54 protein-coding genes and 1 tRNA gene (2 of these 55 running past the window's edge) are annotated in these 55068 nt (G+C 69.1%); 24 read left to right on the forward strand and 31 right to left on the reverse strand.

Annotation, left to right across the window (positions count from 1 at the left end; genetic code table 11):
• The 8 genes from EJ105_RS04085 to ahcY form a co-directional block, all read right to left on the reverse strand.
• Positions 1–453, reverse strand: partial view of an FMN-binding glutamate synthase family protein gene (locus EJ105_RS04085; protein WP_250165388.1) — the 5' end (the start) only. Its footprint begins 1257 nt before the window's first position; the window shows 453 of its 1710 coding nt (coding positions 1–453); the start codon lies at positions 451–453; the stop codon falls past the left edge of the window.
• 139 nt (positions 454–592) lie between these two features.
• On the reverse strand, positions 593–1516 hold the full coding sequence (locus tag EJ105_RS04090) for a sugar phosphate isomerase/epimerase family protein (protein WP_250165389.1): 924 nt from the start codon (positions 1514–1516) through the stop codon (positions 593–595).
• Between the two features lie 165 nt (positions 1517–1681).
• Entirely contained in the window at positions 1682–2431 is a 750-nt protein-coding gene (locus EJ105_RS04095; RefSeq protein ID WP_250165390.1) for a glutamine amidotransferase, read from the reverse strand.
• Between the two features lie 11 nt (positions 2432–2442).
• A complete protein-coding gene (locus EJ105_RS04100) occupies positions 2443–2919 on the reverse strand; it encodes a tellurite resistance TerB family protein (RefSeq protein WP_029556177.1) in 477 nt (158 codons plus the stop codon).
• A 102-nt stretch (positions 2920–3021) separates the two neighbouring features.
• Entirely contained in the window at positions 3022–3426 is a 405-nt protein-coding gene (locus tag EJ105_RS04105) for a DUF1398 domain-containing protein (RefSeq protein WP_250165391.1), read from the reverse strand.
• A 127-nt stretch (positions 3427–3553) separates the two neighbouring features.
• Positions 3554–4597, reverse strand: a complete 1044-nt coding sequence (locus tag EJ105_RS04110) for a lysylphosphatidylglycerol synthase domain-containing protein (protein WP_250165392.1) — start codon at positions 4595–4597, stop codon at positions 3554–3556.
• Positions 4598–4781: 184 nt separating this feature from the next.
• Positions 4782–6668 carry a potassium transporter Kup gene (locus EJ105_RS04115; protein ID WP_029556180.1) on the reverse strand — a complete coding sequence of 629 codons (1887 nt, stop codon included), beginning with the start codon at positions 6666–6668 and terminating at the stop codon, positions 4782–4784.
• A gap of 483 nt (positions 6669–7151) precedes the next feature.
• Positions 7152–8549 carry an adenosylhomocysteinase gene (gene ahcY / locus EJ105_RS04120; protein ID WP_250165393.1) on the reverse strand — a complete coding sequence of 466 codons (1398 nt, stop codon included), beginning with the start codon at positions 8547–8549 and terminating at the stop codon, positions 7152–7154.
• 566 nt (positions 8550–9115) lie between these two features.
• On the opposite strand from ahcY, the gene EJ105_RS04125 reads away from it, so the two are divergent.
• Positions 9116–9703 (forward strand): CarD family transcriptional regulator, encoded by a 588-nt coding sequence (locus EJ105_RS04125; RefSeq protein WP_024276699.1) that lies wholly within the window; start codon positions 9116–9118, stop codon positions 9701–9703.
• 577 nt (positions 9704–10280) lie between these two features.
• Here EJ105_RS04125 and EJ105_RS04130 read toward each other — a convergent pair.
• Together EJ105_RS04130 and EJ105_RS04135 are read right to left on the reverse strand one after the other, a co-directional pair.
• Positions 10281–11168, reverse strand: coding sequence for a glutaminyl-peptide cyclotransferase (locus EJ105_RS04130; RefSeq protein WP_250165394.1), 888 nt, complete (start codon positions 11166–11168; stop codon positions 10281–10283).
• Between the two features lie 72 nt (positions 11169–11240).
• Positions 11241–12848 (reverse strand): gamma-glutamyltransferase family protein, encoded by a 1608-nt coding sequence (locus EJ105_RS04135; protein WP_250165395.1) that lies wholly within the window; start codon positions 12846–12848, stop codon positions 11241–11243.
• Positions 12849–13032: 184 nt separating this feature from the next.
• Here EJ105_RS04135 and EJ105_RS04140 point away from each other — a divergent pair, with 184 nt between their 5' ends.
• Positions 13033–13269, forward strand: coding sequence for a hypothetical protein (locus EJ105_RS04140; RefSeq protein WP_250165396.1), 237 nt, complete (start codon positions 13033–13035; stop codon positions 13267–13269).
• A 6-nt stretch (positions 13270–13275) separates the two neighbouring features.
• Here the strand turns inward: EJ105_RS04140 and EJ105_RS04145 are convergent, their stop codons facing one another.
• Positions 13276–13953 (reverse strand): nitroreductase family protein, encoded by a 678-nt coding sequence (locus tag EJ105_RS04145; RefSeq protein ID WP_250165397.1) that lies wholly within the window; start codon positions 13951–13953, stop codon positions 13276–13278.
• A gap of 479 nt (positions 13954–14432) precedes the next feature.
• On the opposite strand from EJ105_RS04145, the gene EJ105_RS27745 reads away from it, so the two are divergent.
• The 3 genes from EJ105_RS27745 to EJ105_RS04165 all read left to right on the forward strand — a co-directional run bounded on the left by EJ105_RS27745 (position 14433) and on the right by EJ105_RS04165 (position 17255).
• Positions 14433–15125: a cold-shock protein gene (locus tag EJ105_RS27745; protein ID WP_029556186.1), complete on the forward strand. Its 693-nt coding sequence runs from the start codon at positions 14433–14435 to the stop codon at positions 15123–15125.
• Between the two features lie 134 nt (positions 15126–15259).
• Positions 15260–15472 (forward strand): hypothetical protein, encoded by a 213-nt coding sequence (locus EJ105_RS04160; RefSeq protein ID WP_024276694.1) that lies wholly within the window; start codon positions 15260–15262, stop codon positions 15470–15472.
• Between the two features lie 235 nt (positions 15473–15707).
• Positions 15708–17255: an AMP-binding protein gene (locus EJ105_RS04165; protein ID WP_394041580.1), complete on the forward strand. Its 1548-nt coding sequence runs from the start codon at positions 15708–15710 to the stop codon at positions 17253–17255.
• A 3-nt stretch (positions 17256–17258) separates the two neighbouring features.
• On the opposite strand, the gene EJ105_RS04170 is transcribed toward EJ105_RS04165, so the two are convergent.
• Together EJ105_RS04170 and EJ105_RS04175 are read right to left on the reverse strand one after the other, a co-directional pair.
• A complete protein-coding gene (locus EJ105_RS04170) occupies positions 17259–18026 on the reverse strand; it encodes an aldolase/citrate lyase family protein (RefSeq protein WP_250165399.1) in 768 nt (255 codons plus the stop codon).
• A gap of 37 nt (positions 18027–18063) precedes the next feature.
• Entirely contained in the window at positions 18064–19176 is a 1113-nt protein-coding gene (locus EJ105_RS04175; RefSeq protein ID WP_250165400.1) for an NAD(P)/FAD-dependent oxidoreductase, read from the reverse strand.
• 172 nt (positions 19177–19348) lie between these two features.
• Here EJ105_RS04175 and EJ105_RS04180 point away from each other — a divergent pair, with 172 nt between their 5' ends.
• Genes EJ105_RS04180 through EJ105_RS04200 form a run of 5 tightly spaced genes read left to right on the forward strand, consistent with a single transcriptional unit; the run spans position 19349 to position 22912 of the window.
• The gene (locus EJ105_RS04180; RefSeq protein ID WP_250165401.1) at positions 19349–20536 is read left to right on the forward strand and encodes a pyridoxal phosphate-dependent aminotransferase; all 1188 of its coding nucleotides are present in this window, start codon (positions 19349–19351) and stop codon (positions 20534–20536) included.
• Positions 20537–20539: 3 nt separating this feature from the next.
• Positions 20540–21238 carry a lysozyme inhibitor LprI family protein gene (locus EJ105_RS04185; RefSeq protein WP_250165402.1) on the forward strand — a complete coding sequence of 233 codons (699 nt, stop codon included), beginning with the start codon at positions 20540–20542 and terminating at the stop codon, positions 21236–21238.
• Between the two features lie 57 nt (positions 21239–21295).
• On the forward strand, positions 21296–22240 hold the full coding sequence (locus EJ105_RS04190) for a sugar kinase (protein WP_250165403.1): 945 nt from the start codon (positions 21296–21298) through the stop codon (positions 22238–22240).
• 58 nt (positions 22241–22298) lie between these two features.
• On the forward strand, positions 22299–22595 hold the full coding sequence (locus EJ105_RS04195) for a type II toxin-antitoxin system RelE/ParE family toxin (RefSeq protein WP_250165404.1): 297 nt from the start codon (positions 22299–22301) through the stop codon (positions 22593–22595).
• A gap of 8 nt (positions 22596–22603) precedes the next feature.
• Positions 22604–22912 carry a HigA family addiction module antitoxin gene (locus EJ105_RS04200; RefSeq protein WP_250165405.1) on the forward strand — a complete coding sequence of 103 codons (309 nt, stop codon included), beginning with the start codon at positions 22604–22606 and terminating at the stop codon, positions 22910–22912.
• 36 nt (positions 22913–22948) lie between these two features.
• Here the strand turns inward: EJ105_RS04200 and EJ105_RS04205 are convergent, their stop codons facing one another.
• From EJ105_RS04205 to EJ105_RS04230, 6 genes are all read right to left on the reverse strand, one after another.
• Complete coding sequence (locus EJ105_RS04205) at positions 22949–24448, reverse strand: phosphomannomutase/phosphoglucomutase (RefSeq protein WP_250165406.1); 1500 nt, start codon at positions 24446–24448, stop codon at positions 22949–22951.
• Between the two features lie 129 nt (positions 24449–24577).
• Positions 24578–26104 carry a succinyl-CoA:acetate CoA-transferase ScpC gene (gene scpC, locus EJ105_RS04210; protein WP_250165407.1) on the reverse strand — a complete coding sequence of 509 codons (1527 nt, stop codon included), beginning with the start codon at positions 26102–26104 and terminating at the stop codon, positions 24578–24580.
• Positions 26105–26188: 84 nt separating this feature from the next.
• Positions 26189–26941, reverse strand: coding sequence for a DUF429 domain-containing protein (locus tag EJ105_RS04215; RefSeq protein WP_250165408.1), 753 nt, complete (start codon positions 26939–26941; stop codon positions 26189–26191).
• A 4-nt stretch (positions 26942–26945) separates the two neighbouring features.
• Entirely contained in the window at positions 26946–28190 is a 1245-nt protein-coding gene (locus EJ105_RS04220; protein WP_250165409.1) for an extensin-like domain-containing protein, read from the reverse strand.
• Between the two features lie 257 nt (positions 28191–28447).
• A complete protein-coding gene (locus tag EJ105_RS04225; protein WP_156026267.1) occupies positions 28448–28669 on the reverse strand; it encodes a hypothetical protein in 222 nt (73 codons plus the stop codon).
• Between the two features lie 154 nt (positions 28670–28823).
• Positions 28824–29177, reverse strand: a complete 354-nt coding sequence (locus EJ105_RS04230; protein ID WP_024276682.1) for a hypothetical protein — start codon at positions 29175–29177, stop codon at positions 28824–28826.
• 247 nt (positions 29178–29424) lie between these two features.
• Here EJ105_RS04230 and EJ105_RS04235 point away from each other — a divergent pair, with 247 nt between their 5' ends.
• Entirely contained in the window at positions 29425–29601 is a 177-nt protein-coding gene (locus EJ105_RS04235) for a DUF1328 domain-containing protein (protein ID WP_024276681.1), read from the forward strand.
• Between the two features lie 197 nt (positions 29602–29798).
• Here the strand turns inward: EJ105_RS04235 and EJ105_RS04240 are convergent, their stop codons facing one another.
• Together EJ105_RS04240 and EJ105_RS04245 are read right to left on the reverse strand one after the other, a co-directional pair.
• Positions 29799–30068: a YMGG-like glycine zipper-containing protein gene (locus EJ105_RS04240; RefSeq protein WP_024276680.1), complete on the reverse strand. Its 270-nt coding sequence runs from the start codon at positions 30066–30068 to the stop codon at positions 29799–29801.
• Between the two features lie 117 nt (positions 30069–30185).
• Entirely contained in the window at positions 30186–30578 is a 393-nt protein-coding gene (locus EJ105_RS04245) for a hypothetical protein (protein WP_029556199.1), read from the reverse strand.
• A gap of 230 nt (positions 30579–30808) precedes the next feature.
• Here EJ105_RS04245 and otsB point away from each other — a divergent pair, with 230 nt between their 5' ends.
• The 3 genes from otsB to EJ105_RS04260 all read left to right on the forward strand — a co-directional run bounded on the left by otsB (position 30809) and on the right by EJ105_RS04260 (position 33187).
• Entirely contained in the window at positions 30809–31540 is a 732-nt protein-coding gene (gene otsB, locus EJ105_RS04250; RefSeq protein ID WP_250165410.1) for a trehalose-phosphatase, read from the forward strand.
• Positions 31541–31545: 5 nt separating this feature from the next.
• Positions 31546–33021, forward strand: coding sequence for an alpha,alpha-trehalose-phosphate synthase (UDP-forming) (otsA, locus tag EJ105_RS04255; RefSeq protein ID WP_029556201.1), 1476 nt, complete (start codon positions 31546–31548; stop codon positions 33019–33021).
• Between the two features lie 79 nt (positions 33022–33100).
• Positions 33101–33187 (forward strand) — tRNA-Leu (locus EJ105_RS04260).
• Between the two features lie 14 nt (positions 33188–33201).
• Here EJ105_RS04260 and EJ105_RS04265 read toward each other — a convergent pair.
• Complete coding sequence (locus EJ105_RS04265; protein ID WP_250165411.1) at positions 33202–33726, reverse strand: GlcG/HbpS family heme-binding protein; 525 nt, start codon at positions 33724–33726, stop codon at positions 33202–33204.
• 187 nt (positions 33727–33913) lie between these two features.
• On the opposite strand from EJ105_RS04265, the gene EJ105_RS04270 reads away from it, so the two are divergent.
• Together EJ105_RS04270 and edd are read left to right on the forward strand one after the other, a co-directional pair.
• Entirely contained in the window at positions 33914–34348 is a 435-nt protein-coding gene (locus tag EJ105_RS04270; RefSeq protein ID WP_029556203.1) for a pyridoxamine 5'-phosphate oxidase family protein, read from the forward strand.
• Between the two features lie 64 nt (positions 34349–34412).
• Positions 34413–36248 (forward strand): phosphogluconate dehydratase, encoded by a 1836-nt coding sequence (edd, locus tag EJ105_RS04275; protein ID WP_250165412.1) that lies wholly within the window; start codon positions 34413–34415, stop codon positions 36246–36248.
• A 15-nt stretch (positions 36249–36263) separates the two neighbouring features.
• On the opposite strand, the gene EJ105_RS04280 is transcribed toward edd, so the two are convergent.
• The 7 genes from EJ105_RS04280 to EJ105_RS04310 all read right to left on the reverse strand — a co-directional run bounded on the left by EJ105_RS04280 (position 36264) and on the right by EJ105_RS04310 (position 42897).
• Positions 36264–37589: a bifunctional folylpolyglutamate synthase/dihydrofolate synthase gene (locus EJ105_RS04280; protein WP_029556205.1), complete on the reverse strand. Its 1326-nt coding sequence runs from the start codon at positions 37587–37589 to the stop codon at positions 36264–36266.
• A 51-nt stretch (positions 37590–37640) separates the two neighbouring features.
• Positions 37641–38534, reverse strand: a complete 894-nt coding sequence (gene accD, locus EJ105_RS04285; protein ID WP_024276672.1) for an acetyl-CoA carboxylase, carboxyltransferase subunit beta — start codon at positions 38532–38534, stop codon at positions 37641–37643.
• Between the two features lie 153 nt (positions 38535–38687).
• Positions 38688–39515 carry a tryptophan synthase subunit alpha gene (gene trpA / locus EJ105_RS04290; RefSeq protein ID WP_029556206.1) on the reverse strand — a complete coding sequence of 276 codons (828 nt, stop codon included), beginning with the start codon at positions 39513–39515 and terminating at the stop codon, positions 38688–38690.
• A gap of 29 nt (positions 39516–39544) precedes the next feature.
• On the reverse strand, positions 39545–39886 hold the full coding sequence (locus EJ105_RS04295) for a hypothetical protein (protein WP_250165413.1): 342 nt from the start codon (positions 39884–39886) through the stop codon (positions 39545–39547).
• Positions 39887–39888: 2 nt separating this feature from the next.
• Entirely contained in the window at positions 39889–41106 is a 1218-nt protein-coding gene (trpB, locus tag EJ105_RS04300) for a tryptophan synthase subunit beta (protein WP_250165414.1), read from the reverse strand.
• Positions 41103–41807, reverse strand: a complete 705-nt coding sequence (locus EJ105_RS04305) for a phosphoribosylanthranilate isomerase (protein WP_250165415.1) — start codon at positions 41805–41807, stop codon at positions 41103–41105. Before EJ105_RS04305 ends, trpB begins: the two co-directional genes overlap by 4 nt.
• A 103-nt stretch (positions 41808–41910) precedes the next feature.
• Positions 41911–42897 (reverse strand): complex I NDUFA9 subunit family protein, encoded by a 987-nt coding sequence (locus EJ105_RS04310; RefSeq protein WP_250165416.1) that lies wholly within the window; start codon positions 42895–42897, stop codon positions 41911–41913.
• 305 nt (positions 42898–43202) lie between these two features.
• Between EJ105_RS04310 and rpsT the strand changes: the two genes are divergently transcribed.
• The 5 genes from rpsT to EJ105_RS04335 all read left to right on the forward strand — a co-directional run bounded on the left by rpsT (position 43203) and on the right by EJ105_RS04335 (position 49294).
• On the forward strand, positions 43203–43469 hold the full coding sequence (gene rpsT, locus EJ105_RS04315) for a 30S ribosomal protein S20 (protein ID WP_024276666.1): 267 nt from the start codon (positions 43203–43205) through the stop codon (positions 43467–43469).
• Positions 43470–44579: 1110 nt separating this feature from the next.
• A complete protein-coding gene (gene dnaA, locus EJ105_RS04320) occupies positions 44580–46031 on the forward strand; it encodes a chromosomal replication initiator protein DnaA (protein WP_051679397.1) in 1452 nt (483 codons plus the stop codon).
• A 331-nt stretch (positions 46032–46362) separates the two neighbouring features.
• Positions 46363–47481, forward strand: coding sequence for a DNA polymerase III subunit beta (gene dnaN, locus EJ105_RS04325; RefSeq protein ID WP_250165417.1), 1119 nt, complete (start codon positions 46363–46365; stop codon positions 47479–47481).
• A gap of 77 nt (positions 47482–47558) precedes the next feature.
• Complete coding sequence (gene recF / locus EJ105_RS04330) at positions 47559–48707, forward strand: DNA replication/repair protein RecF (RefSeq protein WP_250165418.1); 1149 nt, start codon at positions 47559–47561, stop codon at positions 48705–48707.
• A 47-nt stretch (positions 48708–48754) separates the two neighbouring features.
• Positions 48755–49294 (forward strand): GNAT family N-acetyltransferase, encoded by a 540-nt coding sequence (locus EJ105_RS04335; protein WP_024276662.1) that lies wholly within the window; start codon positions 48755–48757, stop codon positions 49292–49294.
• Positions 49295–49314: 20 nt separating this feature from the next.
• On the opposite strand, the gene argB is transcribed toward EJ105_RS04335, so the two are convergent.
• Positions 49315–50220, reverse strand: coding sequence for an acetylglutamate kinase (gene argB / locus EJ105_RS04340; protein WP_029876530.1), 906 nt, complete (start codon positions 50218–50220; stop codon positions 49315–49317).
• Positions 50221–50497: 277 nt separating this feature from the next.
• On the opposite strand from argB, the gene EJ105_RS04345 reads away from it, so the two are divergent.
• Together EJ105_RS04345 and EJ105_RS04350 are read left to right on the forward strand one after the other, a co-directional pair.
• Entirely contained in the window at positions 50498–52144 is a 1647-nt protein-coding gene (locus tag EJ105_RS04345) for a hypothetical protein (RefSeq protein ID WP_250165419.1), read from the forward strand.
• 120 nt (positions 52145–52264) lie between these two features.
• Positions 52265–53398, forward strand: a complete 1134-nt coding sequence (locus tag EJ105_RS04350) for an alpha-D-ribose 1-methylphosphonate 5-triphosphate diphosphatase (protein WP_250165420.1) — start codon at positions 52265–52267, stop codon at positions 53396–53398.
• Positions 53399–53423: 25 nt separating this feature from the next.
• Here EJ105_RS04350 and EJ105_RS04355 read toward each other — a convergent pair whose 3' ends face one another.
• Positions 53424–54533, reverse strand: coding sequence for a DUF2125 domain-containing protein (locus EJ105_RS04355; RefSeq protein ID WP_197022946.1), 1110 nt, complete (start codon positions 54531–54533; stop codon positions 53424–53426).
• Positions 54534–54641: 108 nt separating this feature from the next.
• Between EJ105_RS04355 and EJ105_RS04360 the strand changes: the two genes are divergently transcribed.
• Positions 54642–55068, forward strand: partial view of a gamma-glutamylcyclotransferase gene (locus tag EJ105_RS04360; protein WP_250165421.1) — the 5' portion only. It continues 242 nt past the right edge of the window; the window shows 427 of its 669 coding nt (coding positions 1–427); it begins with the start codon at positions 54642–54644; its stop codon lies off the right edge, out of view.

Consider the following 55068-nt stretch of genomic DNA (forward strand, 5'->3'; position numbering starts at 1 on the left):
ATACTCGGCCGCATAGGTGTCGAGCTCGGTGCCGAAGGGCTGGCGGTCTTCCTCGTTCTTGGCGCGGGCGTAGATGATCGACCGGTCCTCGCGGTTGTAGGGCCGCTCGGACTGGTCGTCCTCCATCAGATACTGCCGGAGATAAGGGCGCATCGCCTCGAAGATCCAGCGCACCGAGCCGATCACCGGGTAGTTGCGCAGCAGCGAGTGCTCGGACTGGGTGACGTCGAAAATCCCAACCAGAACAAGGGGAAAGAGCACGCAGAAGACGATCAGCCACGCCTGGTGGGAAGTGAAGGACAGCAGGAGGCTGACGAGCGCGATCACCGTCACGGCGATGAACACGCTCCAACGCCGCAGCAACCCGCGGGCGCTGGAGGACATGAACAGGCCATCCGCACCGCCTTCGGGCTGGGGGGCGGACTTGTATTCGGGCTTGGTGGCGACGGGCATGGGCAGTCTCCTTCGCCGCCAAGCTAGTCGATTTGGCGCCGGAGGGGAGCACCGGCGCGATAAAAAAGACGCGTCGAATCAAAGGCATGAATGTGCGGTGCGGCATTGGCGATCCACCGCCCGCCGCACTGCACGCGTCTCAGGCCAGGGCGTCGGCGTGGCTGGCGAAGCTGTCGGCGAGGGCGCGCAGGCGCACGATCTGGTCAGGCAACTCGCGCCAGTAGCGGCGGTTCAGCTCCAGATTGACGATGGTGCCGGCCGGGAAGGCGCAGCGGCGGGCGACGAGGTCCCAGTCGATGCCGCCCCAGCCCAGCGGCAGGTGCAGATCGCCTTCGCCGAGGCCGGCCCGCTCGGCATCGTCGATGGCCCAGCTTTCCTGAGGCCTGCCAAAGCTTTCGTGGACATGGACGTGGTGGGCATAGGGGGCCAGAGCGGCGATCTCGGCGGCGAAGTCCACCCGGGCGTCGGTGGACCGCAGGAGGGCGTGGCTCACGTCCAGGGTGGCGCGGACGTGGGGGTGGTCGATGGCGTCCAGCTCTCCGGCGAGGCGCGAGGGCAGCGCCGTCTCGCGCATGGCCTCGTAGCGGAAGATGTTTTCCACGCAAAGGGTTACGCCTGCCACGCCGGCCTTGTCGCCGGCCTTGAGCAAGGCGTTGCGCTGCCGCTCATAGGCCATCGCCACATCATCGTCCCCCCGGACGCAGCCGGAGTGGAGGACGAGGTGGGGGGCGGAAAGTGCGCCGGCTATGGCGATCATGGCGTCCAGGAAGGCCTCGTGACGGGGGAGGCGCTCCTTCGGGGACATGAGATTGATGGCGAGCGGCCCGTGCACGGTGTAGCCGAAGGGGCGGTCGCGGGTGGCGGCGACGAGGCGATCGAGGCGGTCCTGCAGTACCCGGCCGTCCACCACCAGCGTCCAGGCGAAGACGGGAAGCTCAACGAAATCAACGCCCAGACGCTCAGCCTCATCGAGGGCGGCGGGCAGGTCGTCGAAGTCCGGCGACGTGGTTCGGATGGAATATCCGATGCCCCGGATGGCGGGAAAAGGCGTGCGCGCGTCCATGGGCGATGCTCCCTCGGGGATTTTTCGCCTCAGGCTAGCGAAGAGAAATGAGACGCCTGTGACAGCCGGCCGGCTGATCGAACTGTACAGAAGAATCGGCGGGGTTCAGCATCGATTCAGGTGGGGTATCGGTGCCATCAGGCACTGTCAGTCCCGAACACCCCCTCAGATACCACCATTCTCGTCGAGCGCGATCGCGCGCCCGTCCTCTTCCCCGGTGGCGAAGATGGTGGCGAGGAAGGCATCGAGCCAGCTCACCACCGCGCCGTCGTGGAGCGCCCATCCGGCGAGATGGGCCTCCCCTGGCTGGGCGCCCTTCCGGCTGAAGCGGTGGGCGCCGCGCTCGATCCAGGTCACCATCATCTCCCGCGTCACCTCGGGATGGAACTGGACGCCCCAGGCGGCCCCCGCCCGGAAGGCCTGGTTGGGGAAGACGGTGCCGGTGGCGAGCAGCTCGGCACCGGCGGGCACGTCGAAGCCCTCGGTGTGCCAGTGATAGACATGGCCCGGCCACGGCATCAGCGCGGCGCCGGCCTCCGTGGCGCGGAGCGGGTAATAGCCCATCTCGCAGATGCCCTCGGCGTGGGGGGCCACCTGCCCGCCCAGCGCCCGGGCGAGGATCTGCGCGCCGAGGCAGATGCCGAGGGTGGGGAGGTCCGCGGCCAGCGCCCGCTCCATCAGCCGGGTCTCGGCGCGGATGAAGTCGCTGTCGTCATTGGCGCTCATGGGGCCGCCGAAGACGAGGAGGCCGGCGTGGTGCGCGAAGGTGTCCGGCAGGGGATCGCCCAGCGCCGGACGGCGCACGTCCAGCGCGAACCCCCGCGCCTTCAGGCGCTCGCCCACGCGGCCGGGCGTGGAGCGCTCCTGATGGAGCACCACCAAGAGGGTGCGCGGGTCGTCTTCCGGTGCGGCCACGGCGCGCCCCCTCAGGCCGGCGTGTCGCCGCCTTCGGTCTCCTCGCGCACCTCGCGGCGGATGCGGATGCGGTCGCGGGAGCCGACGTTCAGAAGCTCGGCGGCGCGCCAGACGAGATTGTCCTCGAACTCGGAGAGGCCGCCGTCCGCATATGCCACCTCGAACATCATCTCGACGATGCGCAGGCGCCCTTCCTCATCCAGCGCCCGGTTGAGCACGCTGGTGAAGGCGTAGAGGTCCACCGCCTCGGCGTCCTTGGCGATGGCCAGCTCCACCAGCTGCTCGGTCTCGACCTCGTCGAGGGCGAAGCGACCGGCGAGGATGGTCTTGAGCACCGCCCGCTCTTCCGGCGTCACCGCCCCGTCGATGGACATGACGTGCACCAGCAGCGCCGCGGCGGCGAGGCGATAGTCGGTCTCGTCGAAGGCGGCGGCCTCGCGGTGGCCTCCGGTGATGTCGGAGATGAAGTCGGAGAGGGTGCGGAACATGCCTCTGGGTCCTGGGGCTCGGGGCTCGGGCTCCTTTCGCCTGTGCCATGACGGCTGCGGCGGTGCAAGGGAGGAAGACGGACCCGATCCGGAGGACGCCCCTCAAGAGCCCGGAAACAGCTCCACGTGTGTCTCCGCGGTCCGGCCGAAATAGAGGGCGCGGCGGCCGGGGAAGGAGACGATGTAGCCGGCGCAGCCGGCCGCCGCCGCCGTCTCGCAGAAGCCGCGATAGGTGTAGCCCGGCACCTGCTGCTGCGCCTCGCGGATCGCGGCCTTAAGGCGATCGGTGTCGAAGGCGGGCGCGATGGCCGTCGCGACACGGTGGGCGGGCAGCTCCAGGCTGTCGCCGTCGGGCAGATAATAGGTGGCGGTGGCGCGGCGCAGATCCACCGCATAGCTCTCGAATCCGGCGGCGATGAGCGTGCCCACGATCTCCGGAAAGATCATGGTGTCGCCCTCCGCGGCGGCAAGACAGGCGCGGGCAATGGCCTTCTGCTCGTCGGTCATGGCTTCGCCCCAGGGCTCATTCGGCGGGAACAGCCGTCATGCTGCCGTGCCCGGCGACCTGCCGCAACAGGCGCTCCGGCGTTTCCCGCTCCGCCGACGTCGCGCCGGAGCCGTGTTCCGCTGAAGCCTATTCCGCCGGCGTTTTTGACGCCGCCGCGCGGGCCTTGGCCTCGGCCTTCTCGGCCGCCGCCTGCTCCTTGCCGGCAATGCGCAGGCTCAGCTCACGGGCGCCGAGCAGGGTCAAGGCGAAGGCGAAGGGCACGATGTAGTAGAACAGCCGGAACACCAGCAGCGCGCCGAGAAGCTCCGCCTTGTCGAACTGCGGCAGGGCGACGAGGAGCGCCGCATCGAACACCCCGAGCCCGCCCGGCGCGTGGCTGGCGAAGCCCAGCAGGGTGGCGGTGACGAAGATGACCGACAGGCTGATGGGGTCGATATAGGGCGAGGCCGGCATCAGCATGTACATGGCGGCGGCGCACAGGCTGAGGTCGAGGATGCCGATGCCCACCTGCAGCAGCGTGGTGCGGCCGCGCGGCAGCGTGACGAACCAGGTGGAGCGGCCGATGGTGCGCGGCGCCAGCGACACCCAGGTGATGTAGGCCACCAGCGCGCTCAGGGCCGCGACGCCGATGAGCCGGTTGATGAAGGGCGGCAGCTGGTCCACGGCGGTGGCCGCCTCGGGGTGCAGCGTGATGCCGAGGCCGAGCACGGCGATGTTGCCGAGCCAGAAGGTGAGGCCGGCCACGAAGCAGATCTTCGCAACGTCGATGGCGCCGAGCCCCCAGGCCGAATAGATGCGGTAGCGCACCGAGCCGCCGGTGAAGACGGTGAAGCCCACATTGTGCCCCACCGAATAGGAGCAGAAGCCGCACAGCGCCGCGATGCGATAGGGCACGTGGTCCTTGCCGATGGTGCGCAGGGCGAACCAGTCATAGAAGGTGAGCGTCAGATAGGCACCGGCCACCAGGAAGAAGGCGATGGCGACGTCGCGCGGGTTCTTCTCGCGCAGGGCGTCGAGCACATCCGACCACTTGAGGTTGTGCAGCATCCGGTAGAGCACGGTCGCCGCGAAGGCGATCACGATCAGGCTCAGGATGAAGCCGAGGCCATGCAGACCCACCCGCTCCTTGAAGAACGTCGATACTCTCACCGCCAGAGTGCGCGTACCCATATCGTCACCGTTCCCCCCGCCCGCGACGACCTCGGACGCCCCTGTTGTAGTTTGCTCCCCTGCCCTATGGGGAGCCTTTTTTTGCGGAGCATCGTTCGAAGCCAGGCCGTCTTGCGGTTCGTGATACACTGTAAGCCCTGCCTAAGGCTGGGATCGGACTGGCCGCCGGTGCCGGAGCGGATGCTCAGAGCTTCACCGGATAGCCGATCTCCACCGTCCGGGCACGCGGCAGGCCGAACCGGTCCACCGAACGCTCGGCATTGCGCGCGAGGAACGCGAAGACGTGGGCGACCACGTCCCTCAGCTTGATGACCTCGTCAGGCGGGATGATCCGCTCGTGGCCGATCACGTAGATCGCCGCGTCCGGATCGATGCCCCGCGCGCTCAGCGCCGGACCCAGCACAGACGGCACGTCGATCTGCTGCATGTAGCCGAAGCGCAGATCGACCCGCACGAACCCCTCATTGAGGGTGGTCACCTTGACCCGGTCTTCCACCGACACCCTGGGGCGGGCGGCGATCCAGACCGAGACGATAACCGCCTTCTCGAACCGGACCTTCAGCAGGTCTGCCATCCGGGAAAGCGCCACGGGCGTCATCGCACCTGCACGAGACAGAAAGATGGCAGTGCGCGGTGCCTCCACATCGTTCACCCGGTCCTTGCGGGCGACGAAATTGTCCAAAGGCTCGGTAAAGCGCACCTGCTGGGCCACCACCGCCTCGAGGCCGCGGCGCCAGCTGACCATCACGAAGATGATGACCGCCGCGATGGAGAGCGGCAGCCAGCCGCCGTCGTGGATCTTGGTCATGTTGGCGGAGGCGAAGGCGAAATCCACCGTCAGCAGGCCCGCCGCCATGGCCCACACCGCGAACGAGGGCCAGCCCCACGCCCGCTTCACCTGGGCGATGAACAGGATGGAGGTCGTCACCATGGCGAACGCCACCGCGATGCCGTAGGCCGACGCCAGCCGGTCCGACGCCTCGAAGCCCAGCACCACGGCGATGCAGGCGATCATCAGCAGCCAGTTCAGCCGGCCCACATAGATGTGCTGCTCGTTGTGCTCCGAGGTGTAGCGGATGCGCATGGGCGGCAGATAGCCCAGCTCGATGGCCTGCTTCGCCAGCGAGAACACGCCGGTGATGATGGATTGCGAGGCGATCACGGTCGCCGCCGTCGCGAGGAACAGCAGCGGAATGTCGAACATGTCGGGGCAGAGGTCGTAGAAGGGATTTCGGACCGCGCTCGGGTCCACCAGCAGGATGGCGCCCTGCCCGAAATAGTTGAGCAGCAGCGCCGGCATGGCCACGAACAGCCAGGCCCGCGCGATCACCGGCCGGCCGAAATGCCCGAGGTCCGCATAAAGCGCCTCGCCGCCCGTCACCGCCAGGAAGCAGGCGCCGAGGATGACGCCGGCAAGGCCCGGATGCTGGACCATCAGCATGATGCCGTGGCGCGGATCGAGGCCCGCGATCACCTGCGGCGCCTGGAGGATGCCGTAGATGCCGAGCGCCGCCAGCGAGCCGAACCACAGCAGCATCACCGGGCCGAAGAAGGAGGCGATGCGCTCGGTGCCGAGGCGCTGGGAGAAGAAGATGGCCGCGAGCACGAGGCAGGTGAGCGCCACCACCCAGTGCTCCAGCTCCGGCGCGATGACCTGCAGGCCCTCGATGGCGGAGAGCACCGACATGGCCGGCGTGAGCACGCCGTCGCCGATGAGCATGGCGGCACCGAGGAGGCCGGCTGCAAGCAAATACCATCTGAGGCCGATGGCGCTGCGATGGAGATCGAGCAGCGTCACGAGGGCGAGGATGCCGCCTTCGCCGTCGTTGTCCGCCCTGAGCACGAGGAAGACGTACTTCACCGTGACGGAGAGGATGATGCTCCAGGTGATGAGGGAGAGCAGGCCGAGCACGTCGGCGCCGATGAAATTGGTGCCGCCCACCGCCAGCACGCCCTGCTTGAGGGCGTAGAGGGGGCTGGTGCCGATGTCGCCGAAGACGACGCCGAGGGCGCCGATCTCCGCAGCGAACGGCAGGGTGCGCGAACGGTCGCGGGAAAAGCTCGTGGACATGAAGGGCGGCTGCCTCTCAGCCGGGCGCGAACGTCAGGGGTGAGCGTGACGAACCGCGACCGGCGCTCCGGCCGGCGGGAGAATGCGCATCGCAACCGGATGCATCGCGCAGGAAGGCGCCTCGCGAGCGTCGCACGTAACCGTCCAAGGCCAAGCCCCCGCAACCAGCCCCCGCACATGCCCCGCTGCAGGTCTCCGCCCCGGTCGTCCCGAGGCCCGAACCCGCCCCCGCTCGGCGCCGGAAGCCTTCGCCCCGGAGCGCGGTATGCCCCGGATCGATCCGTTCCGACACCCCGCCGCATGGCGATCGCGGAACCGGCTTCCCGCGCGTTGCGGGTTCCCAACACCTATCCCCGTTCGCAGGTGAACACAATGCGGTGCCACACGGACCCCGCGCGAGGCCCCCAAACGCAGAACGCCGGCCTGAGGGCCGGCGTTCTCGAACATCAGGACAGACGCGGCGCGCCGCGCTCCGTCGCGCAATCAGTAGCGGTAGTGCTCGGGCTTGAACGGGCCCTTCTGCGCCACGCCGATATAGGCCGACTGCTGATCGGTGAGCTTGGTGAGCTTCACGCCGATCTTGTCGAGGTGCAGCGCCGCCACCTTCTCGTCCAGCGACTTCGGCAGGGTGTAGACCTTCTTGTCGTACTGGCCGGGCTTGGTGAACAGCTCGATCTGCGCCAGCGTCTGGTTGGTGAACGACGCCGACATCACGAAGCTCGGATGGCCGGTGGCGTTGCCGAGGTTCACGAGGCGCCCCTCGGACAGGAGGATGATGCGCTTGCCGTCGGCGAACTCGACCTCGTCCACCTGCGGCTTCACGTTGTGCCACTTCAGGTTCTTGAGGCCGGCCACCTGGATCTCGCTGTCGAAGTGGCCGATGTTGCAGACGATGGCGCGGTCCTTCATGGCCCGCATGTGGTCCACGGTGATCACGTCCAGATTGCCGGTGGCGGTCACGAAGATGTCGGCGCGCGTGGCGGCATCCTCCATGGTGGTGACCTCATAGCCCTCCATGGCGGCCTGCAGGGCGCAGATGGGATCGACCTCGGAGACCATCACGCGGCAGCCGGCATTGCGCAGCGAGGCGGCCGAGCCCTTGCCCACGTCGCCGAAGCCCGCGACCATGGCCACCTTGCCGGCCATCATCACGTCGGTGCCGCGGCGGATGCCGTCCACCAGCGATTCACGGCAGCCGTACAGGTTGTCGAACTTCGACTTGGTGACGCTGTCGTTCACGTTGATGGCGGGCCACAGCAGCGTGCCCTTCTTCTGCATCTCGTAGAGGCGATGCACGCCCGTGGTGGTCTCTTCCGTCACGCCCTGGATGTTCTTGGCGAGCTGCGAGTACCAGCCGTGCTTGTGCTTCAGGCGGCGCTTGATGGCGGCGAAGAGGACTTCCTCCTCCTCGTTGGTGGCGCCGTCGAGGAAGGCGGTGTCGCCCTCTTCCGCGCGCTTGCCGAGGTGGACGAGCAGCGTCGCGTCGCCGCCGTCGTCGAGGATCATGTTGGGGGTGCCGCCGTCCGCCCACTCGAAGATGCGGTGGGTGTACTCCCAGTACTCCTCCAGCGGCTCGCCCTTGATGGCGAAGACGGGGGTGCCGGCGGCGGCGATGGCGGCCGCGGCATGGTCCTGGGTGGAGTAGATGTTGCACGAGGCCCAGCGCACGTCGGCGCCGAGCGCCTTCAGCGTCTCGATGAGCACGCCGGTCTGGATGGTCATGTGCAGCGAGCCGGCGATGCGGGCGCCCTTGAGCGGCTGCGAGGGACCGTATTCGGCGCGGGTGGCCATGAGGCCGGGCATCTCGATCTCGGCGATGTCCAGTTCCTTGCGGCCCCAGTCCGCGAGGTTGATGTCCTTCACCACGTAATCGTTGCTCATGGATCGCTCCGCTTGAGATCGGCTCGGGGCGGCACGGTCCGGGCCGCCGGTCATGGCGCGCCCTTTAGCATGGCGGGTCCGGACGGGCAATAAGGATATAAAGAAATGCTTATATGACCCTGTCACGACGCTGCGCAAAGCGGCGCCGCACAACGCCTCGCAAGTCGGCGCCCAGCAGACCTCCAGTCGTGCCCCAAGTCGCCGCCTGCCGCCGGCCAAGGTAAGGTTGGCGACACACGCGCTTTGATTCCGACAAAAAATGTGATATACGTGACTTTACAGTCGATTGCTTCCACATCCAGCCACATCGCGTCCGCAATGTGTTCGCGCATATTCCAGGGCGCATTCTCGGGAACAAAGGGGCGAGAATAGGTGCCGGCCGTCTTCCTGCGGCGCGGCGCAAAGGCTGTCTGTGTATCGTCTGGCAGAGCGGGGTGGCGGGCGTTCCGGCCGCGACCCATATCCGCAGCTGAAGGTGCGCGCCGTTGCCGGGACCGGACCGGCCGGCCGGCGCACCAACAGGTTCGGCCCCGGTTTTCCAGGGCCGGATCAGGAGTGTCAAGAGCATGTCGGCAAAGAAGAACGCGCAGGCCCGTCTCGGCTTCAAGACGGGCGAGCACATTGTTTACCCGTCCCATGGTGTTGGCCGTATCATGGCCATCGAGGAACAGGAAGTCGCCGGTTTCAAGCTCGAACTCTTCGTGATCTCGTTTGAAAAGGACAAGATGACGCTGCGGGTGCCCCTCGCCAAGATCGCCAGCGTCGGCATGCGCAAGCTTTCCGAGACCAACATCGTCGAGAAGTCGCTCGAGACCCTGCAGGGCCGCGCCCGCGTCAAGCGCACCATGTGGAGCCGCCGCGCGCAGGAATACGAAGCGAAGATCAATTCCGGCGACCTCGTCGCCATCTCCGAGGTGGTGCGCGACCTCTACCGCTCCGAGGCCCAGCCCGAGCAGTCCTATTCCGAGCGCCAGCTCTATGAGGCCGCCCTTGACCGCATGGCCCGCGAGCTGTCGGCCGTGCAGAACATCACCGAGACCGAGGCGGTGAAGCTCATCGAGCAGAACCTCCTCAAGGGTCCGCGCCGCGGCGCCGCCAAGGTGGCCGAGGAAGCCGACATCGACCAGGACATGGAAGCCGAAGAGGCCGCCTGAGCGTCCAGCATCTGGCGTTCTGGGTCCAGTTTTACACGGCGAGCGACAGGAACCCGGCGTCAAGCCGGGTTCTTTTTTGGAATGACGCACCCGGCCTCAAGCCGGGTTCTTTTTTGGAACGACACACCCGGCCTCAAGCCGGGTTCTTTTTTGCCCGGGCGGCAGCGCCGCGGCGGCCGGATCAAGTTTTCGCGCGGCAGCCCCGCCGGGGTGTACGCGGCCTTCCGGCACGCTATGATGGCAGCGCTGAGCAGGCGGGGGCGCCGGCATGGAGACGTTTCATGCTCCCTCACGTCCGCGATCGGCAACATCCCAAACAAGATCAAGAAAGCCCCGCCGGGGTCCGGCGCGTCTGCACCTGCGGGCGCGGAGGCCGGGCTGCGCGCGCGGCACCGAGCAAGGAGGTCAACGTGACGCCAAGACCCAGCAGCGGCGCGATCTGCGTCGGGCTGTGACCCGTGCGGCGCGGCGGGGTCTCCCGCCGGCGCGGCCGAAGCTCCCCGGCTGTCGTCTTCCCCGGACGGCAGCCGGATTCATGTCGGGGCCAGATTGATGTCGGGGCCAGCTCGGCCCGGCCTCAGCGCGGTTCCAGCGCGATTTCCCACACATGGGGCCAGCACTTGCCGGTGACGAGCAGATGGCCGGTGGCGGGATCGAAGGCGATGCCGTTCAGCACATAGGGATAGACCAGCTTCGCCGGATCGGGATTGAGGCCCGACAGGTCGATCCAGCCGAGCATCCTGCCGTCCGCCGGATCGATGATGGCGATGAAATGGCTCTGCCAGACATTGGCGTAGAGCTTGCCGTCCGCATATTCCAGCTCGTTCAGGAAGCCCAGCGGCGCCACCGCGTCGGAGACGAAGAGGGTGCGCACCCGCTCGAAGGTGGCGGGATCGCGGAAGACGATGGAGGACGAGCCGTTGCTGGTGATGAGGTGGGTGCCGTCATGGGTCATCCCCCACCCCTGCTCAGCGTAGCGGAAGGCGCCGATCCGCTCGAACGTCTTGCGGTCGTAGACGTAGGCGTGGTTGTCCAGATAGGTGAGCTGGTAGATGCGCTCGCCCATCACGGTCACGCCTTCGCCGAAGACGTTGGGGTCCAGCGCCCGCTCCCGCAGCACCTGCCCGCTCTTGAGATCCCACGCGATCAGCCGCGAGCGGCCGTAGAGGCCGGTGCCCTCATAGATGGTGCCGCCCTCCAGCACGAAACCCTCCGTATAGGAGGAGGTGTCATGCGGATACACCTTCACCACCCGGTAGCGGTAGACGGGGATGGCGCTCTGCCCCAGCACCCGCTCGGAGGTGAGCTGGATGGGGCCGTGGGTGGGCGGCTCGCCGGTGGATGACTGCTCGCCCGCCGCACGGGCACGGCCGGCGGCCAGCGCCGCCAGGCCGAGCCCGGCCATGCCCTTCACGACGGACCGCCGTCCGATCACGCCCTGCCCGATCCTGCCCTGCCCGGTCATTGGCGCCGCCCCCCAGTGTTGGTGTTGGCGGCATGGTCGGCGCGCGCCGCGCCGGGCGTCAAGCTCAAGCCGTCAGACGCCCGCCGCCCCGCCATCCGCGCGCGGATCGTGGGCGCCTTCGAGCTGTCCGCTGGGGTGGATCACCACGCCGCCGGCATGGCCCATGGTGTCGGAGTAGGCTTCCGGCAGCACCACCAGCTCGTGCCCCACCGACAGCAGGCGATCCACGAGATTGCCGTCGAAGCGGGATTCGAGCTTCAGGTTGGTCTCCTGGTCACCCCAGGTGCGGCCCAGGAGCCAACGCGGCCGGGCGATGGCCTCGCCCAGCGGCACGCCGAACAGCGCGTGGCGGGTGAACACCGCCGCCTGCGTCTGCGGCTGCCCCTCCCCGCCCATGGTGCCGTAGGCGAGGATGCGCCCGTCGGCGAGTTCGGCGAGGGCGGGGTTGAGGGTGTGGAAGGGGCGACGGCCCGGCAGCAGCGGATTGAGCGCCTTCGGGTCGAGCACGAAGCTGCAACCGCGGTTCTGCATCAGCACGCCGGTGGACGGCAGCACGCAGCCCGAGCCGAATTCGAAATAGATGGACTGGATGTAGGACACCGCCAGCCCCGAGGCGTCGGCCGTGCCCATCCAGATGGTATCGCCGGGCTTCGCCTCGTGCGGCCAGGCCAGCGCCCGCCCCATGTCAATCTTCGCCGCCCGCTGCGCCAGCGCCTTGGGATCGAGGAAGGCGGCGGGATCGTGTGGCAGGTGCTCGGGATCGCACACCACCTGCTGGCGCACCAGAAACGCGCGCTTGGTGGCTTCCACCAGCCCATGGATGTGCTCGAACGTCTCCGCCCGCGCCACCTTGAGCTGGTCGAACAGGCCGAGGATGAGGAGGGACGCGAGGCCCTGGGTCGGCGGCGGGGCGTTGAACAGGCGGGCGCCGCCGATCTTCATCTCCAGCGGCGGGCGCTCGCGGGCGCTGTAGCGCTCGAGATCGGCGCGGGTGACGGGGCTGCCGATGCGCTCGAGATCCGACGCCATCTCGCGGCCCACGTCGCCGCGATAGAAATCGGCGAGGCCGGCGGCGGCGAGGTGGTCCAGCGTATCGGCGAGGCGCGGCTGGCGCTGCAGCGTGCCCTCCTCCGGCACTTCGCCGCCGGGCAGAAACACCTCGGCGAAGCCCGGAGCATTCTCCAGTTCCGCCCGCTTCTCGCGGGTCAGCCGCGTCTGGGAGCGCGTCACCGGCACGCCCTCGCGGGCGAAGCGGATGGCCGGCTCCAGCAGCCGGCGCAGGGTCATCCGCCCGCCATGGCCTCGCGCCGCATCCAGCGCCAGCGCCCAGCCCCCCACCGCGCCGGGCACGGTGACGGCGGCGTTCGGGCCGCGGGTGGGGATCGTCTCGAAGCCGAGGTCGTGGTAGCGGGCGATGGTGGCGAGGCTGCCGGCGAAGCCGCACGCCTCGATGTAGCGCACCCGCCCGGAGGGCTCGCGGATGAGCCAGAAGCCGTCGCCGCCCACATGGTTCATATGCGGATAGACCACGGCGATGGCCGCCGCCGCCGCTATCATGGCCTCGACGGCGTTGCCGCCTTCGGCCAGCACCTCCTGCCCCGCCGCGGCGGCCAGGTGATGGGGCGCGGCAACGATGCCGCGGGCGGCGTGGGTGCTTTCATACTCTTCAGCGGCCAGCATGAGGCTCCTCGGGGGCAGGACGGGAGGGAGGACAGGCGTGCGGACGGGATCGGCGGACTTGACCCGGCGCCGCGCCCAGCGCAGTTTCCGCCCCTTATAGAGCAGCGGCCGGCGAAAGACTCCAGTGTCCGACGCCCGCCGCGCGGTTTGGCGTGATCGCGCCGGACGGTATCGGGAGACTGGAATGGCGGGTTTGGGCAAGACGGGGGGCGGCAGCCTGTTCACCGTGGTGAGCGCCACGACGCTGGTTGCCACCCAGGCCATTGCCACCGCCATCGCCGCCGGCTGGGCCCTGGCCGGCCTGATGCACCTCGGCGACATCGGCGAATACGCCCTGATGGCGTTGTTCAGCCTCGCCGCCCTCTATATCTCGGTGAAGTACTTCCGCCGCGCCCATGCGGTGGAGATGTCGCTGAACTGAGCCGCCTCACGGCTGCCAGCGCGTCACCACGTCTGCGAGCGCCGGGCGCGGGCGGTCGTCCGGACGCGTCGCCGGTCGGCCGATATGGATGAAGCCGGCCACCTTCTCCCCCGCCCCGACCCCCAGCAGCGCCGCCGCCGCAGGGTCACGCCCCGGCCATTTCAGCAGCCACAGCGCGGAAAAGCCCAGCGCCGTCGCCGCCACCACCAGATTCATCGCGGCCGCACCGGCGGAGAGAATCTGGTTCAGCTCGGGGATCTTGGCGGCCGGGTCCGCCCGGCTCACCACCACCACGGTCACCGGCGCCCGCATCAGATAATCCCGCCACATGCGCGCCTTGTCCGGCGCGAGGCCCGGATTCTGCGCGGCATAGAGCGCATCGAGCCGCGCCCCGGCCGCTTCGCGCGCCGCCCCCTCGATGACGATGAAGCGCCACGGCACCAGCCGGCCATGGTCCGGCACCCGCGCGGCGATGGCGAGCATGCGGTCCAGCTCCTGCGGCGTCGGGCCGGGGTCGAGCAGCGCCCGCAACGGCAGGGAGCGGCGTGTCTCCAGCAGGTCCAGCGTCCCGGGGAAGACCGGCACATCCGCCAGCGGCGTCTGGTAGGCCACCGCCGCGCCATGGCCGTGCGGGGCCGGTGCGGCCTCACGGCCGGGGGATCGGGATTCGGCGGCTTCGGCCATGGCGGCCTCCTGAAGGGCAGGCGCGGGAACGGCCAATGGGGCGCCCACTTGAGTACCCATGAATAGATGCACCGCCGCAAAATAGAACGAGGTACAATCGAACTAGAAGTCTTCGCGTCGCCGCCGGGGGCGCCCATCACCTGCCGAACGGGCGGGTCCGGCCAGCCGGGACCCCCGCGCGAGATGCTGCGCAACAATCTCGCCGCGCCATCGCCCAACATTCATGTACCAAAGCGGGAGAGATGTGTTAGTCTGGATGTTGGTCGGAGCCGTGCGCCCGAGTGCGTGGGCATGTTTTCCGACCTGTCATATAGGCTGCGAGGCGAGACGCGGGTGGCTGGAACAGGCGTTGTGCGAAGGCGGAATTTAATACGCCCGAAGCGTGCAAGTTAAAGTGTGGCACGAAGAAACGCATCATTGTCCGGCAGTGGTGGATGGCCCTAAGCCAAAATTGGCGACTGACCTCAACGGAAATACACATGAGCCGTAACCGAGACTTCCGAGAGCCGCGCCGCCGTGGCTTTGATGACGACTTTGCGCCGCCGCGTGACCGCGGCTTCGGAGGGGATCGTCCTTTTTCCTCGCCCAGCAGCAGCTTCAGCGCCCCCGCCCCCTCCGGCCCGACCATCGACGCCACGGTGAAGTGGTTCAACCCTGAGAAGGGTTTCGGCTTCGTCGAGCTGTCCGACGGTTCGGGTGACGTGTTCCTGCACGCCCGCGCCCTCGAGGCCGCCGGCCAGGAAAGCGTGCCCCCCGGCTCCAAGCTGTCGGTGCGCGTCGGCCAGGGCCAGAAGGGCCGTCAGGTCACTGAAGTGCTCGAAGTCGATACCTCGACCGCGGAAGCCGCTCCGGCCCGCCGCAGCTTCGGCGACCGTGCCGGCGGCGGTGGTTTCGGCGGTGGTGGCGGCTTCGGCGGCGCCCCCCGCGCGGGTGGTGGCCCCCGTGCTGCGACCGGCCCCACCGAAGAGCGCGTGGGCACCGTGAAGTGGTACAACCCCGAGAAGGGCTTCGGCTTCATCGCGGTTGAGGGCGGCGGCAAGGACGTGTTCGTGCACGTCACCGTCATCTCCCGTTCCGGCCTCAGCGACCTCGCCGAGGGCCAGCGCGTGGTGGTGCAGGTGGGTCAGGGCCCCAAGGGTCCCGAAGCCCGCGGCATCGAGCTCGCCGACTGATCTCGCAGATCCCTTTGCCGCCGGCCGGTTCGTCCGGGCGGCGGTGAAGAGCAATGCAACCAGCGGTGCCGGGCGCAAGCGCGGCGCCGTTTCCGTTTTTGCAGTTTCCGTTCCGCAGGCGCAGCCTGGGAGCGATGCCGGAGTTCAATACCACCATGGCGCAACAGGCCGAGGCTGACCTCGCAAGCCTTCTCGATCGCCTCAAGGCGGCCCAGCGCGAGCTGGTCCTCACCGCAGCCAAGGGCTCCACCCTTCCCTCCGATGGCATGCTGCGCAAGATTTCCGAGCTGGAAGGGGCCATCGCGGCCACCGAAGCCCTCATGCAGGAAGAAGGCGTCCGGCGCTGAGCCGTCCGGCCGCCGGTCCCTAAGCCTCCCCGAATCCGCTGCGAGTTGCCCCGGCTAACGGCCGGGTGGACCTTGGCCGCGCGAGCCTGTAGCGTGCACCGCAACAAAAGGGCGGGGCGGAAAGGCACGGGTCGGGATGCTGGCGCACAGCACGGGCGCATCGGGATCAGGCGCAGTTTCCAGCGAATACGAGCGTTCCAGCGCCTATGAGCGCCGGCGCCGCGCTTTCCTCTGGATGGTGCCGGAGCGCTATAATATGGCGGTGCACGCCTGCGATGCGATCGCGGCGCAGCATCCGGACCGTCCCGCGCTCTTCCTGCCCTCGGGCGACGGCTTCTCCCCGGTCTCCTACGGCGCGCTGGCGCGACTCTCCAACCGGCTGGCCCATGCGCTCGTCGCCTCCGGCATCCGGCCCGGCGACCGGGTGGCCATTCTGCTCCCCCAGTCGCTGGAAGTGCTCGTCACCCATCTCGCCGTCTACAAGATGGGCGCCATCGCGGTGCCGCTGGCCGGCGCGTTCGGCGTGGATGCCATCGCCTACCGCCTGCTGGATTCCGGCGCCCGCGCCCTCGTCACCGACGATGCCGGCCTCGCCAAGCTGCTCGCGCGGCCCGAGGCGCTGGATCTCGTGGTCAATGTGGACGGCGCGCGCGACGGCGCCGTCGGCTTCTCCGCTCTGGTGGAGGCGGCCTCCGACCGCCCGCTTCCCATATCCTCCGGCCCGGACGATCCGGCGCTGATGATCTACACCTCCGGCACCACCGGCCAGCCCAAGGGCGCGCTGCACGGCCACCGGGTGCTGTTCGCCCATGTGAGCGGCGTCACCTTCACCCATGAGGGCATCGGGCAGGCGGGCGACCGCATGTGGACGCCCTCCGACTGGGCCTGGGCCGGCGGGCTCCTGAACACCGTGCTGCCGGCGCTGGCGCTGGGCGTGCCTGTGGTGGCGCAGCCGCGCGGCAAGTTCGATCCCGAAGCCGCCTTCGCTCTGATGAAGCGCGCCAAGGTGCGCAACGTCTTCATCCCGCCCACCGCGCTGCGCATGATGCGGCAGGTGCAGAACCCGCGCGAAAAGTTCGGCTTCGCGCTGCGCACGGTGGGCTCGGCCGGCGAGGCGCTGGGCGCGGAGACGTTCGAGTGGGGCCGCGAGGCCCTCGGCGTGCCGGTGAACGAATTCTACGGCCAGACCGAATGCAACTACGTCATCGGCTCCTCGGCCGCGCTGGGCGTGGCCAAGGCCGGCGCCACCGGCAAGGCGGTGCCCGGCCACGAGGTGGCGGTGCTGGGCGAGGACGGGCGCATTCTGCCGCCCGGCCAGATGGGCCAGATCGCCGTGCGCACGCCGGACCCGGTGATGTTCCTCACCTACTGGAACCGCCCCGAGGCCACCGCCGACAAGGTGAAGGACGGCTGGCTCCTCACCGGCGATCTCGCGACGCGGGACGAGGAGGGCTATTTCCACTTCCTCGGCCGCGACGACGACGTCATCACCTCGGCCGGCTACCGCATCGGCCCGGCGGAGATCGAGGACGTGCTGCTGAAGCACCCCGCCGTCGCCATGGCCGCCGCCGTGGGCAAGAAGGACCCGCTGCGCACGGAGATCGTCAAGGCGGTCATCGTGCCGATGCCCGGCGTGGAGCCCACGCCGGAGCTGGAGGCGGAGATTCGCGACTTCGTGCGCACGCGCCTCGCCGCCTACGAATATCCCCGCGAGATCCAGTTCGTGGACGAGCTGCCGCTGACCACCACCGGCAAGGTCATCCGCCGGATGCTGCGCGACTAACGCCTATGCCTTGTACTGCTTGGCCAGCGCCTCGGCGCTGCGGGCGAACAAAGCGGCATCCACCCCCACGGCGGTGAACACCGAGCCGGCCGCCATGTAGCGGCGGGCCAGCGCCTCGTCGCCCACCACCAGCACGCCGCCGCGATTGCCGGCGGCCCGGATGCGCCTCAGCCCGTCCTCGATGGCCTCCACCACCTTCGGGTGGGTGGGCTGGTGCAAGAGGCCCATAGAGGCGGAGAGGTCGCCGGGGCCGATGAAGATGCCGTCCACGCCCGGCACGGCGGCGATCTCCTCCACCTTCTCCAGCGCCTCCATGGTCTCCACCTGCACCAGCACGCACATCTCGTCGGCATAGCGGGTGAAGTAATCACCGATGCGGCCGAAGCGGGTGGCGCGGGAGGCCACCGCATAGCCGCGGATGCCGTCCGGCGGATAGCGCGTCGCCGCCACCGCCGCGCGGGCCTCCTCGGCATTCTGGACCATGGGGATGAGGAAGCTCTGGGTGCCGATGTCGAGGAAGCGCTTCAGCGTCACCGCATCGTTCCACGGCACCCGCACCACCGGCTGGGTGGCGTAGCCCACCATGGACTGAAGCTGGTTGAAGACGTTGGGCAGCTCGTTGGGCGCGTGCTCGGTGTCCAGCACCAGCCAGTCGAAGCCGGCGCCGGCGAGGATCTCCGAGACATAGTTGGAGGGCACGGCGCACCACAGGCCGATCTGCTGGGTGCCGGCATGGAGCGCTCGCTTGAACGGGTTCTCGGGCAGTTGCATGGCGTTTCCTTCGGGGGATTTTTATTGGGGCGAAGCCTCACTCCGGTCGCAGCATAGCGGGCACCTCCTCGCCCAGCACCATGCCGGCGAGCATCTCGCCCAAAGCCGGGGCGAACTTGAAGAGGTGGCCGCCGGCGAAGAAGTCCACCGCGCCGCGCCGCACCACCTCGAGGCGCTCGGATTCCCACGGCGCGCCGTCGTCGGGATGCTCCAGCGAGGTGGAGACGCAGCTCTCGATGGTGAAGCGCGACGTGTCGAGGCCAGGCAGCGTCTGCGCCGCCAGCGCCAGCGTGTGCTCGATCACCTGGTCGGGATGGCCCCCGCCGCTGCGGTCGGCGTCGCTCGGCTCCAGCCCCACGGCGAACAGGCCGTCATGCAGCGCCGGCAGGCCGTAGGTATAGAGCACGCCGTGGCGGTGGTCGCTCTTGTCGCGGAAGGACACCATGGGCCGCGCCGCGAGATCGCCGTTCATGGGAAAGAGCAGGCGCTGGTGGACGCTGTAGACCTGCGGCACCTTCACGCCCATGGCGCCGGAGAGCACCGGCGTCTGCATTCCCGCCGCCACCAGCACGCGCCGCGCGCGGTAGATGGCGCTGCGGGTGGAGACCAGCACATGGCCCGACCGCTGGGTGAGGCCCAGCACCGGCGTCTGCTCGTGCAGCGCATCGCCCAGCGTGGCGGCGAGCCATTCGATGCTGTCGCGGGCGCGGATGGTGCCGGCCTCCTCCTCCAGGATCACCGACTTCGCCCAGGGCCGATGCACCGGCAGCAGCTCTTCCTGCTCGGCGGGGGAGACGAAGCGGACCTTCAGATCGAGCCCGGCGAGGCGCTTCAGCTCCGCCTCGGCCTGCTCGACGATGAGAAAGGAGCCGGTGCGCTCGATGAGGGGTCGGCCGGCCTCCTCCTCCCAACGCGCCCAGCCGGTGCTGGCCTTGCGGGCGAGCCAGAGCATGCGGGGATCGTTGTAGGCCGCGCGCATGATGCGCGAGCCCCCGGCCGACTGGGCACCGCCCGCCGCACCCGCATCGAAGCAGCGCACGGAGATGCCGAGGCGCGTCAGGGTGTGGGCGACCGACAGGCCGACGATGCCGGCGCCGACGATCGCGATCTCGGTGTCCTCGAACGGCAGGCGGGCGGTCGATGCGGGCATGGGGGCTCCTCGCGATTCGGCACTCGATCCCTCGTAACATGCTGGCCACGGCCACGCTTTGCGCGCTGCAGCAGGTTTTCCCCCACTCCCCACCCCGCACCTTCGGTGCTATCCAAGGCGTCCTTTTTGAACGCGGCGCGCGAGACGCCGCGCGCCCGAGGATCTGCCGGCCATGCTCACCACCAATCCCGCCTTCGACCGCATCGGCGAGGAGAACGCCTTCGCTGTCCTCGCCCGCGCCACGGCGCTTCAGGCGGAGGGGCGCTCCATCCTCAATCTCGGCATCGGCCAGCCCGACTTCCAGACGCCGGCCCACATCGTCGAGGCGGCGGTGAAGGCGCTGCGCGACGGCCAGCACGGTTACACGCCCTCGGTCGGCATCCTGCCCCTGCGCGAGGCGGTGGCCGGCGATCTCAACCGCCGCTACGGCGTCGAGGTGGACCCGAACCTCGTGATGATCGTGCCCGGCGGCAAGGTGACCATGTATGCGGCCATCCGCCTGTTCGGCGAGCCCGGCGCGGAAATCCTCTATCCCGATCCCGGCTTTCCCATCTACCGCTCCATGATCGAGCACACCGGCGCGACGCCCATCCCGGTGCCGATCCGCGAGGAGAACGGCTTCGCCTTCTCGGCCGAGGAGACCCTCGCCCTCATCACGCCGAACACCCGGCTCCTCATCATCAATTCGCCGGCCAACCCCACGGGCGGCGTCACGCCTGCCGCGGAGATCGACAAGCTGGTGAAGGGCCTCGCCGCCCATCCCCACGTCGCGCTCATGTCGGACGAGATCTACGACCGCTTCCTGTTCGACGGGGAGGAGCACCGCACGCTCCTCGCCTATCCCGAGATCCGCGACCGGCTGATCCTGCTGAACGGCTGGTCGAAGACCTATGCCATGACTGGCTGGCGCCTCGGCTATTCCATCTGGCCGAAGAGCCTCTACGACCAGGTGCGCAAGCTGGCGGTGAACTGCTGGTCCTGCGTCAACGCCGCGACACAGTATGCCGGTATCGCCGCCCTCGAAGGTCCACAGGATGCGGTGTTCGCCATGACCGCCGAGTTCGACGCCCGCCGCCGCATGGTGGTGGAGGGGCTGAACGCGCTGCCCGGCGTCACCTGCGCGACGCCCAAGGGCGCCTTCTACGCCTTTCCCAACATCACCGGCACCGGCTGGACTTCGGCCAAGAAGCTCGCCTCGGCCCTGTTGGAGGACGCGGGCGTGGCGGTGATCGGCGGGCCGGATTTCGGCGTCCATGGCGAGGGCTATTTGCGCCTCTCCTACGCCACCTCGCGGGAGAACATCACCGCCGCGCTCGGCCGCATGGGCGATTTCCTCGCCGCCAACCGCAAGGTGGCCTGAGGCGTGGGGGCGGCGCGGCGGTGGACGGGCCGGCGGGCGCTTCTCGCCCTCGCCCTCGTGCTGCTGGCCTTCTCTCCCGTGCTGCTGGTGCTGACGCGCCCGCCGCCGGAGGGTCCCGCCCCCAGGGTCGCCCCCGCTCTGCCGGAGCCCGAGCCGGAACCGGCCGTTCCCGCCGATGCGGACCTGCCGCCGGGCCCGTCCCAGGCGCGCCAGGCCACTGCCCACGCCGACGGCGATGCGGCGACGCCGGAGCGCTGGAAGGTGGTCGTCTCCTGCCCGCGCGAGAAGGTGTCCGGCGGGCAATACAATCGCTGCCTCTATGACGTGACCCGCACCTCCGAGCAGGCGCTGGAGGCGGAGCTGGCCAACGCCTTCACCGTGATCGAGGCGCGCACCGACCTGCAAGGCACCCAGCGCGCCCGCTGGAAGACCCAGCTCGACGAGGCGCAATCGCGCTTCCTGCTGTTCCGCAATCTCGACTGCCAGGGCGTCGCGCCGTTCGAGGGGCCGCGCGGCATCGGCAATTTCGAGCAGCGCTCCCTCTGCCTCATCGCCGCCAATCGCGGCCGCGCCGCCGATCTGCGCGCCCGCTACGGCACGCCCCAGCCCGAGGGCGCCACCGACGCCGCCAAGCCCGGCCCCACTGGCCCGGCGCCGCGCGACGGCACCTGGACCCACCCGGTGCCGCCGCCGGTGGATTGAGCCTTTCCCTATGATAGGGTCCGGCGCCCGGCGCAGGGCACGATAACGGAGGCACCCGTGGCGAAAGTGGTCTGTGTGGGCGAGGTGATGGTGGAACTCGCCCGCGGTTCCGACGGGCGCTTCGGCCTCGCCTTCGGCGGCGACACCTTCAACACCGCCGTCTATCTCGCCCGGGCCGGCGTGGACGTGGCCTATGCCACGGCGCTCGGCGACGACGCCTTCTCCGGCGACATCCTCGCCCTCGGCGCGGCGGAGGGCGTGGACATGAGCCTGATCCCGCGCGTCAGCGGCAAGGTTCCCGGCCTCTATCTCATCACCACCGACAACGCCGGCGAGCGCAGCTTCCATTACTGGCGCGACACCGCCCCCGCCCGCGCCCTGTTCGAGGCGGACGGCTGGCAGGAGGTGGCGGCGGCTTTGGTGGGGGCGGGCGCGGTCTATTTCTCCGGCATCACCCTGTCGCTCTATTCCAACCAGGGGCTCGGCCGCTTCCTCGCCGCGCTGGAGATGGCGGGCGGCGCCGGCGACAGCCGCTCAGGTCCGCCGGCCTGGCGGGTGTTCGACGGCAATTTCCGCCCGCGCGGCTGGGGCGGCGATCTCTCCCGCGCCCGCACCGTGTTCGCCGAGGCGCTGAAGCGGTCCTCCATGGCGCTGCCCACCTTCGAGGACGAGGCCGCCCTGTGGGGCGATGCCTCCCCCGCCGCCACCATCGAGCGCATCACCACCTACGGGGTGAGCGAGGTGGTGGTGAAGAACGGGGCCGGCGGCGCGCTGGTTCATGCCGAGGGGCGCACCTTGGAGGTGCCGGTGGAGCGCACCGTCTCCCCCCTCGACACCACGGGGGCCGGCGACAGCTTCAATGCCGGCTATCTCGCCGCCCGCATCGCCGGCGCGACGCCCGAAGCCGCCGCCCAGGCCGGCCACCGCCTCGCCGCCGAGGTCATCATGCACCGCGGCGCCATCATCCCCCGCGCCGCGCAGGAGGGCGCGACGGCGCATTGAGGGAAAAGTTGTCCAATGTACCATTGAGTGGTACATTGGGTCTAAATCGGGGGGCAAAATGATCGTCAGCTTCCGCGATGCGTGGCTGGAAGCGTTCTTTGTCGATGACACGCGCTCCCGCCACATCCCGGCGGATACCGAGGATCGGCTGTTCCGAAAGCTTCAGATGATCGACGACGCGACCACCGATCAGGATCTGCGCGTGCCGCCGAGCAATCATTTCGAGAAGCTGCGCGGCACGCTCGATGGACTGCACTCGATCCGGGTCAATCTCCGGTGGAGGCTCATTTTCCGGTGGGATGGCGAGAGCGGCGAAGCCTTCGATCTTTACCTCGATGACCACAGCTATCGGTGAGGCCACTCATGCGGATGACCAAGCGCAAGCCGGCAGGGGTCGGCGAAATCCTCGTGGAGGAATTCATGGAGCCGCTCGGCCTCACCCAGGCGGCGCTGGCCGAGGCGATGGGCGTTCCGAGGAAGCACGTCAACGAGCTGTGCAATGAGCGCCGCTCGGTCACGGCCGCGACGGCGCTCATTCTGGCGCGGGTGTTCGGTAACAGCGCCGATTTCTGGCTGAACGTCCAGCGCCGCACAGATCTCTGGCAGACGCTGAACTCGCCGGAGGAACGGGCGCGGATCGAGCGGGCGAAGCCGTTGGCTCCGGCCGCCTGATCCCTGGCCGCCCAATGTCCGAGGCGGCGCGCCGCCTCAGATGGTCTGGTTGTATTCGCCGATGCCGGGGTGCTGGCGGAGCACACCGTCGATCTCCTTGAACATCTCGCGCATGCGGGCTTCGGAGACCGGGCTTTCCACCACCACCACCAGCTCGGGCTTGTTGGAGGAGGCGCGCAGCAGGCCCCAGGAGCCGTCCTCGCAGGTGACGCGCACGCCGTTCACCGTCACGAGGTCGCGGATCTTCTGGCCGGTAACGGTCGCGCCTTCAGCCGCCAGCTTCTCGTAATGCTCCACCACCTTGGCGACGACGCCGTACTTGGCTTCGTCCGCGCAATGGGGGGACATGGTGGGCGAGGACCAGGTCTTGGGCAGCGCCTCGCGCAGCTCGGAGAGCTTCTTGCCGGGGTTGCGGTCCAGCATGTCCAGCACGGCGATGGCGGAGACGAGGCCGTCGTCATAGCCGCGGCCCACGGGCTTGTTGAAGAAGTAGTGGCCGGACTTCTCGAAGCCCACCAGCGCGCCGGTCTCGTTCACCCGGCGCTTCATGTAGGAATGGCCGGTCTTCCAGTAGTCCGCCTTCACGCCGAGCTTGATGAGCTCGGGGTCGGTGGCGAACAGGCCGGTGGACTTCACATCCACCACGAAGGTGGAGTTGGGATAAAGCTTGGCGAGGTCGCGGGCGAGCAGCACGCCCACCTTGTCGGCGAAGATCTCCTCGCCGGTGTTGTCCACCACGCCGCAGCGGTCGCCGTCGCCGTCGAAGCCGAGGGCCACGTCCGCCTTGTGCTCCAGCACCGCGTCCCGCATAGCATGGAGCATCTCCATGTCCTCGGGGTTCGGATTGTACTTGGGGAAGGTGTGGTCCAGCTCGGTATCGAGCGGCACCACCTCGACGCCCAGCGCCTCGAGGATCTTCGGGGCGAAGGCGCCGGCCGTGCCGTTGCCGCAGGCCACCACCGCCTTGATGGGGTGCTTCAGCTTCGGCCGGTTGGTGAGGTCCTTGATGTAGACCTCGGGGAAGTTCTCGACGAACACATAGGCGCCGCCGCCCTTCAGGTCGAACTTAGCCGACAGAACGATGTCCTTCAGCCGGCTCATCTCATCCGGTCCGAAGGTGAGCGGGCGGTTCACGCCCATCTTCACGCCGGTCCAGCCATTGTCGTTGTGCGAGGCGGTGACCATCGCCACGGCGGGAACGTCCAGCGCGAACTGGGCGAAATAGGCCATGGGCGACATGGCAAGGCCGATGTCGTGCACCTTGATGCCCGCCGCCATGAGGCCGGAGACCAGCGCCAGCTTGATGGAGGAGGAATAGGAGCGGAAGTCGTGGCCGGTGACGATCTCGGGCTTCACGCCCATCTCGTGCATCAGCGTGCCCAGGCCCATGCCGAGGGCCTGCACACCCATCAGGTTGATTTCCTTCTGGAACAACCAGCGGGCGTCATACTCCCGGAAGCCGGTCGGCTTCACCATGGGCTCGGACTCGTAGGCGTAGGTATTGGGCGTCAGGACCGGCTTCGGCGTCGGGAACATGGGGACCATTCCTCCGCAGGCACGCAAAATTTCGCGGTCGCGAGATAGCACGGATTCGTGACCGTACGAACGGCTGCGCTTCGGATTAGTTCCCCTCGCAGCGGCGGCACGGTGACGCCGCCGTGGCGGTCACGCGATCTTCCGTGTCATTTCCGGGAGCATGGTGCCCTCCTCCCGCGCCCGCACGTGCCAGGCGAGGGCCTCCTCGATGATGTGCGGGGTGTGCCCGCCGCGCGCCGTGGCCCGCTCGAAATAGTCCGACAGCGCATCGCGATAGAGCGGATGGACGCAATTGGCGATGACGACGCGCGCCCGCTCGCGGGGGGCCAGCTCGCGCAGGTCCGCAAGGCCCACCTCGGTGACGAGGATGTCCACGTCATGCTCGGTGTGGTCCACATGGCTCACCATGGGCACCACCGAGGACAGCGCGCCACCCTTGGCGATGGACTTGGTGACGAACACCGAGAGATAGGCGTTGCGGGCGAAATCGCCGGAGCCGCCGATGCCGTTCATCATGTGGGTGCCGCCCACATGGGTGGAATTGACGTTGCCGTAGATGTCGAATTCCAGCGCCGTGTTGATGCCGATGAGGCCGAGGCGGCGGATGATCTCCGGATGGTTGGAAATCTCCTGCGGCCGCAGGATGAGGCGCGACTTGTAGTCGGTGATGCGCGGCATCACCTGGTCGTACTTCGGCTTCGACAGGGTGATGGACGAGCCGGACGCGAAGTTCAGCTTGCCGGCGTCGAACAGGTCGAAGGTCGAATCCTGGAGCACCTCGGAATACATGGTGAGGTCTGAGAACGGGCTCTCGATGAAGCCGTGCATCACCGCGTTGGCGATGGTGCCGATGCCGGCCTGCAGCGGCTGCAGGCGGTTCGTCATGCGGCCGAGCTTCACCTCGTGCTTCAGGAATTCCATGAGATGGCCGGCGATGGCGGCAGTCTCGGGGTCCGGCGGCAGCACGTTGGAGGCGGAATCGAGCTTCCGCGTCACCACGATGGCGGCGATCTTCTCCGGGTCGACGGGAATGAAGGGCAGGCCCACCCGGCTTTCCGGCGTCACCACCGGGATCGGCTCGCGAAACGGGCGGCGGGTGGGGATGTAGATGTCGTGCAGCCCCTCCAGCTCCGCCGGCTGGGTGAGGTTGATCTCGACGATGACCTTCTTCGCCAGGATGGCGAAGGTGGCCGAATTGCCGACCGAGGTGGTGGGAATGATGCCGCCGGACGCGGTGATGCCCACCGCCTCGATCACCGCCACGTCGATGGGGCCGAGCTGGTTGGTGCGCAAATGCTCGACCGTCTCGGAGAGATGCTGGTCCACGAACATCACCTCGCCGGCGTTGATCGCCTTGCGCAGGGCCGGGTCGGACTGGAACGGGATGCGGCGGGAGAGCAGGTGGGCCTCCGCCATCTGCTTGTCGAGGTCGTTGCCCAGCGAGGCGCCGGTGATGAGGGTGATGCGCAGCGGCTCGCCGCGCGCATGGGCGGCATTGGCGCGGGCGGCCAGCGCCATGGGCACGGCCTTCGCCTCGCCGGCGCGGGTGAAGCCGCTCATGCCCACGATCATGCCGTCGCCGATGAGCGCCGCGGCCTCCTCGGCCGGGACGATCCTGTCACGCAAGGACGAGAGGCGGATGCGGTTCTCGGGCATGTCGGCAATTCCGTCCTGGAGACAATCCCTTGCGCATAGCGAGGCGCGCAGGGCCACCGGAATTCGACTTAAAGGGAAGGCGGCTCAGGCGGTGATGGCCACCATGAGGCCACGGGCATCGCGCTCCGGCGGATCGGGGAAGCGCAAGGCGTTGCCCTCAAACACTCTTTTGGCGGTGACCGCGCAGGCGCAGGCATCCACCAGATCGTCGAGCCCTGCGCCCAGCGCAGCCGCGGTCTTCGCATTTAGCAGATCGATTGGCACGCCGGCGCGGGCGAGGAGGCCGATGCGCAGGTCGAGACCGGGCGGGTACGGCCGGCTCTTCACCTTCTTCGCCACATCGAGCGGCGCGCCGTTCATGATGCGGAACGACACCTCCGGGTGGCATTCGACGAGCCGGTCCCGCAGCTCCGCCCGGCGCAGCAGCAGTTCGTCCAGCTCGGCGATCTTGGGGAAGAGGTTGAAGCACTGGATGGAGACCTTGCGCGGCGGGCTCGAATGCGCGAGCGCCGTGGCACAGGCGGCAGCGAAGCGTTCTCGCTCGTCTCCCGGCCCCAGGCCGGCCATGACAGCCGCCCGGGCCGGGACGGAGAAGACAGAGGATTGCCGCTTGTCCAGCAGGGGGCGCACCGCCCGCTCTGCTGCGCGCCCGCCGACTTCGCTGGTTTCGGGCAGCCCTATGGGCATGTCCACGCAGGCGATGGCGGGAGCGTCCGGCGCGTCGAACAGCGCTTCCACCCGCGCCACCCGGATCAGATCGAGCCGGCCGGCGCCGTCCCACCGGGCGACCACCCAGCCGCCGCGGCAGCCGTCGATGCCGGCGAGACGCAGGGTCATGCCCTCAGTCCTCGCCCGCCTTGGCCTTGGGCAGGGGGATGGTGGAAGGCTGGGGGATCGGAGCCGCGTAATATTTGCGCTTGATAGAGCCCGTCTCGGGATTGCTGGACGCGGCGGACGACACCGGGATGCCCTGCGGCCCCACCTGCCAGCCCGGCGGCAGGCCGCCCTTCTGCGGCGCTGACGGCGGAGGGGCGGGCGCACGCGCGGCGGCGGGAGCCGGGGCACCGCCCACGGCGCCGGGGGGATAATTGGAGGGCGGATAGTTCGCGGGCGGATAGCTGGACGGCGGATATCCGGCGGGCGGGGGCGGCGCCGGCGAGGCGATGATCGGCGCTCGCGCGGCCTCGACCGGCGGCAAGGCGGGCGGGAGGGGGGGCGGCGGCTCGGCCTCGACCGGCGCCGGCTGCGGCGCGGCCTTCGGCCCGCCGAACAAGGTGGAGAAGAAGGAGGGCTGCTCCGCCGGGGCCGAGACCTGCTGCGGGGCCGGGGCATAGACGGGGGCCGCTTCCACCACCGGCGCGCTGGGCGCGGCCGACACCATCGGCGGCGCCTTGGTCGGCATGGGCGGCGCCGGCATCGGGCGCGGCGCCGGCTTGCAGATGGTCCGCCCCTTGGCGTGGCGCATCAGGTCCACATGGATGTGGTCGTAATGGAAGATGTTGGAGCCCGGCGCGAGCACCGTGGTGAAGCGCTCGCAGGCACCGGCCTGCACCTGGAGCAGGAAGCCGCGCTCCTCCGGCGTGCCCTTCCAGCCGTTCTTCACGCTGATCCAGCGGCCGTCCGCCGTGCGGAAGCCGCCGATGTCGAGGGCGTTGCCGAATGCATGCTCGGAAATCTTGGCGTTGGGATCGCCGTTCATGCCGCGGCAGGAATAGGCCGACATCTGGCTGATGGCGACGATGGGCTGGCCGAGCCACGCCAGCGCCGCCGGCTGCACCACGTCCTGCACCCACATGTCCACCTGGTAGATCACCGGGCAGGCGAGCTTGCCGGCCGGCTCCAGCACCACATTCCCTCGCGCCAGCGCGCTCACGCGGAACGGGTGGTCCATGCCGCAGGCGCCGGGGCCCTGGACGGCGGGAAGCGGCTCCATGAAGACGGACGGGACCACTCCCTTGGCCGCAAGGCATTGCTCCTCGGCCTGGGAGCGCCACGAATCGCGCTCCTCCAGGCCGAAGCGACAGCCCGAGAGGGCGCCGGCCAGAAGGAGGAGGGCGAGGAAGATGCGGGGCGTGTCGCGCGACATGGCCCCACCTTGCGGAGGCCGCCTTGCAAAGGGGTTAAAGCCCGTCGCCAAATACCGCAAAAGGAGCCGCAGCCCCTTGAAAAGACAGAACCCCACGCCCTTCCGCTACGCGATATCGCGGCGGAGGGATGGGGTTCGCAAGCGGGTGAAAATGGACGCGGACCGGCCGAGCGGCCGGTCGGGACCCTTGAACCTGGCGCGGCTGAACCTGGCGCGGTCTGAAGGGGAGAGACCTCCCCCCGACTTCAGTCCTTGCCTCAGTCCTTCTTGGGCTCGGCCTTGGCGTCGGCGTCCGGGGGTGCGGCGCCATCGGCGGCGCCGTCCGGCTCGCGGCCCTCGAAGGCCGCCTGAAGACGGGCGGCGAGGCTTTGCAGCTCGTCCGGCATGTCTTCCTGGGTGTAATCGTCGAACAGTTGGCGCAGCTCGCGGCCCAGCAGATCCTGACGGGCGGAGATGTCGCGGCGGTGAGGCGTTCGCATGCCGCCTGCCTCTTTCTGATGCTGCGTCGTCATGGGGGTGTCGAGGGGGCCTTGGAAGCGTGCCGATCGCATGGCGAGGGTCTTCTGACAGACGCGGGCGGCCTCAAGATGGGACACGTCCACGTGCGTTGCAATAAGGTTCTGAACGCGGGCCTCAATCACGATAGAGTCGCGACAGGTGTCCGGTATCAGGGTCGGTATGCGGGCCGGCCGCGTCCACGTCCGGTCCATCATCCACGTCGTGCCGCTTGTCGGAGCCGTCGAACGCCGCCTGGATTTCCTTGAGCAGGCGCCGCTCCTCGTCCACCACCCGCGCGCGGCGCGGGGGAAAATCGCGTCGGCTCTCGCCGGGGCCGAATTCCACCGGGTCATAGCCGTGCGGCGCGGCATCGAGGCCCGGGGGCAAAACCCCGCCGTCCCGCGCGTCGTCTTCCGGTACGTTACCCTGGGCGCCCGCGTTCCGCATGGCAGAGCCGCCCGGCAGGGGTTCGTTTCGCAATCCGCTCATCCGCGCCTCCTCCTGCGTCTCCAGATCGCCGAGAAAACGCGAGGGGTGGGGATTTGTTCCACGCCCGCGACTGGAAACATCCCGCCCCTCGACGTGCGCGGGAATCAGCGCCGTGCGGGAACAAGCGGGGCCATTGGGCAGTTGACGATGCGCGTCACACTTCAACGCCAAAAGCTGAGCGATATCAAAAGTGTCTTCAGCGGGCGGCGCACGTCATTCGATCAAACAAAGGCAAGGAGACACGGCCATGCTGAGCTGGGCGATTACCTTTCTCATCGTCGCGCTGATCGCCGCGGTCCTGGGCTTCGGCGGCATCGCGGGTACGGCCATCGAAATCGCGAAGATCATCTTCTTCGTCGCGATCGTCCTGTTCCTCATCTCCGCGGTGATGGGACTGATGCGCCGGGGTCGAGGCCCGGTCTGATCCAGCCGAGGCGCAAAAAGAACAGGGCGGTCCGGAGGGGTCCCGGGCCGCCCTGAAGTCACTTGGAGATGGCTCCAGTGATACTTTGCTAAGGTAAAGGCACCGCTAACGCCCCTCGCCCGGACCACCGGACCCCCAAACAAAAAGGCGCCCGGTTGGGCGCCTTTCGGTTGTTCAGCAGTACCGTTTCGTGCCGCTCAGGGGCACTGCACGCGATAGCGGTTGCCGTAGGCGTCGCGCGCCCAGCAGGCGCGGGGGGTGGTCTCGGCACCGATGATGGCGCCCGTGCCCGCGCCGATGAGGCCGCCGACGAGGGCGCCCGTGCCGGTGCCCGTGGCGGCGGCACCGATCAGCGCACCGGTGCCGGCGCCGATCGCAGCACCACCCACCGCGCGATCCTGCCGCGAATATTCGCTGCAACCGCCGAGGGCGAGTGCCATCACGCCAATCATGAGAGCCGCTTTCATCTCGTTCTCCCTTGCCCTGCCGGCAGCATGCCGGACATCCATCCTGCGCCCCGCCCCGCATCGGGGCACGAGGGCGAAACAGCACGCCTGACCGCCCGTGGCGTCAGGCCCGCCGCACTAATCGACCACGGGCTGAGCCTTGCGCTCGTCCTCGCGGGCCGGACCGCGGGCGGACCGACGTCCCCGCGACGTAACGGCATATAGCACGCACCCCACCCCGACGCCCACAGCCACCGCCGCGACGATCACCGGCACCGCCGACGTTTCGGAGCGGAAGGGGCGATGCGGCAGTGCGGGCAGGTGCCGGCGAAGGCTGTCCAGAGACAGGCTCGGCAGGGATTCCGCCCGCTCGGCCACCCAATCCTGGGCATCGGACGCGACGTCTGAGGCCATCCGGCCCCACTCGCGCTCCCGCTTGTGGAACGACGACTGGAGATGGTCGAGTTCATCCCGCAAAGCCGAAAGGCGGCGGGAAAACCCGTCGGTCGAAGTCCTGTGCAAGCCGAGCATATGCTGTCTCCCGTGACGCCGAGACGAACGCTGCCGAACCGCTCCGGTTCCGCAGGCGAAGCCGGAGCCAAGCTGTTCGCCGCTCCCTGTGGCGGTATTGGGTCGAAGCGGAGGTGGAACCGTGGCGCCCCGGCGGCGTTACGTTACCGGAATTTGAAAAGGCCACGTCCGTGTTTGGAATGCTCAAGGGACCGTTTTTCGCGGTGGATTCAGAACTTCCGGGGGCCTTCGTGGTCCTCGATCCTGCGACTCACGCCTTCTTCCTCGATGTGGACGGGACGCTGATCGACATCGCCGAGCGACCCGAGGCCGTGGTGGTCCCCCCCGGCCTTCCCGAAACCCTGATGGCCCTCGCGGAGGGGTCCAATGGCGCGCTGGCGCTCGTCAGCGGACGCTCGCTCGCCTCGCTCGACGCATTGTTCGGCGCCGACAGGTTTGCCGCCGCGGGCGTCCATGGCGCTGAAATTCGCCTCTCCGCCGGTGGACCTTCCGATCGCGCGCCCGCCCTCCATGAGGACCTCAGGCACGCATTGCGCGAGACGGCAGCCGAGTTCGAGGGCGTGTTCGCCGAGGACAAGGAATACGCGGTCGCCATCCACTATCGCGCGCACCCGGAAGTCGCGCCGGTGCTGAAGCGCGCCCTGACCGAGGTGGTCGGCCAGATCAGCGGCATCGAGATCATGCCCGGCCATTGCGTGTTCGAAGTGCGCCGGGAAGGCATCGACAAGGGCGCCGCCGTCGAGCGCTTCATGGCCGCTCCGGCCTTCGCCGGCCGCCGCCCGGTCTTCATCGGCGACGACGTCACCGACGAGGCCGGCTTCCGGGCCGTGAACCGGGCGGGCGGCATTGCCGTCGCAGTTGGCGCGCCGCGCGACGGTGCTCACACCATTTTACCGGACCCGCGCGCGGTCCGTGCCCTCATCACCCACCTCGCGGCCGAGCCGCGACAACGAAGGAGGTGACCTCAGTGTCCCGCATCGTGGTCGTATCGAACCGAGTGGCCCTCCCCCAGAAGTCCGGTGCGCCGGCCGGGGGACTCGCCGTCGCCGTCAACGCCGCCCTCAAGGATCGCGGCGGCATCTGGTTCGGCTGGAGCGGGCGCATCGCACCGGACCCCTCCGATACGCCCCAGGCGACGAAACACGCGGGCGTCACCTATGCCGTGGTGGACCTCACCAACGAGGACTACCAGGAATATTACAACGGCTTCGCCAACCGGGTGCTGTGGCCGGTGCTGCATTACCGGGTGGATCTGTCGGAATTCTACCGCTCGGACCTCTCCGGCTACATCCGCGTCAACCGGATGTTCGCGGACCACCTGGAGAAGATCATCCGCCCGGACGACATCCTGTGGATCCACGACTACCACATGATGCCACTGGCCAAATATCTGCGGGAGCGCGGCCACAACAACCGCATCGGCTTCTTCTTGCACATCCCCATGCCACCGGCGGACATCATCCAGGCCCTGCCGCAGCACGCCGACACCGTGGGGGCGCTGGCCCATTACGATCTGGTCGGCTTCCAGACCGAGGGAGACCGGGAGAATTTCGCCCGCTATCTCGAGACCCGCGGCGGCCAGACGACGCCCGACGGCAACGGCTGCGATATCGGCGGCCGGCGCGTGCGCCTCGGCACGTTTCCCGTGGGCATCGAGACCGGCGCCTTTGCGCGGCGGGCGCGGCACGCGAGCCGCACCCGCTTCGTGAAGGCGTTCGACGAGAGCCTCTCCGGCCGCAAGCTCATCATCGGCGTGGACCGGCTGGACTATTCCAAGGGCATCCCCAACCGGCTGGACGCCTACGACCAGTTCCTGCGCACCCAGCCGGACTGGCACGACCGCGTGACCTTCGTGCAGATCACGCCCAAGAGCCGCACCGACGTGCCCGAATATCAGGACATGGACCGGAGCGTGTCCCACCGGGCGGGGCAGATCAACGGCGCCTACTCGGATGTCTCCTGGACGCCGCTGCGCTATGTGAACCGCACCTATTCGCGCTCCGCCCTCGCCGGCTTCTACCGCCGTGCCGACGTGGCGCTGGTGACGCCGCTGCGTGACGGCATGAACCTCGTCGCCAAGGAATTCGTGGCGGCGCAGGACCCGGCCGATCCCGGCGTGCTGCTCCTGTCCCAGTTCGCCGGGGCCGCGAGCGAACTCGGGAACGGGGCGCTGATCGTCAACCCGCACGACACCGAGGGCGTCGCCGTCACCCTGCGCCGGGCGCTGGAGATGCCGCTGGCGGAACGGCGCGAGCGCCACCGCCGGATGATGCGGGTGCTCGAAGAGCACGACATCAACCGCTGGGCCGAGGACTATCTGGCGGCGCTGGAACCCGACCCGCAGCCGGAGCGCCGCGACATCGCCTTGCCCCGCGCGGCGATGCGCAGCGTGGTGCGCCTGCCGGTGGGCTGGGGATCGAGCGCGCTGCCGCGCGGTGCATGAGGTGTAAGCGAACGGCGGGGATATCCCCGCCGCTTTCCTGTTGGCGCCCGGCCGGCAAGCCTATAAAGAGGCTTCGGCTGCGGGCGTGGCGGAACTGGTAGACGCAGCGGACTCAAAATCCGCCGTCCTCACGGATATGTCGGTTCGAGTCCGACCGCCCGCACCAATCCCTTCATCCCGTCAGTGCGTGTGGGCGCGATCCGCGATGGCCGCGAGGCCGGCGCTGGCGCAGGCCTCGTCCTTGTCGCCGCCCGGTGCGCCGCCGACGCCGATGGCGGCGACGATCTCGTTGCCGTGCATGACCGCCACACCGCCCGCCAGCGCGATCACGTTGGGAATGGTGGTGAGCGAGGAGCCCGCGCCGCCGGGATATTTGGCGACGATCTCCGCGAACGCGCTCGACCGGTCGAACTTGAAGATCGGGCCGAGGGTCGCCACCGTGTAGGCCTTGCGGAAGGCGGTGTCCGGCGTGTGGACCGTGGCGTGGTCGGCCTTCAGCGTGGCCTTCACGAGACCCGACGCATCGACCACCGTCGCCGTCACCGGCCAGCCCTTGGCCTCGCACGCCTTCACCGCCGCCGTCGCCGCCTCGACCGCGAGACCGAGGGGCAGCGCATATCCGCTGTAGCCCACCTGCGCCGCGGCGGGGACGGCCCAGCCGGTGGCCACGAACAGGAGGGCGGCGGCCATCGTCCTTGCTTTCATGATGTGTCCTTTCGTGGCGTGCGCGTGGCGCCGCTCTGTAACCTTTATATTTATATTTTTACGGTTACATAATGACCGTAACTTGTCAACATCGCCGAATGCGGTTTCACTCCTCCGGCGCACGCCCGCCTGAACCAAACCGCCCCGCCGGCATTGAATGCAGGACACAATCGGGAGCGACGACGCCATGGCCGAGATGACGCTGGACGAAGTGGTGGAGAAGATGCGCGACATCGATTTCACCACCCTCTTCACCAAGAGCGAGGGCGGTGCGCTGGCCGGGCGGCCCATGAGCAACAACGGCGACGTGGACTATGACGGCAGCAGCTTCTTCTTCGCCAAGGAGGATGCCCGCGCGGTGAGCGAGATCGCCCGCGATCCCAATGTGGGCCTCGCCCTTCAGGGCACGAGCGGCATCCTCGGCCAGCGCCCCTTCTTCGCCACCGTGGAAGGCAAGGCGCAGATCATCCGCGACAAGACCGCCTTCGAGGCGCGCTGGACCGCCGATCTCGACCGCTGGTTCCCGGCCGGCATCGACACGCCGGGTCTCGTGCTCATCAAGGTCGAGGCGCAGCGCCTCCACTGGTGGAACGGCGAGGACGACGGGGAACTCGTCCTTTAGAGGGTGTCCAACCCTTGCGCCGGGCGGCGCTCAGGGTGAAGAGTCGCGGCAAGGAGGAGCCCCCATGGCCGCACAGCACATGCTTGACGCCCGCGTCGGCGAGATCACGGAGCGCATCGTCAGGCGCAGCCACGACGCGCGGCGCCGCTATCTCGACCGCATCGAGGCGGCAGCCCAGCGCCGGCCCCAGCGCCAGGCCCTGGGCTGCGCCAACCAGGCCCACGGCTTCGCCGCCTGCGGCCCCTCCGACAAGGCCATGCTGCGGGCGGGGGAAGGCCCTTCGCTGGGCATCGTCACCGCCTATAACGACATGCTCTCGGCCCACCGGCCCTACGAGCGCTATCCCGAGCTGCTGCGCGCGGCGGCCCGCGAGGCCGGCGGCGCGGCGCTGGTGGCGGGCGGCGTGCCGGCCATGTGCGACGGCATCACCCAGGGCGAGGCGGGGATGGAGCTGTCCCTCTTCTCCCGCGAGGTGATCGCCCTCTCCACCGCCGTGGCCCTCTCCCATCAGACGTTCGATGCCGCGGTCTTCCTCGGTATCTGCGACAAGATCGTGCCCGGCCTCGTCATCGGCGCGCTCTCGTTCGGCCATCTGCCGGCGGTTTTCATCCCCTCCGGCCCCATGACCAGCGGGCTGCCGAACAACGAGAAGTCCCGCATCCGCCAGCTCTATGCCGAGGGCAAGGTGGGGCGCGATGCGCTCTTGGAGGCAGAGAGCCAGTCCTACCACGGCCCCGGCACCTGCACCTTCTACGGCACCGCCAACACCAACCAGATGCTCATGGAGATCATGGGCCTGCATCTGCCCGGCGCCTCCTTCGTGACCCCGGACACCCCGCTGCGCGATGCCCTCACCAAGGCCGCCGCCCAGCGGGCGCTGGCCATCACGGCGCTGGGCAACGATCACATCCCCGCCGGCCGGATGCTGGACGAGAAGGCGTTCGTGAACGGCATCGTCGGCCTCCACGCCACCGGCGGCTCCACCAACCACACGCTCCACCTCGTCGCCATGGCGGCGGCCGCGGGCGTCGCTTTGAGCTGGGACGATTTTTCCGCGCTGGCAGAAGTAACGCCGCTGCTCGCCCGCGTCTATCCCAACGGCTCGGCCGACGTGAACCACTTCCACGCGGCGGGCGGCATGCCCTTCGTGGTGCGCGAACTGCTCTCCGCCGGCCTGCTGCATGCGGATGCCGAGACCATCCTCGGCCGGGGGCTCGAGCCCTATACCCGCGAGCCGGTGCTGACGGCCGACGGCTCTCTCGACTGGCGCGACGGAGCAGCGACCAGCGGCGACGACAAGGTGCTGCGCGGCATCGCGGCACCGTTCCAGGCCACGGGCGGCCTCAAGGTGCTGGATGGCAGCCTCGGCCGGGCGGTCATCAAGACCTCGGCGGTGGCGCCGGAGCGCCATGTGATCGAGGCGCCGGCCAAGGTCTTCCATTCGCAGGAGGAGCTTCAGGCGGCCTTCAAGGCCGGCGAACTGACCGGCGATCTCGTCGCCGTCGTGCGCTTCCAGGGGCCGAAGGCCAACGGTATGCCGGAGCTGCACAAGCTCATGCCGCCCTTGGGCGTGCTGCAGGATCGCGGGCAGAGGGTGGCGCTCGTCACCGACGGCCGCCTTTCAGGTGCGTCCGGCAAGGTGCCGGCGGCCATCCATGTCACACCGGAAGCGCTGGACGGCGGCGCCATCGCCCGCGTCCGCGACGGCGACATGATCCGGGTCGATGCGGTGGCCGGCCGGCTGGAAGTGCTGGTCCCGCCCGGCGAGTGGGCCGCCCGGCCCAGCGCGACCGCCGATCTGTCCGCCAACCATACCGGCGTCGGGCGCGAGCTGTTCGCCCCTTTCCGCGCCGCCGTGGGCGAGGCGGAGAACGGGGCGTCGATCTTCGCGGCGGTGTGACGGGCGCGCAGGGCCTCAGCCCAGCGCCGTGCCATTGGCGGCGAGCACGGCGCCCGCCAGATAAAGCGAGCCGGCAATCAGCACGCGCGGCGGCGGCACCACCGCCTCGCGGGCGATGCCGTCGAGGGCGCTGCCCACGTCCCGCGCGACGCTCGCCTTCATGCCGAGGCTGACGGCGGCGGCGGCCACATCCTCCGGCTTCAGGCCCGCATGCTCGCCGGGCACCGGCACCGCGATGGCCTCGCGCACGAGGCCGGCGAAGGGCTGGAGGAAGCCGGTGACATCCTTGGTGCCGAGCATGCCGAGGATGAGCACGAGGGGGCGCGAATAGCGCTCCTCCAGCTCGCACAGGGCATGGGCGAGGGCGGCGCCGCCGGCGGCGTTGTGCCCGCCGTCGAGCCACAATTCCACGCCGGCCGGTGCGCGGGCGGAGAGCGGGCCGGGCGCGAGCCGCTGGAGGCGCGCCGGCCAGTCGGCGCGCAGGATTCCCGCATCATGGGCGGCGGGCAGCTTCACCGCGCGCAGGGCGGCGACGGCGAGGCCCGCATTGTCGATCTGGTGCGGCCCGACGAGGCGCGGGCGCGGCAGGTCGAGCAGGCCGTCCTCGTCCGCATATACGAGCCGGCCCCCCTCCTCCTGCACGTTCCACTGCTGGCCGCGCACGAACAAAGGCGCGAGCTTCTTCGCCGCCGCCCGCTCGATCACCGCCAGCGCCTCCGGCGACTGGGCGCCGGTCACCACGGGGCAGCGCGGCTTGATGATGCCGGCCTTCTCCCCCGCGATGGCCTCCACCGAGGAGCCGAGGAAGTCCACATGGTCGATGGAAACCGGCGTGATGACGCTGGCCAGCGGCTTTTCCACCACGTTGGTGGCGTCGAGCCGGCCGCCGAGGCCCACCTCCAGCAGCAGCACGTCCGCCGGATGCTCGGCGAACAGCAGGAAGCCCGCCGCCGTGGTGATCTCGAACAGGGTGATGGGGGCGCCGGCATTGGCCACCTCCGCCCGGTCGAGGGCATCGGCCAGCGCCGCGTCGGAGACGAGCCGCCCGCCACCCGGCGCGCCGAGGCGGATGCGCTCGTTGAAGCGCACCAGATGCGGCGAGGTGTAGACGTGCACGCTCTGGCCGGCCGCCTCCAGCATCCCGCGCATGAAGGCGATGGTGGAGCCCTTGCCGTTGGTGCCGGCGACGTGGATCACCTTCGGCAGGCGCCGCTCGGGATGGCCGAGCGCCTCCAGCAGACGCTCCATCCGCGAGAGGGACAGGTCGATCTTCTTCGGGTGAAGCGCGGCGAGGCGGGAGAGAATCTCGTCCGTGGCGCGGGCGGGCAGGGGCAGTGCCATGGTGCGTCGAGCCGGGAGCCCCCACGGGAGGGGCCCGCGATCAGGCCTCCCTCACGCCGCCTGCGGGCGCGGCAGCCGGCCCTTGGGCGGCAAAGCCGGCGCCTTGGTCAGCATCCGGCACAGGCGGCCCAGCGTGTCGCGCATCTCGTGGCGGTGCACCACCATGTCGAGCATGCCGTGTTCGCGCAGATATTCGGCGCGCTGGAAGCCGTCGGGCAGCTTCTCGCGGATGGTCTGCTCGATCACGCGCGGGCCGGCGAAGCCGATCAGCGCGCCGGGCTCGGCGATCTGGATGTCGCCCAGCATGGCGTAGGAGGCGGTGACGCCGCCCGTGGTCGGGTTGGTGAGCACGACGATGTAGGGCTTCTTCGCCTCGCGCAGCTCCTGGATGGCCGCCGTGGTGCGCGGCATCTGCATGAGGGAGAGGATGCCCTCCTGCATGCGCGCACCGCCGGAGGCCGCGAACATGATGAAGGGCGTGCCGCGCTCGGCGGCCGTCTCCAGCCCCTTCACCACCGCCTCGCCGGCGGCCATGCCGAGCGAGCCGCCCATGAAGCCGAAATCCTGCACGGCGATGGTGACGGGCAGCTCGGTGAGCAGGCCGGTCGCCACCTTCACCGCATCCTGGTAGCCGGTCTTGGTGCGGGCGTCCTTCAGGCGGTCCACGTAGCGACGCTCGTCGCGGAACTTGAGCGGGTCGATCGCCACCTCGGGAAGGGTGACTTCCTCATAGGCGCCGTCGTCGAAGGTGTTCTTCAGCCGCGTCACCGCGTCCATGCGCATGTGGTAGCCGGACGCCGGGATGACGTAGAGGTTCGCCTCCAGATCCTTGTGAAACACCATCTGCCCGGTCTCCGGGCACTTGACCCAGAGGTTTTCGGGCACCTCGCGCCGCGCCAGGAAGTCGCGGATCTTCGGGCGGACGACGTTGGAAATCCAGTTCACGGGATCATCTCCGGTACGGAGGGGCGCGGCGCCGCGCTGCGGCGCACATAGTCCCCCCTCCGCCCTAATGGCAAGTCTGACACGGCGAAAGTACGGCGATCACCGCTGTTGCCATCGATCATACCACCTTGCTGCCGTTGCGGCGAAGCCGGCTCAGCGCCGCACGCCGCGCACCGCCTCGGCCAGCTCGCTGACGAGGGCTTCCACGCCGATCACGGTGTTGGACGTGGCCTTGCCTTCCTCGTCGAGGGTGCGGCGCACCACTTCCACCAGCGCCGAGCCGACGACCACCGCATCGGCGCCCTGCGCGATGGCGGCCGCCTGTTCCGGGGTCTTCACGCCGAAGCCGACCGCCACGGGGAGCGCGGTATGGCTCTTGATGCGCGCCACGGCGGTGGCCACCGCGTTCGCATCCGGGGTCGCCGCGCCGGTGATGCCGGTGATGGAGACGTAGTAGACAAAGCCCGCGGTGTTCGCGAGCACGGTGGGCAGGCGCTTGTCGTCGGTGGTGGGGGTGGCGAGGCGGATGAAGTCCAGCCCGGCATTGAGCGCCGGGATGCAGAGTTCGTCGTCCTCCTCCGGCGGCAGGTCCACCACGATCAGACCGTCCACCCCGGCGACCTTGGCGTCGATGAGGAAGCGCTCCACGCCAAAGACGTAGATGGGGTTGAAATAGCCCATCAGCACCACCGGCGTGGTCTGGTCCTCGCCGCGGAAGGCGGCGACCATTTCCAGCGTCTTGGCCAGCGTCTGCCCACCCTTGAGCGCGCGCAGCCCCGCCGCCTGGATGGCCGGGCCGTCGGCCATGGGATCGGTGAAGGGCACGCCCAGCTCGATCACGTCGGCCCCCGCGCCCGGCAGCGCCCTGAGGATGGCGAGCGAGGTCTCGCCGTCCGGGTCGCCGGCGGTGACGAAGGTGACGAGGCCCGGCCGCCCCTCTTCCTTGAGGGCGGCGAAGCGGTCGGAGATGCGGGTGGTCATGGGCTTGCCTGGATGAGAGGAGACGCGGACTATTTCTGTCCGGCCAGCGTGCAGGTGGCGCTGGTGGCGCTGGTGCCGCCGAGGAAGCGCACCTGGTCGGTTCCGGTGACGCCGCCGACGATGGAGAACAGCGTGGTGGAGGACTTGCCGAGGGCGCGCTTGCCGGCGAAGAACTCGCAGGTCACCTTCACCTCGGCCGCCGTGGCGGTGCCCGTGTTCTTCACCGCCACCGAGACATAGGCGCCGGCGGCGTCGGTGTAGATCTTGCCCGGCGTCAGTTCGAGGTCGGCCGCCTGCGCACCGCCAAGGGTGAGCACGACCGCCGCCGTGGCGATCGAGGACGACACGACTTTCCCGCAGATGCTCTTCATGGTCACGCCCCCAGACGAGTCCCGAGTATCTCCGCCACCTGGGGGACGTCCTTGTCCCCGCGGCCGGAAAGGTTGACGACCATCAGGTGGTCCGCCGGCAGCCTGGGCGCCAGCTCGATCACCTTGGCGATGGCATGGGCCGATTCCAGCGCCGGAATGATGCCCTCGAGCCGCGTCAGCAGCTGGAAGGCGTCCAGCGCCTCCTGGTCGGTGCAGTTGAGATAGGTGACGCGGCCCACGTCGTTCAGCCAGGAATGCTCCGGCCCGATGCCGGGATAGTCGAGGCCGGCCGAGATGGAATGGGCCTCGATGATCTGGCCGTCGTCGTCCATGAGCAGATAGGTGCGGTTGCCGTGCAGCACGCCCGGCCGGCCGCCGGCGATGGAGGCCGCATGCTCGTGGGTGTCGATGCCGCGGCCCGCCGCCTCCACGCCGTAGATCTTCACCTCGGGATCGTCGAGGAAGGGGTGGAACAGGCCCATGGCATTGGAGCCGCCGCCGACGCAGGCGATGAGGCTGTCCGGCAGGCGGCCCTCCATCTCCTGCATCTGCTCGCGGGTCTCGCGGCCGATGATGGACTGGAAATCGCGCACCATGGCCGGATAGGGGTGCGGGCCGGCCACCGTGCCGATGCAGTAGAAGGTGTCGTGGACGTTGGTCACCCAGTCGCGGAGCGCCTCGTTCATGGCGTCCTTGAGGGTGCGCGAGCCGGACTGCACCGGCACCACCTCGGCGCCCAGCATCTTCATGCGGAACACGTTGGGGGCCTGACGCTCCACGTCCACCGCGCCCATGTAGACCACGCACTTCAGGCCGAAGCGGGCGCACAGGGTGGCGGTGGCGACGCCGTGCTGGCCGGCGCCGGTCTCGGCGATCACCCGCTCCTTGCCCATGCGGCGGGCGAGCAGGATCTGGCCGAGCACGTTGTTCACCTTATGGGAGCCGGTGTGGTTCAGCTCCTCGCGCTTCAGATAGACCTTGGCGCCGCCGAGATGCTTGGTGAGGCGCTCGGCGAAATAGAGGGGCGAGGGGCGGCCCACATAATGGGTGAGGTAGCCGGCCATCTCCGCGTGGTAGGCGGGATCGACCTTGGCCGCCTCATAGGCCTTTTCCAGCTCCAGGATGAGCGGCATCAGCGTCTCGGCGACAAAGCGGCCGCCATGGATGCCGAAATGGCCGCGGTGATCGGGGCCGGTGCGATAGGAATTGAGAACGGTCACGACGCGCGGGCCTTCGATAGGGGGTCTTGCAAGGATGAGGTGGACGCGGCGCGCCTCGCCGCAGCGACGAAGGCACGGATCTTGTCGGGACTTTTCACGCCGGGCGCGTCCTCCACGCCAGACGATACGTCCACGCCGTCCATCCGGACCAATCCGAGGGCCTGCGGCACGTTGTCGGCGGTAAGGCCTCCGGAAAGCATGAGAGGCCGGTTGACGTCAAGGCCGGCGACCAGCGCCCAGTCGAACGGCCGGCCGTTGCCGCCGGGCAGAAGCGCCCCCGGATCGGGCTTGGCGTCGAACAGGATGCGGTCGGCCACCGCCGCATAGGCCGGCAGCACCGCGAGGTCCTCCCGCCGGGCGACCGGCAGCGCCTTCATCACCGGCAGGCCGAAGCGCGCCTTGATGTCGGCGACGCGCTCCGGCGTCTCGTGGCCGTGCAGCTGGAGAATGTCGGGCGAAACCGCCGCGATCACGTCCTGAAGGAGCGCGTCGTCCGGGTCCACCAGCAGCGCCACCTTGCCGGCGCGGCCGGCGACGCGGGCGACCAGGGCCGGCGCATCGGCGAGCGCGAGGTGGCGCGGGCTCTTGGGGAAATGGACGAAGCCGACGAGATCGGCGCCCGCATCGAGGGCGGCGTCGAGGGCCTCCGCCGTGCGGATGCCGCAGATCTTGACCTCGAAGCGCCTGTCGTCGCGAGCCATGGGGTGAACCTGAGGGTGCCGGTCGTGAACCTTCACACCGTAGAGGTGAGGGCCGCCATTTCAACGGCCCTCTCGATGCGTCGGGAAGGGACCGGCGCGCCGGTCAGGTCTCGACGCGGGTGAACTGCCCCGCCTTGCGGAACCGCCAGAGATAGGTCGGCAGCACCACCGCGAGGGAGGTGGGGGTGAGATCGAGGCCGGCCAGCGTCCGGCCCTCGGCGATCGCAGCCTGAGACACCACATTGTCCGAGCGCAGCATGTCCACCTGATCGACGGTGAGCGGCGCGCCGGGGGCCCACTGGGTGAGCTTGGCCATGAAGGAGGCGAGGCCGAACGGCAGGTCCACCAGGATACGCTTGGCGCCGATCTCGGCGAGCATCAGCTCCATCAGCTCGCGGAAGGTGCGCACCTCGGGACCGCCCAGCTCGTAGGTGGTGCCGGCCTTGGCCTTGCCGTCCACCGCGGCGAGCACGGCGGCGGCCACGTCGCCGGCGAACACCGGCTGGAACTTGGTGACGCCGCCGCCGATCAGCGGCAGTGCCGGAGAGAGACGGGCCATGGCGGCGAAGCGGTTGAAGAACTCATCCTCCTGCCCGAACACCACCGAGGGGCGGAAGATCACCGCGTCCGGCACCGTGGCGCGCACGACGGCCTCGCCGGCCGCCTTGCTGCGGCCGTAGCCGGAGGGGGAATTGGCATCGGCGCCGATGGCCGAGAGATGCACCAGCGGCACGCCCTGCGCGGCGGTCGCGGCGGCAACGGCGCGGGCACCGAAGGCGTGCACGGCATCGAAGCTCTGCCGGCCGCCCTCGGCCAGCACGCCCACGAGGTTCACCACCGCCTCGGCGCCGTCGACGGCGCGGGCGACGCTCTCGGGATAGCGCACATTGGCCTGGGAAATCTGGATCTGGCCGACGAAGCCCAGCGGCTGGAGAAAGCCGGCCAGTTCCGGCCGGCGCACGGCGACGCGCACGCGATAGCCGCGCATGGCCAGCGCCCGCACCACATGCCGGCCGAGAAAGCCGGAGCCGCCGAAGACCGTCACCAGGCTGTCGTTCACCGGACGATCGGTCACCGTCACATCGCTCATGCCGAACCCCTGCCTTGATACGCCGCGCCGGCCTCGGCCTTGCGCGCCGCCGGCATGCCTTCGTGCCGGCATGCCATATATAGAGTGCGCGCAGCACATACGCGATGCCGGCGGGTTCCGTAAAGCCGCCAAGGTGCCACGTCGTGTACGACTTTTCCGTCCAACGTGTTGACGCGGGAGCCGCGCGACCGTATAAGCCCGCCACCTAGCTGGCGGCATGGGCTGCCGGCTTGTTCACTCATTCATGCGCGACGCGAAGTGGCCAGATGGCCGTGCCGCCGGGCGCGAACCAGCAAGGACGGCCGATGGCCAATACGCCTTCCGCCAAAAAGGCGGTCCGCAAGATCGAGCGTCGCACCGAGGTCAACCGGTCTCGCCGGTCTCGCGTGCGCACCTATCTGCGCAAGCTCGAAGACGCGCTCGCCACCGGCGACGCCACGGCCGCTTCCGCTGCCTTCAAGGCGGCCGAGCCGGAAATCATGCGCGCCGTGACCAAGGGCGTCATTCACAAGAACACCGCGTCCCGCAAGGTGTCCCGCCTTGCCGCCCGCGTGAAGAAGCTCAGCGCTTGATTTAGATCAATCAAGCAGACTGACTTATCTTGAAGGCCCGGCTCTGCCGGGCCTTTTTGCTTTGGACTGGCCGCAGAGATCTTCAGCCAGACTGTTGCGCGCGGCCCCCGATTCTCTGACCCCGTCAAGGGCGCGGCGGCCGGAAACGCGGCAAAGGGCGCGGTTTTTTCCACCCGCGCCAGCCGCTGCGGGGGCAATCCCGACCGATCAGAAAAACCCGATCCGCGAGAACGGCTTAGAGGCCAAAGGCTGGAACACGCCAAAGCGGCCCCTTTGGAGGAGTATTGGATAACCGTATTTCCCTACGTGGCGGGGCGCCGCACTTCCTGCGCCGGCTTCGCGAATCTCATTGTCGCGACAGAGGTTTGCCGGCTGAACGCAAGGTCGGGGGTGTGGCGCGGGCGCACCGGCTTTTGCCCGCTATCCCCCCGCCGGGGTCAAAGGCGTTGCACCCCCCAAACCGGCTGTGTATGTTCAACCTCACTCCGGGAGCGACCCTGGGGTTCACCGATAGAATGAAGTTTTCACGGCTCTTCGTGGATGAGGAGGGGATGTATCGTGTCTGAATTCGTTCACGTACCCCTCGTCTTCGGCCGTATTCGTAATCTGCGTTACCTTCATTCGTTGGAGCTATGCTAAGGGCGGGCATCTGATCCGCCTAAAGGCATCTACGAGACCAAACAAAAAACTGGTTCATTCCAACACCCGTCGATGGTTGGCATCGTCGGAGATGGGGCGGCTATGACTTCGGGCACATGCGCGGCAGCGGACACAGGAACAGGTCCCTCGATCTCTTCGGCTACGCGTTGCGTTCGAGCCTGCCGGAGCGCTGTGCTCCATTCCAGTTGCGCCCCGCCGCCCAGCTACGGCAAGGACCGCGCATGACGGTGCGTTGAACCCGTTGCGCTGATGCCGTGGGTGCCTTAGCACCCGTTTCCAAAACTCCCCACGAGACAAAGGCCGCGCTGCCCGCCCCAGGGCGCGGACGGCTTTTGCGTCTCCAACCAGGGAACCGCCTTTCGCGCGGTCGCGATCCTTATGCTCAAGCCTCATGCGCCGGTTGCCGCGCGCACCGTTCCTTTTCAGTCAGCCCTTGCGGAGGCCGTCGAGATGGATTGCGCGTCGAACCCCAGCGCTCCCTCGGCCCCGTGGGATCGGGTGCTCCAGCGGCTGCGCGAGGAGATCGGCGAAGAGAAGTTCACCAGCTGGTTCGCGCGCATGGACCTCGACGCGCTGACGTCGGACGTGGTGCGCCTGTCGGTGCCCACGCGATTCCTGAAGTCGTGGATTCAGGAGAATTATCTGCCGCGCATCGCCGACATCTGGGCGGAAGAGAGCGGCGCGCGCCGCCGTGTGGATCTCGCCGTGCGCAACGCCTTCGCGCGCCCCGTGGCGCTGAAGGCCTCGGCCCCGCGCGAGGTGGTGAGCGAGCGCACCGAGCGTCCCGTCGAGACGAAGCCGGCCCCCCGTGCCTCCGAGGCGCGCGGCGAGGTCCGGGAGACGGGCGGCGACGTGGCGTCCGGATCGCCGCTCGACCCGCGCCTGACGTTTGAATCGTTCGTGGTCGGCAAGTCCAATTCGCTGGCGTTCGCCGCCGCGCGCAAAGTGGCCGAGACCCCCGCCGGCGCCGCGCCCGTCTACAATCCGCTCTATCTCCACGCGGCCGTCGGCCTCGGCAAGACGCACCTGCTCCAGGCCGTGGCCCGCGCTGGCGCCGCCCATGGCCGGCGCACCACGTACCTGACCGCCGAGCGCTTCATGTACGGCTTCGTGTCGGCTCTGAAGTCCCATTCGGCCATCGCCTTCAAGGATACGCTGCGGACCATCGACACGCTGGTGATCGATGATCTCCAGTTCCTGAAGGGCAACAATCTCCAGCAGGAATTCTGTCACACTCTCAATGCCTTGCTGGATGGCGGGCGGCAGGTGGTGCTGGCGGCCGACTGCCTTCCCGGCGAGCTTGAGCACCTGGACGAGCGCGTGCGCTCCCGCCTTGCCGGCGGTCTCGTGGTGGATCTTGCGCCGCTGGAGGAGGACCTGCGCCTGCAGATCCTGAAGTCGCGCTACCAGACCCTCGCCGAGCAGCACCAGGGATTCGCCGTGCCGGCGCCGGTGCTGGAATTCCTCGCCCGCAGCGTCGGCCAGTCCGGCCGCGACCTCGACGGCGCGCTGAACAAGCTGCTCGCCTTCAACCAGCTCACCGGCGAGCCGGTGACGCTCGACATGGCGGAAAATGCGGTCAAGGACCTCATCCGCCCGACCGATCCCAAGCGCGTGCGGGTGGACGACATCCTGCGGGTGGTCGCCAAGCACTACAACGTCTCGCGCGCCGACCTCCTGTCCCAGCGCCGCACCGCGACGGTGGTGAAGCCGCGGCAGATCGCCATGTATCTCGCCAAGACGCTCACCCTGCGCTCCCTGCCCGAGATCGGCCGCCGCTTCGGCGGGCGCGACCACACCACCGTGCTCCATGCGGTGCGCAAGATCGACGGGCTCGTCGCCACCGACCGCGCGCTGGCCGACGAGATCGAGGTGTTGAAGCGGCTCGCCCTCGAAAGCTGAGTCTGCCTCAGGGGCAGGACGAAGGGGCGGCGCCGCACCGGTGCCGCCGGTCTGCCCCGCGAAAAACCCCCGCTTCAGAAAATCTCCCCGCCAACCCTTGCCTTGCGCCCCCCGGGGCGGCAATGTCGGCGGCCCGGCGCCCGTTCCATCGGGTGCCAGACGGCGGCTTGCGCCGTCGCGCCACGCCACACCGGCGCACGCGCCCCTCGCCCGCATGACGGATGAGGGGATCTGCGGGCGTCATCCTTAGAATGTCGAGGCGGACCCACCGGCGGGACATCGGATCCCGCGGCAGGCCGGCTCGGAAGCGAAGAGTGAACGGGCCAGGACGATGAAGGTCACCGTCGAGCGCGCCGAGCTTCTGAAATCGCTCAGCCACGTGCACCGTGTCGTCGAGCGGCGCAACACCATCCCGATCCTCGCCAACGTGCTCATCAAGGCGGCCAAGGGCACGCTGGAGCTGAAGGCCACCGACCTCGACCTGGAAGTGGTCGAGAGCGTGCCGGCCGAGACAGGGCAGGCGGGCGCCACCACCGTGCCGGCCCACGTGCTCTACGACATCGTGCGCAAATTGCCCGATGGCGCGCAGGTGCAGCTGGAAGCCGGCGGCGAGCGTGGCACCCTCACGGTGCGCGCCTCCCGCGCCCGATTCTCGCTCCAGACCCTGCCGGAAGCCGATTTCCCGGATCTCGCGGCGGGCGAATTCTCCCACACCTTCAAGGTCAAGGGCGCGGAGTTCCGCCGCCTCGTGGACAAGACCCAGTTCGCCATCTCCACCGAGGAGACGCGCTATTATCTCAACGGCATCTACCTGCATGTGACCGACGCGGGCGGCAAGCCGATGCTGCGCGCCGTCGCCACCGACGGCCACCGCCTCGCCCAGGCGGAGCTTGAGGCTCCCGCCGGCTCGCAGGGCCTGCCGGGTGTGATCGTGCCGCGCAAGACCGTCGCCGAGATCCAGAAGCTGCTGGAGGACAAGGAGGCGGAAGTCACCATCTCCCTGTCCGCCACCAAGATCCGCGTGCAGGTGGGCGCCATCGTGCTCACCTCCAAGCTGATCGACGGCACCTTCCCGGACTATGGCCGGGTGATTCCCCAGGGCAACGACAAGACCCTCATCGTCGACAAGGATGAGTTCGCCGCCGCCGTGGACCGCGTGTCCACCGTGTCGAGCGAGCGCGGCCGCGCGGTGAAGCTGTCGCTGGGCGACGGCAAGTTGACCCTGTCCGTCACCAACCCTGATTCGGGCAGCGCCACCGAGGAGCTGGAGGTGGACTACACCGCCGAGCCCCTCGATATCGGCTTCAACTCCCGCTACCTGCTGGACATCACCTCCCAGCTCGAAGGCGACACGGCCGAGCTGAAGCTCGCCGATCCCGGCTCGCCCACCCTGGTGCGCGATTCCACCAAGACGGATGCGCTCTACGTCCTCATGCCCATGCGCGTTTGAGACTGCGGGTGTGAGGCGCATAAGGGCCTGTCCGGCAGCCGGCCCGGCGGTCCTGACGCCGCGGCGATCGTGACACCATGCTCCACGCCGCCATCCTGAAGCTGTCGCTCACCGCTTTCCGCTCCTATCCGGCGGCGCAGGTGGCGGTGGAGGCGCGCGCCATCGTGCTCACCGGGCCGAACGGCGCCGGCAAGACCAACATCCTCGAAGCTCTCTCCTTCCTTTCCCCCGGCCGCGGCCTGCGCCGGGCGCAGCTCGCCGACGTGGGCCACCGCCCGCCCGGAAGCCACGCGCCGGACGCGGACGGTGCGCCCTGGGCGGTCTCCGCCTTCATCGAGGGCGCGCTGGGCGAGGTGCGCCTCGGCACCGGCTACGATCCGGCGCAGGAAGGCGGGCAGCGGCGCTGCCGCATCGACGGCGAGGCCGTGCCCTCCGCCAATGCCTTCCTCGATCATCTCAAGGTGCTCTGGCTGACGCCGGAGATGGACGGCCTGTTCCTCGGCCCGCCCGGCGACCGCCGCCGCTATCTCGACCGGCTGGTGCTGGCGGTGGACGCCTCCCACGGCACGAGGGTCAACGGCCTCGAACGCGCCCTGCGCTCCCGCAACCGCCTGCTGGAGGAGAACGGCTCCGCCCGCTTCCTCGATGCGGTGGAGCACGAGGTGGCCGAGCTGGCGGTGGCAGTGGCCGCCGCACGGCTGGAGACGGTGGCGCGGCTCTCGGCCGAAATCGCCGCCCATCGCGACGAGGCCTCGCCCTTCCCCTTCGCCGAACTCGCCCTCGACGGCGCCGTGGAGCGGCTCATCGCCCAGCATCCGGCGCTGGAGGTGGAGGACCGCTATCGGGCGCTGCTGCGCGACAATCGCCCGCGGGATCGCGCGGCCGGGCGCACGCTGGAAGGCCCCCATCTCACCGATTTGTCGGTGAGCCATGGCGAGAAGCGCCTGCCCGCCGCACGCTGCTCCACCGGCGAGCAGAAATCCCTGCTGATCGGCCTCACTCTGTCCCACGCCCGGCTGGTGGGGAGCATGCAGGGCCTGTCCCCGCTGCTGCTGCTGGATGACGTGGTGGCCTATCTCGATGCCGAGCGCCGCGCCGGCCTGTTCGAGGCGCTGGCCCGTCTCGGGGCGCAGGTCTGGATGACCGGGGCCGACCCCTCCGCCTTCGCGGCGCTGGAGACGGCGGCGCGCTTCACCGTCGCGCCGGGCGCGATCACGCGGGCCTGAACGGACGACAAGCTTGGCGGATGCGCTGCGGCGGCTTAAAAGAGGGTATGCCGATCCGTCCCGCGACCCCTTCCGATATTCCCGCCATCACCGCCATCTATGACGAGGCGGTCCGCAACGGCACCGCCTCCTTCGAGCTGGAACCGCCGGGACCGGAGGAGATGGCCCGCCGCCAGGCCGCCCTCATGGACGGCGGCTATCCCTATCTCGTGCTGGAAGAGGACGGGAAAGTGCTGGGCTATGCCTATGCCAGCGCCTTCCGTCCGCGCGTCGCCTATCGCTACACGGTGGAGAATTCCATCTATGTGGACGAGGCGGCCCGGGGCCGAAAGGTCGGACGCCGGCTGCTGGAAGCGCTCATCACCGAGTGTGAGGCGCTGGGCTTCCGCCAGATGGTGGCGGTGATCGGCGACAGCGGCAATGCCGGCTCCATCGCGCTGCACCGCGCCTGCGGCTTCGGCTCCATCGGCACCCTGCCCGCCACCGGCCTCAAGTTCGGCCGGTGGATCGATACGGTCCTGATGCAGCGCGCCCTCGGGGAGGGCGCGACCACCATTCCGGCGGACGCGGACCTCCTCAAGGGGTGAACGTCCTCAAGGGATGAACGTCAGCGCGTGATGAGCGTGCCGGCGCCGTGGTCGGTGAGGAGCTCCAGCAGCACCGCGTGAGGCACCTTGCCGTCGAGAATCACGACGCCCTCCACCCCCTTCTCCAGCGCATAGATGCAGGTCTCCACCTTGGGGATCATACCCCCCGAGATGGTGCCGTCGGCGATCAGCGCGTGGGCCTCGGCGATGGTGAGCCGCGGGATCAGCTGCTTGTTCTTGTCGAGCACGCCCGGCACGTCGGTGAGCAGCAGGAAGCGCTTGGCCCCGAGCGCACCCGCGATGGCGCCGGCGAAGGTGTCGGCGTTCACGTTGTAGGTGCCACCGTCCACCGCCGCCGCCACCGGGGCCAGCACGGGAATCAGCTCGCGGCCGAGGATCTGGTCGAGCACGGTGGTGTCCACGGTGTCGGGCTCGCCGACGAAGCCGAGGTCCACCTCCTGCGCGTCATCGCCGCCGGAAGACACCACCACACGGTTCGCCTTGCGGGCGCGCACCATGTTGCCGTCCTTGCCGCACAGGCCGATGGCCTTGCCGCCCGCCTCGTTGATGAAGCCGACGATCTGCTTGTTGATGGAGCCGGCCAGCACCATCTCGACGATCTCGACCGTGGCCTTGTCGGTGATGCGCAGGCCCGCCGCGAATTCCGACTTGATGCCGAGCTTGCTGAGCATGGCGCCGATCTGCGGCCCGCCGCCGTGCACCACCACCGGATTGATGCCCGACTGCTCCATGAGCACGATGTCGGAGGCGAAGGTGCGCGCCACGTCCTCGCTGCCCATGGCGTGGCCGCCGTATTTCACCACGACGATCGCATCGTCATAGCGCTGCATGTGCGGCAGCGCCCGCGCCAGCACTTCGGCCTCGTGCTGGGCTTCCGACACGGACTGGGAATGGGGCTCGGTCATGGGGGGCTCGCAGATGGATGCTCGCGGGGGCACGGCGGTGGGGCCGCCGGGCGGCGCCCTTCTAGCGGTTTCCCTCGTGCGGTGAAAGGTCCGGTCGCGGCGCGGCCGGGACAGGCCGGTGCGGAAATCTCGTCGGCCGGGCTTCCTTCCCTCGCGAAAAGGTGATGAGAAGCAGTCCCGGCCGACACAATGGCGGCGTCAACTACCGTCACCGGTTCGCCCGCCACAGCCCTCGCCCCGCCGTAGCTCCAGCCGCCGCCAGAGAGACCCGGCCTTCATGACGCCTCCGATTCTGCCTGCCAAGCATTCCACGAGCGCCGCCGCGCACGCCCATCATGGCCACCCGCCGGAGCGCCGGCCGCACGATCTCCGCCCCTGGCAGATCCTGCTGCTGTTCGTGGCCTGCCTCGGCCTCGTGTCGATCCCGATCCTCACCCATCCGATCCCGCCCTTGTCGGATTACGTGAACCATCTCGCGCGGATGCACGTGATCGCCTCGATCCCCGGGGATCAGGACCTCGCGCGCTTCTACACGCTGAAATGGTCGATCCTGCCGAACCTGATGATGGACCTCATTGTCCCGCTCATCGACAAGGTGGTGGGCATCTACACCGCCGGCGAAATCTACACCCTGATGTGCTTCGCGCTGATCGCCGGGGGCACCATGACGCTCAACCGCACGCTGTTCGGCGTGTGGTCGGCGCTGCCGCTGCTGGCGTTCCCGCTGCTCTACAGCGGCGTCTTCCTCATCGGCGTGATGAACTATTATTTCGGCATCGGGCTGGCGCTGTTCGCGCTCAGCGCCTGGGTGGCGCTGCGCGACAAGTGGTGGCCCTGGCGCTATCTGGTGTCGGCGGCATTCGTGGTGGCGCTGTTCTTCTGCCACCTGTTCACCGCGGGCATCTACGGCATCGGCATCCTCGCCTACGAGCTGGACCGCCTGCGCCTCGGCCGCGGGCCGATCTGGCCGCGCATCGGCGTGTTCGTCAGCGGCGGCCTGCCCTTCCTGCCCATCCTGCCGCTGCTGCTGGCGAGCCCCACCTGGGGCCTCAGCGGGCAGAACTACTGGGAGCCGCAGGGCAAGATCGCCGGCATCGAGCTGATCTTCAACGTCTATATCGACCATGTGGCGGTCGCCGTGGCGGCGATCTTCATCGTGGCCGGCGTCTGGGCGGCCCGGCACCGGCTGCTCTATGTGCACTCCTTCATGCTGCCGCTGCTGCTGGTGGCGGGGCTCGTCTATCTCGCCATGCCGCGGGTGGTGTTCGCCACCTACATGGCGGACCAGCGCCTGCCGGCGGCCATCGTCTTCATGGTGCTCGCCGCCATGCGGGCGGACCTGCGCCACCGCTTCGCCCGGCGCGGGTTCGCGGTGGTGCTCATCCTGATGCTGGCGGTCCGCGTGGGCGAGGTGCAGGTGGTGTGGGACCGGCTGTCGCAATGGACGGTGGCGTTCCGCGAATCGGTCACACGCATCCGCCCCGGCTCGCGCGTGCTCGTCGCCTATGCCGACATCCAGGGTGGCAACGATCCGACCGATCTCGGCCTGATGCACGCCGCCTGCCTCGCCATGATCGAGAAGTCGTCCCTCGTCACCACGGCCTTCACGGTGGAGGGCAAGCAGATCCTGCGCGCCCGCAAGCCCTTCAACGAGCAGGTGGACACCGAGGACGGCACCCCGCCCCAGATCGAGCAATTGCTCGTCACCGAGGAAGACCCGACGCCCGACGGCCCGCGCTACTGGGACCTGTGGCCGTCGAAGTTCGATTACGTCTACCTCCTGTTCACCGAGCGCGGCGCGCCCAACCCGGACAGCGACCACCTCAAGCTCATCGCCGAGGGCGAGCGCTTCCAGCTCTATGAGGTGGTGCCCCGCCCGCCGGCCCTGCCCGCCCTGCCGGCCTCACCCGCCCCGCGCTCCTGACGCCGGCTGACACAGGCGACGTCACCGCGGTGTCACGATAGGGTGCAACGCAGAACCTCCCGCGGGCCCGGCCGGTAGCCGGGCCCGTATCCTTTTGCCCTGCCTCGATCCGGAGCCCCGATGGACACCGTTCTCACCAACGCCCGCCTCGTCCTCGACGATGCCGTCGTCGAGGGAACCATCACCCTCCGGGACGGGCGCATCCTCGCCATCGACGCGGGCCGCGCCACCACGCCGGCCGCCATCGATTGCGACGGCGACTTCATCGCCCCCGGCCTCATCGACCTGCACACGGACGCGCTGGAGGGCCATTTCGTCCCCCGTCCCAAGGTGTTCTGGCCGGATGCGCGGGCCGCCGCCCTCGCCCATGACGGGCAGACGGTGGCGAGCGGCATCACCACCGTGTTCGACGCCATCTGCGCCGGCGGCTTCGACCAGGCGAAGGCAGAGCGGCGCGAGCTGTTCGGCACCATGCTGGATGCGGTGGAGCAGGGGACGCCCCTGTTCCGCGCCGACCACAAGGTGCACCTGCGCTGCGAGATGACCGACCCGAACGTGCTCGATCTGGTGGAGCCGACGCTGGCCCGGCCAAGCCTCGCCTTCGCCTCGCTGATGGACCACACGCCGGGCGCCCGGCAGTGGCGCAATGTGGAAGCGCTGCGCAACTTCCTGCTGGGCATCGGCAAGGACGCCCGCGAGGCCGAGCGCGAGATCGGCGAGCGCACAGCCCGCGGTCGCGCCAACGTGGCGCGTAACATGCCGCCGCTGGTGGAGATGCTGGCTTCAACCGGCCTCGTGCGGGCGAGCCACGACGACACCACCGAGGCCCATGTGGCCGAGGCGCAGGCCGCCGGCTGCACCATCAGCGAGTTCCCCACCACCCGCGAGGCGGCGCTGGCAGCCCGCGCGGCCGATCTCGCCACCATCGGCGGGGCGCCCAACGTGGTGCGCGGCGGCTCCCATTCCGGCGGCGTCGCCATGGGTGCGCTGGCGCAGGAGGGCCTCGTGGACGCCCTCGCGTCCGACTACGTGCCGGCGAGCCTGCTGCAGGCGGCGACGCGCCTCCACACCGTGGACGGCATGGCGCTGCCCCAGGCCATCGCCCTCGTCACCCGCAACCCCGCGCAGATGGCCGGCCTCGCCGACCGCGGCCGGCTCGAAGCCGGGCTCCGGGCCGACGTGGTGCGCTTCCGCATCGTCGAGGGCACGCCGGTGGTGCGGCAGGTGCTGGCGGAAGGCGAGCGCGTCTTCTGACGCGCCGGCCCTTTCTAACAGCGCCTCAGAACAGCGGCGGCACGATGCCCACCGGGAAGCCGGCGAGCTTGAGCGTTCCGGCATCGAAGGAAAGCGCGAAGATCGCGCCCTTGCGGCCCTCCACCTGCCCCGGCTTGCCCACCATGGCGAGGGCGCCGACGATGGGCGCGATCTCCCGCGGGATGGCGCCGGCCTTGTCGAGGCCCTGCACCAGATCGTTGATGCCGGCGAAGCCGAGGTCGAGCTTGCCGTTGAGCCGGCCCTGGCTGTCGAGCGCCACCGCCCCGGTCGCCGTCACGGCGATCTTGGGCGAGGTGATGTGGAAGCGGTCGAGCTTGGCGATGCCGCCTGCATTGGCCCAGGCGCGCATGCGCTGCGCCACCGACATGGGCCGCAGGTCCGCCGAAGCCGTCACCGTGCCCTGAAGCGCCATCTCCACCGGCCCCTCCGCGCCAAGGGTATTGAGGAGCGCGCTTTGTCCGCCGGTGAAGCCGGACGCATAGTCGACGCCATCCGGCTTGCCGTCCTGCCCCGGCGAGCGGCGGGCGTGGAACTCGAACAGATGGGCGGAGAGGATGGAAACCGGCTGCGCGCCCGTGGCGGCGGGCTGCTCGAGCTTCAGATCGTGCGCCTGCAGCGAGAAGCGCTCCGGCCGGCCGGAGAGATCGCCGACGCCGCTCATCTGCAGCAGCGACCACGCCGCCACATAGGACTGCCCGGTGGTGAGGTCATCGACCCGCGCCGGCCCGACGAAGTCCGCGACGAGGTGGTTGGGGGCCCACACCTGCGCCACCGCCTCGACCGAGGCCGCGGTGAAGCGCATGGCGTCGCCGCCCACGGTCTCCAGCTTCGGCATCAGGCAGCGCAGCTCGAAGCGGAAGGGGAAGCCGGCGAGGTGGCGGTCGGTGCAGGTCCAGATGCGGCCGAGCTTCGCCTCGCGGCCGATCCAGGCGTCGATCTCGCGCTCGGCACGCCCGGCGGCATAGAACCACAGGCCGCTCCAGACGATGGCGGCGACCACCACCAGGGCCACGGGAACGATGACGAGCCAAGGCTTCGGCCGGCGCCCGGACGCTTCGGGGGGTGGTGAAACGGGAGCCGGCGAAACAGGGGCGGATGGGACAGGGGCGGTCATGGACATCCTTGCGGCTGGCCACGGTCGCCCGTGGCTTGCGATGGTCCTTGCCGGCTGTTAGGCGACGGTCCGGCGTTTCTGTCAACGCCGGGAAGGTGTGTCGGGCCCATGGCGGACGAGCGGTCGGCGAGCGGAGGCGGCAACGCGCCGGAGGCGGCGGGGCAATCGGTCACGCCTTCCGCTGCGGCTTCAGGTCAGCACGGCGATGTCTGGGTGTTCGCCTACGGCTCGCTGATGTGGAATCCGGGCTTCGCCTTCGTCGAGCGCTGCGAGGCGCGGCTCGTGGGCGCCCACCGCACCCTGTGCGTCTATTCCTTCCACCATCGCGGCACGCCGGAGAAGCCGGGGCTGGTGCTCGGCCTGGATCTCGGCGGCTCCTGCCGGGGCATCGCCTACCGGGTGGCGGCGGCGCAGTGGCCGCAGACCCATGCCTATCTCACCGAGCGCGAGCAGATTTCCGGGGTCTATCGCGAGGTCATGCGGCGCGTGCGCCTGCTGGACGGATCGGGACGCGATGCGCCGGCGGTGGCCTATT

The organism is Xanthobacter aminoxidans (assembly GCF_023571765.1).
Lineage (GTDB): Bacteria > Pseudomonadota > Alphaproteobacteria > Rhizobiales > Xanthobacteraceae > Xanthobacter > Xanthobacter aminoxidans.

What these genes read in the sequence shown, in the direction of transcription:
- EJ105_RS04090 (WP_250165389.1), bottom strand. Translation starts at nt 1,516, where the DNA reads ATGGACGCGCGCACGCCTTTTCCCGCCATCCGGGGCATCGGATATTCC.
- EJ105_RS04100 (WP_029556177.1), bottom strand. Translation starts at nt 2,919, where the DNA reads ATGTTCCGCACCCTCTCCGACTTCATCTCCGACATCACCGGAGGCCAC.
- EJ105_RS04105 (WP_250165391.1), bottom strand. Translation starts at nt 3,426, where the DNA reads ATGACCGACGAGCAGAAGGCCATTGCCCGCGCCTGTCTTGCCGCCGCG.
- EJ105_RS04110 (WP_250165392.1), bottom strand. Translation starts at nt 4,597, where the DNA reads ATGGGTACGCGCACTCTGGCGGTGAGAGTATCGACGTTCTTCAAGGAG.
- EJ105_RS04115 (WP_029556180.1), bottom strand. Translation starts at nt 6,668, where the DNA reads ATGTCCACGAGCTTTTCCCGCGACCGTTCGCGCACCCTGCCGTTCGCT.
- ahcY (WP_250165393.1), bottom strand. Translation starts at nt 8,549, where the DNA reads ATGAGCAACGATTACGTGGTGAAGGACATCAACCTCGCGGACTGGGGC.
- EJ105_RS04125 (WP_024276699.1), top strand. Translation starts at nt 9,116, where the DNA reads ATGTCGGCAAAGAAGAACGCGCAGGCCCGTCTCGGCTTCAAGACGGGC.
- EJ105_RS04130 (WP_250165394.1), bottom strand. Translation starts at nt 11,168, where the DNA reads ATGACCGGGCAGGGCAGGATCGGGCAGGGCGTGATCGGACGGCGGTCC.
- EJ105_RS04135 (WP_250165395.1), bottom strand. Translation starts at nt 12,848, where the DNA reads ATGCTGGCCGCTGAAGAGTATGAAAGCACCCACGCCGCCCGCGGCATC.
- EJ105_RS04140 (WP_250165396.1), top strand. Translation starts at nt 13,033, where the DNA reads ATGGCGGGTTTGGGCAAGACGGGGGGCGGCAGCCTGTTCACCGTGGTG.
- EJ105_RS04145 (WP_250165397.1), bottom strand. Translation starts at nt 13,953, where the DNA reads ATGGCCGAAGCCGCCGAATCCCGATCCCCCGGCCGTGAGGCCGCACCG.
- EJ105_RS27745 (WP_029556186.1), top strand. Translation starts at nt 14,433, where the DNA reads ATGAGCCGTAACCGAGACTTCCGAGAGCCGCGCCGCCGTGGCTTTGAT.
- EJ105_RS04160 (WP_024276694.1), top strand. Translation starts at nt 15,260, where the DNA reads ATGCCGGAGTTCAATACCACCATGGCGCAACAGGCCGAGGCTGACCTC.
- EJ105_RS04165 (WP_394041580.1), top strand. Translation starts at nt 15,708, where the DNA reads ATGGTGCCGGAGCGCTATAATATGGCGGTGCACGCCTGCGATGCGATC.
- EJ105_RS04170 (WP_250165399.1), bottom strand. Translation starts at nt 18,026, where the DNA reads ATGCAACTGCCCGAGAACCCGTTCAAGCGAGCGCTCCATGCCGGCACC.
- EJ105_RS04175 (WP_250165400.1), bottom strand. Translation starts at nt 19,176, where the DNA reads ATGCCCGCATCGACCGCCCGCCTGCCGTTCGAGGACACCGAGATCGCG.
- EJ105_RS04180 (WP_250165401.1), top strand. Translation starts at nt 19,349, where the DNA reads ATGCTCACCACCAATCCCGCCTTCGACCGCATCGGCGAGGAGAACGCC.
- EJ105_RS04195 (WP_250165404.1), top strand. Translation starts at nt 22,299, where the DNA reads ATGATCGTCAGCTTCCGCGATGCGTGGCTGGAAGCGTTCTTTGTCGAT.
- EJ105_RS04200 (WP_250165405.1), top strand. Translation starts at nt 22,604, where the DNA reads ATGCGGATGACCAAGCGCAAGCCGGCAGGGGTCGGCGAAATCCTCGTG.
- EJ105_RS04205 (WP_250165406.1), bottom strand. Translation starts at nt 24,448, where the DNA reads ATGTTCCCGACGCCGAAGCCGGTCCTGACGCCCAATACCTACGCCTAC.
- scpC (WP_250165407.1), bottom strand. Translation starts at nt 26,104, where the DNA reads ATGCCCGAGAACCGCATCCGCCTCTCGTCCTTGCGTGACAGGATCGTC.
- EJ105_RS04215 (WP_250165408.1), bottom strand. Translation starts at nt 26,941, where the DNA reads ATGACCCTGCGTCTCGCCGGCATCGACGGCTGCCGCGGCGGCTGGGTG.
- EJ105_RS04220 (WP_250165409.1), bottom strand. Translation starts at nt 28,190, where the DNA reads ATGTCGCGCGACACGCCCCGCATCTTCCTCGCCCTCCTCCTTCTGGCC.
- EJ105_RS04225 (WP_156026267.1), bottom strand. Translation starts at nt 28,669, where the DNA reads ATGCGAACGCCTCACCGCCGCGACATCTCCGCCCGTCAGGATCTGCTG.
- EJ105_RS04230 (WP_024276682.1), bottom strand. Translation starts at nt 29,177, where the DNA reads ATGAGCGGATTGCGAAACGAACCCCTGCCGGGCGGCTCTGCCATGCGG.
- EJ105_RS04235 (WP_024276681.1), top strand. Translation starts at nt 29,425, where the DNA reads ATGCTGAGCTGGGCGATTACCTTTCTCATCGTCGCGCTGATCGCCGCG.
- EJ105_RS04240 (WP_024276680.1), bottom strand. Translation starts at nt 30,068, where the DNA reads ATGAAAGCGGCTCTCATGATTGGCGTGATGGCACTCGCCCTCGGCGGT.
- EJ105_RS04245 (WP_029556199.1), bottom strand. Translation starts at nt 30,578, where the DNA reads ATGCTCGGCTTGCACAGGACTTCGACCGACGGGTTTTCCCGCCGCCTT.
- EJ105_RS04265 (WP_250165411.1), bottom strand. Translation starts at nt 33,726, where the DNA reads ATGAAAGCAAGGACGATGGCCGCCGCCCTCCTGTTCGTGGCCACCGGC.
- EJ105_RS04270 (WP_029556203.1), top strand. Translation starts at nt 33,914, where the DNA reads ATGGCCGAGATGACGCTGGACGAAGTGGTGGAGAAGATGCGCGACATC.
- edd (WP_250165412.1), top strand. Translation starts at nt 34,413, where the DNA reads ATGGCCGCACAGCACATGCTTGACGCCCGCGTCGGCGAGATCACGGAG.
- EJ105_RS04280 (WP_029556205.1), bottom strand. Translation starts at nt 37,589, where the DNA reads ATGGCACTGCCCCTGCCCGCCCGCGCCACGGACGAGATTCTCTCCCGC.
- trpA (WP_029556206.1), bottom strand. Translation starts at nt 39,515, where the DNA reads ATGACCACCCGCATCTCCGACCGCTTCGCCGCCCTCAAGGAAGAGGGG.
- EJ105_RS04295 (WP_250165413.1), bottom strand. Translation starts at nt 39,886, where the DNA reads ATGAAGAGCATCTGCGGGAAAGTCGTGTCGTCCTCGATCGCCACGGCG.
- EJ105_RS04305 (WP_250165415.1), bottom strand. Translation starts at nt 41,807, where the DNA reads ATGGCTCGCGACGACAGGCGCTTCGAGGTCAAGATCTGCGGCATCCGC.
- EJ105_RS04310 (WP_250165416.1), bottom strand. Translation starts at nt 42,897, where the DNA reads ATGAGCGATGTGACGGTGACCGATCGTCCGGTGAACGACAGCCTGGTG.
- rpsT (WP_024276666.1), top strand. Translation starts at nt 43,203, where the DNA reads ATGGCCAATACGCCTTCCGCCAAAAAGGCGGTCCGCAAGATCGAGCGT.
- dnaA (WP_051679397.1), top strand. Translation starts at nt 44,580, where the DNA reads ATGGATTGCGCGTCGAACCCCAGCGCTCCCTCGGCCCCGTGGGATCGG.
- dnaN (WP_250165417.1), top strand. Translation starts at nt 46,363, where the DNA reads ATGAAGGTCACCGTCGAGCGCGCCGAGCTTCTGAAATCGCTCAGCCAC.
- recF (WP_250165418.1), top strand. Translation starts at nt 47,559, where the DNA reads ATGCTCCACGCCGCCATCCTGAAGCTGTCGCTCACCGCTTTCCGCTCC.
- EJ105_RS04335 (WP_024276662.1), top strand. Translation starts at nt 48,755, where the DNA reads ATGCCGATCCGTCCCGCGACCCCTTCCGATATTCCCGCCATCACCGCC.
- argB (WP_029876530.1), bottom strand. Translation starts at nt 50,220, where the DNA reads ATGACCGAGCCCCATTCCCAGTCCGTGTCGGAAGCCCAGCACGAGGCC.
- EJ105_RS04345 (WP_250165419.1), top strand. Translation starts at nt 50,498, where the DNA reads ATGACGCCTCCGATTCTGCCTGCCAAGCATTCCACGAGCGCCGCCGCG.
- EJ105_RS04350 (WP_250165420.1), top strand. Translation starts at nt 52,265, where the DNA reads ATGGACACCGTTCTCACCAACGCCCGCCTCGTCCTCGACGATGCCGTC.
- EJ105_RS04355 (WP_197022946.1), bottom strand. Translation starts at nt 54,533, where the DNA reads ATGACCGCCCCTGTCCCATCCGCCCCTGTTTCGCCGGCTCCCGTTTCA.